Origin of the sequence: Paenibacillus sp. BK033, assembly GCF_004345425.1 — a bacterium.
In the GTDB taxonomy this organism is placed as follows: Bacteria; Bacillota; Bacilli; order Paenibacillales; family Paenibacillaceae; genus Pristimantibacillus.
This window is the reverse complement of the sequence record NZ_SLVP01000007.1, coordinates 115,344-173,014: the sequence shown is the minus strand read 5'-3', so window position 1 is coordinate 173,014 and position 57,671 is coordinate 115,344. Positions and strand designations below refer to the sequence as shown.

Genomic DNA, 57,671 nt, shown 5'->3' with positions numbered 1-57,671 from the left:
CGGTATTGAGGCTGCTTATTTCGAAAAGCTGCTCGAGCGGGTCGAATTCGGGCAGATTGCATTGTTTGACGGGGCAGGCAAACCGATTGCGGGCAGCCCGGATGTTCGGCTTCAGCCAAGAGGCACCCCGGATTCCGTATTTCGGACGCAGCTAACGCTGGACAAAACCGACTGGAAGCTGGCTTACGAGACGTCCGAGGATTCGCTCTTTGGCCAAATCTCCCGCGCTTTTTATATCGGAATCGGACTAGTGCTGGTGTTTACGCTGCTGTTCTCGGTTATTTCGCTATTGTTCGCCAGAAGGCTGCATAGTCCGATTCAGAAGCTGCAGCGGGTTGCCCGCCAGTTCGCGCTCGGGAACCGCGATATGCGGCTTGAAGTAAAGGGCAGGGACGATATTGCGGAGCTTGGGCATTCCTTTAACGGAATGCTGGACGAGATAGAAGTACTGATTACGAATATCGAACAGGAGCAGGAGAAAAAGAGGGTCATGGAGCTGGAAGCCCTGTTTATGCAAATCCGGCCGCATTTTCTGATCAATACGCTTAATTCGATCAAATGCAGTCTTATTCTTAGCAAGGACCAAGTGCATAGCGGCATTGTCGACTCGTTAATGAATCTGCTGCGGGCCTATCTGAAGGTTAATACGCCATCCTCGCTGGAGGAAGTGTGCCGGCTGCTTGGTTATTACGTCGATATAATGAAGATCCGAAGCGAAATGCCGCTATCTATTGAAGCCCGCATCGAACCGGAGCTGAAGAGCTTGATTGTGCCCAAGCTGGTTCTTCAGCCTATAGTCGAGAATGCGATTGTACACGGTCTGGACGAGAAAGACTTGCTTCATATCGTTGTTCATGCTTACCGGGAGCAAGGCCGTATTTACGTGGCAATCGAAGACGATGGCTGCGGCATGGACGAGGAGCAGCTTGCCTGGCTGAACAGGCAATTAAACGCTTCCCCGGACATAGACACGGACGCGGAGGAGTATGTCCCTTACGAGCGGGTAGGACTGAGGAACGTCATTCAGCGTCTCAAGCTGACGTACGGCTCCGCGGAGATGAAGCTGAGCTCCAATGCCGCAGGCGGCATTACCGTTATTCTGGCCATTCCGATTCCAAGTCCGTCCGGACAGGAGGTATCCCATGTATAAAGTCATGCTGATTGATGATGATGTCCCGATGCTTAAAGTGCTGCAGCAGATGATTGAATGGGAGCAGCTTGATTTGCACGTGGCCGCAAGCACGTTCTCGAGCGTAAAGGCGCTGCATCTGTTCAAGGAGACGATGCCGGATATCGTCATTACGGATATCGGGCTGCCGAAGAAGAACGGAATCGAGCTGGCCGCCGAATTCGCGGAAATAAAACCGGGCGTGAGAATTATATTTCTGACCTGCCACGAGGAATTTCATTATGCCCAGCAGGCGGTCAAGCTGGATGCCGACGATTATTTGATCAAGGATCAATTGACGGCCGACCAGCTGGAGGAGAGTCTTCGCAAATCGGTTACCCGTATGAAGGGACGGAAGACGGAAGAAGTCCCGGATTCCGATGCCTATAGCATCGAGCTGCAAAAACGAGCGTTATTCCAGATGATTATGGACGGAGCGGATCTGGAGAAGACGCGGGCCTATGCTTCGCGCGCCCAAATCGAGTGGCCGTATGCGTGCTTTATGATGGGGATGATTCATCTTCGGTATTCGGATTTCGAACTGCTCTACAACCGGAGCAACATTCCGCTGATCCGGTACGCCATTTACAATATTGCCCTGGAAATTGCCCAGTCCTATAAAGAGATTACGCCGTTTATCGATCAGGATCATTTTATGGTGCTGTACAATTACCGTCCGAATCTGGCCGGGAATGATCAGGCTTACCTGCAATCGTATCTGGACGAGCTGCTTCGCCAGGTGGCCGCGTACCTTCGGATTACGCTGCAGATCGTTCTGGTCACCGACAAGCTTGTGCTACAAGCGGCAGGCTCCGTCTATCAGCAGATCAGAAGCGGCAAGCCGGAGTTTTACCGGGCGGGCCGCGTGGCCGCGGCATCGTCTTCGCAGCTGCTCGGCCAGCTCTTCTACCCGGTGCCGCCGGACTTTAATTCGGCATTCCGCGGCGAGCTTGAGCGCGCCGTCCTCGAGAAGAATACCGGGGAGATGCGAGGCGTGCTGCTCCGTTTCGGGCAGGAGGCGGCAAGCCGCCGGATTGAGCCGGAGGAATGGACCGAGGCGCTTGTTCAGCTGCTTCGCGAAGCCGAAATCCTGTTCCCGCGGAGAAAAGCGGAAGAGGACGTCTACGCTTATATCGATGCGGCAAGAACGATGGAGGATGCGCTGGAGCTGGCCGTTGGCCGGCTGGAGCGACTTGCCCAAGATCAGCTTGGGCATGCCGGAGGCTCTGCCAAATCGCGGGAGCCGCGGCTTCAGGTCATCCAAGCCTTTATCGACAATCATCTGTCGGACAATATTACGTCCATTGATATCGCGCAGTACTTATATTTGAACCCAAGCTACTTCTCCCGTTATTTCAAACGGCTGACGGGGCTTAGCTTTACGGACTATGTGCACCAGTACAAAATGAAGATCGCCGCCAACATGCTGAAGAGCTCCGGCCAGACGCTCGAGACGCTTGCCGTCGGGCTTGGTTATTCCGACCGCGCTTATTTCTCGAAGGTGTTCAAGAAGTACATCGGCTTCACCCCAAGCCAGTTCAAGCAAAAGCATCAGCTGGTCCGCAAATCATAATGCCGCAAACATGATATCAACGGAATGTTAAGTCATAGATTTCTCTCCAAGATGCCGCTCCTTACAGCGGCATTTTGCATGCCCGGGTCATGCCTGGTTTTTACGTTGCACGTATTACAGCATAATGCCGCCTATTGACCTAGTAAAAAGAATGATGTTGTATATTTTGCAGTATATTTCTCTCAAAACGGGCCTAAGAACTCCAATTCAGTCCAATATGCTGTATTTCGATCATCGTACGCAGCCGAAGTGCGCGATTTGAGCGTATTAGGATGTAATTTATGCAATGTAGGTTGGGAGGGGCTGATAAGAGCAGTCCAGCCAATTCCCAAGCCCTTGCTATACCCGGAAAAGGCCATGCCTCGAGCGCGGCTTTTTTGCGTTGCCGGTACCTCGCCGCTCCGCCTCAAAAAAGGTCAAAATCTTCCCTGTATCGGGTCAGAATACTTCGCTTACAAACCGGCTCGATCGTTTATTATGATCTCAACATAAGAGTTGAGGTGATGGTATGGAAGTCGTCAAACAAACGGCGGGCACCGGCCATGCGGCTGCAGCCAAGAAAAGATTTTGGACGCCGTCGCGCAGAGAGGCGCTGGTCGGCTGGTTATTCCTCATTCCCGAGATTGTCGGGATGCTGCTGTTAAACGTCTTTGCCTTAGGGTTCTCCTTATATTTGAGCTTCTCCAAATGGGACATGCTATCCGGCCTTCCCGGTATCGAATGGATCGGGCTTGGCAACTACAAGGAGCTGTTCCGTGATCCGGCCATCCTGGAGGCGCTGAAAAACAATCTGCTGTACACCGTCATGACGGTGCCGATTCCGATCGCGATTGCGCTGGTGCTGGCCGTTGTTATCAATAACAGCGTTTTTCTGAAAAGCTACTTCAAGGTTGTTTTCTTTATCCCGTACATCTCGTCGATCATCGCGATTGCCGCGGTATGGAGCGCTTTGCTGCATCCGTCCCTCGGTCCGATTAACCAGCTGCTGATGCAGCTTGGCATTGACGCTCCGCCGAAGTGGCTGGTTGATCCGAAGACCTCGCTGCTCTCCATCGCGATCATCGGCACATGGGCGAGCCTCGGCTACACGATTATTATTTATACCGCGGGTCTGACCAACATCTCGAATGAAATTTACGAAGCATCCGAGATTGACGGGGCGTCCCCGCTGAAGAAATTTTTCCGGATCACGGTGCCTCTGCTGCGTCCAACGACCTTTTTCCTTGCGATTACGATGCTGATCGGATCGTTTAAGGTATTTGACATCATCTCGTACCTGACGGAAGGCGGCCCTAACAATTCGTCTACCGTATTGGTCTACCGGATCTACGAAGAAGGCTTCCGCAATTATGATATGGGCTATGCCTCTGCGATCTCCTGGCTGCTCTTCGCCATTATCGGCATCATTACGGCGGCGACGTGGAAGCTTGGGAAGGATTAAGAAAGGGAGGGACTACCTGTGACAACAAAACTGTCAAAAAGCATTTTTACCGTCTTGCTCGGAGCATTCTCTCTGATGTTCCTGACCCCGCTGGTCTGGATGGTCTCGTCGGCCTTTAAGTTCGAGAAGGATGTCATGCGCTTCCCGATCCAGTGGATTCCGGAGAAAATAAACCTCGTCTACAACTTCAAATCCGTCTGGATGGGAAGAGTTCCGTTTTACGATTTCTACTGGAACTCCCTGAAGGTTGCCATCATCACAACGGTTATTACGCTGCTGATCTCCTCGATGTCGGCTTACGCGCTGACGAAGCTGCGCTTCCGTGGACGTCACATGATCTTTCTGGCGATGCTGTCCTTTATGATCATTCCCGATCAAGCGACGCTGATTCCTCGGTTTCTCATCATCCGCTGGCTGGGGCTGTACGATACGCATGCCGCGATTATTCTGATGAGCATGTTCTCGATCTACTTCACGTTCCTGCTGCGGCAGTTCATGTCCGATATCAGCGATGAATATTTGGAGGCGGCGCGCATCGACGGCGCGGGACATCTGCGGACGTTCTTCTCGATTATGATTCCGCTCTGCAGGCCCGTCTTGGCGACAGTGGCGATCATCAAGTTTATCTGGACCTGGAACGATTACCAGAACCCGCTTATTTTCCTCCTGAGCAAAAAGCTGTACACGATTCCGCTTGGCATTACGCTGTTCCGGGATGATTACACGAATAACTATGCGATTATGATGATGGCGGCCTTGTCGGCGATTATCCCTCTTCTGGCTATCTTCATTATCATGCAGAAGCAGGTCATTAACGGGATTGCGCTAGGCGGCGTGAAAGGGTAAGGTAGTCAAAAAAGTACTCGTTACACCTCAAAATTATACACTTGGCAAAATGGGACGATCGTTATACTGGGTGTGTAGTCATTATAAAGTTCTAGGGGGAAGCAGAAATGAAACAAGCAAAACGCAAGTTTACGGCGGTAGCGGGCTTGCTGCTGGCCGGCACGGTTGCGCTCAGCGCATGCGGAGGCAATAACTCGGCGAATTCGGGCAGCGAAGGCTCATCCGGATCAGGCAAGTCGGAACCCGTAACGATCAAGTATTACAACTGGGATAACGAAGCCCAAGCGGTGGCAACCGACGCGATGCTGGACGAATTCATGACCAAGAATCCGGATATCAAGGTTGAGCATGTCGTTCTCGTCCCGGGTGATTCCGTTGAAATGCTGAAAAAGCTGGACTTCCTGATCTCCTCGGGCGAGGCGGTTGACGTTGTGGCGATGCCGAACCTTGGAGCTGTCTACGAGCGTGCAACAAGAGGTGCATTGGCACCGTTAAATGAATTTTATAAACAGGAAAATCTGGTGCCGGAAGACGAGTATTATGTGAATCCGAAGATTGACGACAACTACTACGGCATGCAGCTGACTTCAAGCTTCAACTACGTGCTGCTGAACAAGGATGCGCTCGATGAAGCGGGCCTGCCGGTTCCAACCTACGGCTGGACCTGGGATGACTACCGCGACTATGCCAAGAAGCTGACCAAAGGCGAAGGCGTGTACAAGCGCTACGGCACGTACTTCCATACCTGGGAGCTGTACATGAACGCGCCGGCGCAGACGGTGATGAAGGATCCGTTCCGTTATGACGACGGATCGACGATTTTGTCCGATCCTTCCTATAAATACTTCTTCCAGCTCCGCAAGGATATGGAGAACGTCGACAAATCGGCCAAGCCTTACGCCGATGTGCTTGCGGCCAAGCTGAATTACCGGACGGAATTCTTTAACGAGCAGGCTGCCATGATTTTGACGGGAAGCTTTACGATTCCGGACGTAGGCAATCAGGAGCAATACCCGCATACGTTCAAGACGGCATTTGCACCGGTACCGCTGCCTCCGAAAGGCGCCGAGCCTAAGAATTACGAAGGCGGCAAATATTTCACAAGCGGCAGCTCGGTTGTGATGGGCGAAAGCTCCAAGCATAAAGACGCTTCGTTTAAGCTGATGCGCTTTATGACAACCGCGGATTCCGAGAAGCGCACCGAATTCTCCGGCTGGAAAAAAGCGGACAACAAGGCGCTGCTGGACCGCATCATTGGCGGGAACAAAGATCTGTATGACGTAGATTCGCTGCAAAGCACGCTGTTTGGCGACAACATCAAATACCTGGATGCTTCCAGCGTGATTACGGTATCGACATCCGAACTGACCAAGGTCATCGACGACGGCTTCAGCAAGTTTATGCTGAGCAACGAATCGATTGACGATGTGCAGAAGTGGATGGTTGACCAAGCAACGAAAATAATTAATGAGAAAGAAAACAAATAATCGCTCATAAGCTAACGGAAGAGAGCTTCGGAGACAACCTGCCGGTTGCTCCGGGGCTTTCTTCCGTTAGCGGGGCATGGGCAAATGGGAGGTACAAGGTGAGCCGTTTAACGTGGAAGGATCAGAGATATTGGCTGGATGGGGAGGAGTTCCGGATTTTGTCCGGGGCGATTCATTATTTCCGGGTTGTGCCGGAGTATTGGGAGGACAGGCTGCTGAAGCTGAAGGCGTGCGGTTTCAATACGGTGGAGACATACATTCCGTGGAACCTGCATGAGCCCCGGGAGGGAAGCTTCCGTTTCGACGGGATTGCGGATGTCGCCCGTTTTATAGAAACGGCGGGCCGGCTCGGGCTATACGTCATTGTCCGTCCCAGCCCTTACATATGCGCGGAGTGGGAGTTTGGCGGCCTGCCGGCCTGGCTGCTGAAATCGTCCATGGGCTTGCGCTGCATGGATAACGAATATCTGGAAAAAGTCGACCTCTACTATAACGAGCTCGTTCCGCGCCTGCTGCCGCTGCTGGATTCGCAGGGCGGTCCCGTCATTGCGATGCAGGTCGAGAATGAATACGGAAGCTACGGCAACGATACCGCTTATTTAGCTTACATAAAGAATGGCCTGATCCGGCGCGGAGTTGACTGCCTGCTGTTTACTTCGGACGGTCCCACGGACGAGATGCTGCTGGGCGGAACGGTTGACGGGCTTCACGCCACGGTTAACTTTGGCTCGCGCGCAGCCGAATCCTTCGGGAAATACCGGGAGTACCGGCAGGAAGAGCCGCTCATGGTCATGGAATATTGGCTTGGATGGTTCGACCATTGGAGAAAGCCGCATCATGTCCGGGATGCAGGGGATGTTGCGAGCGTATTGGACGAAATGCTGCAGCAAGGGGCCTCCGTCAATTTGTACATGTTCCATGGAGGGACGAACTTCGGCTATTACAACGGAGCCAACTACGGCGAGCGTTATGAGCCAACGGTGACCAGCTACGATTACGATGCGCCTCTGACGGAATGGGGGGACGTAACCGACAAATACAAAGCCATTCGCGGGGTGCTCGAAAAGCATGGCATACCGGAAGGAGCTCCGTTCCCCGCTCCGATTCCGAAGAAAACGTACGGCAAGGTCGCTTTGACGCAGCGGGGGGAATTGCTGGATCAGCTCGGGCAGGTATCCGCCGAGCAAGTGCAGTCCGTTGGCATCCGGCCGATGGAGCATTTCGATCAGGCGTACGGTTTTATTTTGTACTCGACGCAGGTTAAAGGGCCAAGAACCAGACAAAAGCTGCATCTTCGCGAGGTGCGCGACCGGGCTCAGGTGTTTCTGGACGGCAAGCTGATTGGCGTTGCCGAGCGTTGGAATCCGCAGCCGATCGAGATCTCGGTTCCAAGAGAAGGGGCAAGACTGGATGTCCTGGTCGAAAATATGGGGCGCGTCAATTACGGGCCTTATCTGCGAGATCATAAAGGAATAACGGAGGGCATCCTGATCGATAACCAGTTCCAGTCGAACTGGACGGTTAGCCTGCTGCCGTTTGAGTCCGAGCAGCTCGCTCGTGTTCACTATGAGTCGGTGGAAGTAACAGAGGTACGGCAGCCTGACGGGCGTCCTGCCTTCTATCGCGGATTTGTTGAAGTGGACGAGCCTGCGGATACGTTCCTGCGCTTCGACGGCTGGCAGAAGGGGATCGCCTGGATTAACGGCTTCCAGCTTGGCCGTTATTGGGAAGCCGGTCCGCAGCGTGCGTTATACGTGCCGGCTCCGCTGCTCCGCAAGGGAGGCAATGAAGTCATTCTGTTTGAACTGCACGGCGTACACGGGCTTCCCGAAGTGACGTTGACGGATATGCCTGACCTAGGCGACACGGCCGCCGTAGACGAGCAGGTGCTGAATTTCGTGCAGGAAGAGGAGTAGGAAATTAAGGCGGATCGAAGACTATTCGATTCGCCTTTTGACGTCATTTTGAAGTTTTTTACCATTATAGAATTTATAAGTTCCTAAGGCAGCGGAAGCTGAAATTCTATATGGCGATAAAACCACCCCCTATACGCGGTCGCTCATCTTCGAAAGACCTGGATAGAGGTATTCTCACAATTCCGCTATTCCATAAATCCGATTAATCCTATAAGATAAAATTAATTTAATTTTATCGCCTATATAGAAAAAGTCTATCGATAAGGTCGCGGAGGGATTATCCATGAATATTGAGAACATCGAAGCTTTTGTGTACGTCAATCATTACGGCAGTTTTAATAAAGCGGCGGAGGTGCTCTTCCTCTCCCAGCCATCCGTCACCGCCCGCATTCAGACCCTGGAGAGAGAGCTCGACTGCCGGCTGTTTGACCGGCTCGGCAAGCAAATCATGCTGACGGAGAAGGGCAAGCAGTTCCTTCCTTACGCCCAGCAAATCCTCCAAACGATTCAGAAAGGCCGTCTCCATCTGCAGGAGAAGGGAGCACGTCCGCAGGAGCTTCGGATCGGAAGCACCGTGTCCGTCTCGAATTATCTGATTCCCGACTTGCTGCCGAGGCTTACCCGTTTATTCCCGCGTTTAACCTTCAAGTTAACAACGGCTCCTTCGGATGACCTAGTCAAAAAGCTGCTCGACCGGGAGATCGATATCGCTTTTGTTAGAAAGCTTGTTCATCCTTCCCTTCAGTCATTTTCCTACTATGAGGATCCTATCCGGCTCTATGTCTATGAGGGGCATCCGTTTGCGGAAGAAGGCCGGGTATCGATCGACGAGATCCAGGATCAACCGCTTGTTTTCTTCGAATGCGGCTCGCTGGACTGGCTGCGCCTTCACCGCGTATTCGAGCATCTGGAGCAGCCTCCGCGCATCGTTTTCCATGCGGATAATTCGGAGACCGCCAAGAAGCTTGTGCTGCAGAAGGCAGGCATTTGCTTCCTGCCGGGCTTATGCGCCAGGGAGGAAGTAAGCAGAGGAAGGCTTATTCCGATTGAGATTGAAGAGACCAAAGGGATTTCCCTGCAGACGAACCTGATTGCGCTGACGGGAGAGAACGAGGAGTATATACAGGCACTGCTGCCCAAGGATAATTTGAGCTTTTACAGCATTTAGAACGGACCAATAGAATCAATCGATCGATAGAGAAAGTCTATTAGCGCGGGTAGGCGGATCGATGATACATTAATACCATCTTAATTCTTAGTAAGTTTATAGGAATTATTTAATTAGACATTTGAGGGGTGGAACTATGAGTGAATTGTTTAGGCAAGCGGGAATCGATGATGCGGAGCGTCTCCGTGAGGTGACGTATGAAGCCTATTCGCTCATTCGGGAGCTGAAGCTGAATTGGCCAGCGGCGAATGCCGGTCTGGATCAGATACGGGACAACATTACACAGAATGAATGTTACGTGCTGGAAGCAGACGGCGTTATCGTCGCAACGATTACCTTGTCGAGAAACGATGAGGTGAAGGCCATTACGGATCTGCCGTTTATCAAATGGTTTGCGGTCCATCCCGGCGAGCAGGGCAAAGGATACGGCGACAAGCTGCTGACCTGGGTCGAGAATACAATCATTCGAGATAAGGAAGGGGCGCCCGCGGTAACGCTCGGAACGGCCGAGAAGCATCCGTGGCTTCTGCCGATGTACCAGCGCAGAGGCTACGAAAGCATCCGCTCCTTCGATTCCGGCAACGGCGACGGAACGATGCATTTGCTCCGCAAAATTGTGAATCCGGAGCTGTTCGAGAAGGTCAGCCGGGAACAAACCGCGGCGAATTAATTCAATAATTATAATCGGGGGTTACTTATATGAAGAAAAAAGCACTAGTCGTTACAGCCGCATTATCGCTCATCCTGGTGGCGGCGGGCTGCGGCTCGAACAATAAATCGGATAACACGCAAGCGCAAAACGGCAATAAAACGGCTGCAAACGTATCGGCATCCGGCAATGCCGGCGGTGAAGCGAAGAAGGTTGTCATCGGCACGGGCACCGGATTCCCGCAAGTATGCTTTATCGACGAGAACGGGAAGCTGACGGGCTTTGACGTTGAGCTTATCAAAGAGATCGACAAGCGTCTGCCGCAATACGAATTCGATATTCAAACGATGGAATTCTCGAACCTGCTGCTCAGCCTGGAGACGAACAAGATTGATCTTGTTGCCCATGAAATGGAGAAAAATCCGGAGCGCGAAGCGAAATACCTGTTCAACAAAGAGCCATACGCTCACTGGAGAAATAAAATCGTTGTTCCTCAGGACAACAACACGATCCATTCCCTTGATGATCTGGCGGGCAAAAAGGTACTGGTTGGCGCAACTAGCGCGCAAGCGCAAATTCTGGAGAACTACAACAAGGATCATGACAAGAAGATCAACATCGTCTACCAAAACGGCGCAGCTAACGATACGGTCAGCCAAATTACGACCGGCCGCGTAGACGCTACGTTGGCAGCCGACTTTACCTTGTCCTTGATCGATCCGCAAGCGAAGCTGAAGACAACGGGCGATAACCTGTCCGAAGCCGACATTCTGTTCGTGCTCCGCAAGAACGATCCGGCAGAACAAGAGCTGTCCGATGCGATTGACGTGGCTCTGAAGGAGCTTAAAGCAGACGGAACGCTCGGCAAATTGAGCACCGAATGGCTGGGCGGCGACTTTACGGCGGACAGCGGGAAATAGCAAGCGAAAGTGAATGAGTAATGAGAGGTGAGACCGCAAGATGGAGTATGGCTTCGATATTAATTATGTGTTCGATTTTATTCCCAAACTGCTGAGTACGCTGAATATTACCCTGCTCATTGTGGCAGGCGCTATCGGACTGGGGCTGCTTGTCGGTTTTCTCGTCGCTTTGCCCCGCCTTTACAACGTACCGGTGCTTCGGAATGTATCGATGGTGTATGTATCCTTCTTCCGGGGCACGCCGGTTCTCATTCAGCTGTTCCTGTTCTATTACGGCCTTCCGGAAATTTTGAAGCTGGCGTCGATCGACATTTCAAAGCTTCCCGTTCTTTATTTCGTTATTCTCACCTTTGGCCTAAACGTAGGCGCCTATGTATCGGAGACGATCCGGGCGGCCGTGCTCGCGGTTAACCGGGGGCAGGTGGAAGCGGCTTATGCCGTAGGCATGACCGGGTATCAGGCTTTTACCCGGATCGTGCTGCCGCAGGCGGTAGGGATTGCCGTTCCGGTATTCACCAATCTTGTCATTGCGATGCTGAAGGATACCTCGCTTGCTTTTACGCTGGGCGTTATGGAGATGACGGGCAAAGCTCAGACGCTTGGCTCGCTGTCCCAGCATTTTATCGAAACTTACATTGCGCTTGCCCTTATTTATCTTGTTATGAGTATCGTATTGGAACGTCTTATGCTGCTCGCGGAGCGCCGGTTGTCCCGTCATCTGCGCAGGGATAGCAATGAGAAGAACCGGTTTTTCAGCAGAAAACGCAAACGCCTGTCCTTGGGCGGCCTAACCCGCGAGTTAAAGGAGGTGCCTCGTTATGAAGCTTGATCCGTCCTTTATATGGACCGCATTCCTGCAGCTATGGTCGGCTGTTCCTACTACGCTGCTCATTACTCTCGTATCCGTGTCCGTCGGATTCGTGATCGGCGTAATAACGGCGCTAGCCCGAATTTACCGGATTCCGGTATTGTCCCAGCTGTCGAGCGGTTACGTGACCTTTATCCGCGGGACGCCGATGCTGACGCATCTGCTCCTCATTTATTTCGGATTGCCGATGCTTGTGGACGGATTGTCGGCGCAGTTCGATCTCGGATGGAATTCCGCCAAAATCCCTATGATCGGCTTTGCTTACATTTCATTCTCGATTACGGCTGGCGCTTATTTGTCGGAGGTTGTCCGTTCCGGGCTATTGGCGGTGGACCGCGGGCAGATGGAAGCGGCCTGGTCGATTGGCATGACAACGCCGCAGGCGCTTCGCCGCATCGTATTTCCGCAAGCGCTGGCAGCAAGCCTGCCGAACCTGTCCAACTCGGTTATCGGGATGCTGCACGGTTCGACGCTTGCTTTTACCGTATCGGTTGTCGACTTGAACGCCAAAGCGCAGATCGTGGCTTCGACGAACTGGAAGTTCTTCGAATCGTACGTCGCCGCGGCTTTGATATTCTGGGGATTAACGATCCTGATTGAACGTTTTACCGGCCTTATCGAAAGAAGAATCCGCGTGTACAGCAAGGGAGGGGTAGCATGATTAAGCTTAGCGGTATCCATAAGTCGTTTGGACGCCACGAGGTCCTGAAAGGGATTGATCTCACCGTGAATAAGGGCGAGGTTGTTGCCATTCTGGGGCCAAGCGGCTCAGGCAAAACCACGCTGCTGCGCTGCATCAATTATTTGGAGAAGCCAAGCGAAGGAGAGATCCGGATCGGCGATTTCGCCCTTAACGTGAAGCATGCGGGGAAAAAGGACATTTATTCGCTGCGCCAGCGCTCGGCGATGGTGTTCCAGCAGTACAATCTGTTCAGCCATAAGACGGCGCTCGAGAATGTGATCGAGGGACTGATTGTGGTAAAGAAGCTCGGCAAGGAAGAAGCGCGTAAACGCGGCATCGAGCTGCTCGAGAAGGTAGGCCTCGGCGCCAAGCTGGATGCTTATCCAAGCCAGCTGTCAGGCGGCCAGCAGCAGCGCGTCGGCATCGCAAGAGCGCTTGCGCTTGAGCCTGAAGTGATCTTGTTTGACGAGCCGACATCGGCGCTGGACCCCGAGCTTGTGGGCGAGGTGCTGGCCGTAATCCGCCGGATTGCCAAGGAAGGCATCACGATGATTATCGTGACGCATGAGATGGGCTTTGCCCAGGATGTTGCGAATCATGTGGTATTTATGGACGGCGGGGTTATCGTCGAGGAAGGCCCTCCGGCCGAGCTGTTCGGCAATCCGCAGGAAGAGCGGACCAAGCAGTTCCTGAAGCGTTTTACGTCGGAGTACAGCTATTCGATCTAGCAGTCTGAGCGCATGCTTTCGATGCAAGAATCATCATGAACAGCCTGCCAGGGCTATTTATGTGACAATTCTTTTAAGGAGGATTAAACGGCATGTCCATTACAATAAGCATTTTGGATCAAAGCCCGGTCTACCCGGGCGAAACTTCAGCCGAAGCATTCGCTCATACGGTTGCGCTGGCGCAAAAAGCGGAGGAGCTTGGCTTCCGCCGCTTCTGGGTATCGGAGCATCACGATTCCGAGCATGTAGCGGGCTCTTCGCCGGAGGTTCTTATCTCGTATTTGCTCGCCCGCACCAATAAGATTCGGGTTGGCTCCGGCGGTATTATGCTGCAGCACTACAGCCCTTATAAGGTAGCGGAGAACTTCCATGTTCTTGCTTCCCTCGAACCCGGCCGCGTTGATCTTGGCGTAGGCCGCGCTCCCGGCGGACTTCCGCGCAGCACGCAGGCGCTGCAGCGCAACATCGTGAACCCGTTGTCGCTCACGGACAAAATCGTCGAGCTCCGCGGATACGTAGAGGGACGGACGGAGGAAGAAGGTCCGCTGGCGGGACTTAAGGCGACGCCGATTCCGGCTGTAGCGCCGGAGCTGCACGTGCTGGGTGCTTCCGCGGACAGCGCGGAGCTGGCTGCAAGTCTTGGCCTGCCTTACGTATTCTCCCTCTTCATCGGAGGTGACGAGCAAGCTGCCGTTGATTCGGTTCTTCAATATAAGCAGGCCTTTAATTATGAGCTGGGTGCTGCCCCGCAAGCGATTCTGGCATTGGCTGCAATCGTAGCGGATACGGATGAAGAAGCGGTGAGCCTGATCCCGCCGCAAAAGCTGGTGAAGGTGCATTTGGCCAGCGGCCGCAAGGTTACGCTTGGCACGATTGAGCAGGCAGAGGCTTACGGTCAGCAATCCGGAGAGGCATACACCATTGAGGAGAAAGAGCCGCTTATCGCGGCAGGCTCAAAGGAAACCGTTCGCGGAAAGCTGCTTGCCTTGCAGGAAGCGACCGGCGTAGACGAGTTTATTATCACAACGAATATTTCGCCGTTCGAGAAACGGATCCGCTCGTATGAGCTGCTTAACGAGGCATTTGCCGAAGTAACGGCTTAAACATGGGAGGTGGGTGGACGAATGAGCAACGATACGACAACCCGCAGCGCTGCCGCGTTGGCGGGACGACTGACGGACATCCGCAGGGAGCTGCACCGCAATCCGGAGCTTTCCCACGAGGAGTTTGAAACGACAAGGCGAATCAAAAGCTGGCTTGAAGCCGCCGGTATCCGAATGGCTGATTATCCTCTAAAGACCGGGGTTATCGCCGAGATCGGAACGGGCTCACCGGTTATTGCGCTTCGCGCCGATATCGATGCCCTTCCCATCCAGGAAGAGACGGGACTGCCGTTCGCTTCGATTGTTCCGGGCAAAATGCATGCCTGCGGCCATGACTTTCATACGGCTGCCCTTGTCGGAGCCGCTTATTTATTGAAGGAACAGGAGCAGGAGCTGAAGGGCACGGTCCGGCTGATCTTCCAGCCGGCCGAGGAGAAGGCGAAAGGCGCGCGGCAGGTCATAGAAAGCGGTGCGCTGGAAGGCGTGCGGGCGATCTTCGGACTGCATAACAAGCCGGATCTGCCGGTTGGAACCATCGGCATTAAAGGCGGTCCGCTTATGGCGGCGGCCGACGGCTTTGTTGTTGAAGTCGCGGGACGCGGCTCGCATGCCGCCGTACCGGAAGCCGGCAATGACCCGGTTCTAACGGCTGCGCATATCGTTACCGCGCTGCAGTCGATTGTCAGCCGTAATGTAGGGGCGCTCGACAGCGCGGTGATCAGCGTTACGAAAGTGAATAGCGGTACGGCGTGGAATGTCATTCCGGAGAAGGCCGTGCTGGACGGCACGGTCCGCACCTTTGATCCGGCAGTCCGCCGCCGTGTCCGCCAGCGATTCGACCAGGTGGCAGCCGGCGTTGCCGCTGCCTTCGATACTACCGCCGTAGTCCGCTGGATTGAAGGTCCGCCTCCGGTTTACAACGATGAAGGATTAGCGGAGCTGGCATGGCGGGAAGCCGAGCGATTGAAGCTGCTTCCGGTTAGTCCGGTGCCTTCACTTGCCGGAGAAGATTTTGCGGCCTACCAGCAGCAGGTTCCGGGACTATTCGTCTTTGTAGGAACGGACGGGCCAAAAGAATGGCATCATCCGGCGTTTGATCTAGACGAACGCGCACTGCCTGTAGCGGCTGATTTCTTGGCCGGTACGGCCATTCGCGCAATATCAAACTTTGCGGCCGAACCGCAAGATCCAAAGGAGGACTTCCAATGAGTGCCATTGCTATTCAAGCTTATTTGGACACGCATCTTCAATTGACCCGGGCAATCGCAGGGGTAGACGAAGCGCAGCTGAAATGGAAAGAAAACGAAGCGAAATGGAGCATTACCGAGGTTTTGTCCCATTTGGCCGATCATAATATCGTGGTATCCTTCCGCATCCGCGACATTCTTGCGGATACGAAGGCGCAGCTTCCCGCTTTTAATCAGGACCTGTGGGTGTCGGGCCAGCATTCCAATGACGGCAACGCTTCCGATATTTTGAACGTTTTCTGGGCGCTGCTGCAGTACAACGGTCTGCTGTTTGGCCGGTTGAGCGAGCAGGATCTGGATAAAACAGGAGTCAACTTTAAAGGGGAAACGGTCCGCGTCCGCGACATTATTCAAGGCTTTACGAAGCATGTGGAGAACCATCTCGGTCAGATTGACCGGATTAAAGCGGCTTATCTGGCACAAGGACCTGCGGTTGTTGTTACAAGAGCACAAGGAGGGAATGAGTAATGGCTAAGCGTAAACAATTAAAGCTGGGCGCAATGCTGCATGGCGTCGGCAGCAGCACTTCGCTGTGGAGACATCCGGAGGTACCGTCGGATGCCAGCGTCAATTTCGAGCTGTACAAATCATGGGTCGAGAAAGCCGAAGCGGGCAAGTTCGATCTGGCGTTTATCGCCGACGGTCTTTATATAAACGAAAAATCGATCCCGCATTTCCTGAACCGCTTCGAGCCCATTACCATCTTGAGCGCACTCGCCGCCGTCAGCAAGCATATCGGTCTTGTAGGCACTCTCTCGACTTCGTATAGCGAGCCGTTTACGGTTGCGCGCCAGTTCGGTTCGCTTGACGTGATCAGCGGCGGCCGCGCAGGCTGGAATATCGTCACTTCCCCGCTTGAAGGCTCCGCGCTGAACTACGGCAAGAAGGAGCATCCGGACCATGATAAGCGTTACCGGATCGCAACGGAATACCTGGAAGTAACGCGAGGCCTGTGGGATTCGTGGGAGGACGATGCGTTTGTCCGCGACAAAGAGTCCGGCGTCTTCTTTGACCCTGCCAAGCTGCATACGCTTAATCACGAAGGCGAGTTCTTCTCCGTAAAAGGTCCTCTTAACATTGCCCGCTCGAAGCAGGGCCAGCCGGTTATTTTTCAGGCGGGAGCTTCAGAAGTTGGCAAGGATTATGCCGCTAAGCATGCGGATGCGATCTTCACCGGCCATGAGACCGTTGAAGACGCGGTTTCGTTCTATCAGGACGTGAAGCGCCGCGTGGCCGCGTTTGGGCGCAACCCGGATAACGTTCTTGTTTTCCCGGGCATTGGCCCTGTTATCGGCAGCACGGAGGAAGAGGCGGAGCGCAAATACCAGGAGGTTGCGGATCTGGTATCGGCGGAGAATGCGCTTCTGTATCTCGGCCGGTTCTTTGAGCATCACGATTTCTCTCAATATGATCTGGATGCGCCGTTCCCCGACCTTGGCGACCTTGGCCGCAACAGCTTCCAGAGCAGTACGGACAAAATAAAAGCCAATGCGAAGGAGAAAGGCCTGACGCTCCGCCAAGCGGCTCTGCAGGTTGCGACTCCTCGTCCGGTCTTTATCGGCACGCCTGAGCAGGTAGCCGACCGGGTGCAGGAATGGTTCGAAGCCGGCGCTGCCGACGGCTTTATGGTTGGTTCTTCCGTGCCGCATGGCCTTGAGGATTTCATTGAGCAGGTGGTTCCGATTCTGCAGGCGCGCGGCTTGTTCCGCACCGAGTATGAAGGCGATACGCTTCGCGGCAATCTAGGCCTGCCGATTCCGGCTAACCGTTATACGAAAGCGGCTGAACACGTTTGAGTCTGAGCATAAATAAAGCAGCCATGGAGGAGATGCTGGCGTATGCGGGCTCGTTGCATAACGAGCTTATCGCGATTCGCCGCGACCTGCATCGTCATCCGGAGCTGCTGTACGATACGGATCGTACGGCAGCATTGGTTGCGGGGCTGCTCGGGGAATGGGGGATCGACGTCCAGACGGGCGTCGGCCCCCATTTTGGCAAAGGCGTAGTAGGCGTGCTGCGCGGCGGGCTTGAGGGCGGCCGGACCCTTCTGCTGCGTGCCGATATGGATGCTCTCCCGATTACGGAATTAAACGATGTCGATTATAAATCGGAGAACGATGGAGTGATGCATGCCTGCGGTCATGACGCGCATACGGCTATGCTGCTTGGCGCGGCGAAGACGCTTGCGGCTTACCGGGAGGGCTTTGCCGGGGAGATCCGCTTTGTCTTCCAGCCTGCCGAGGAAGGGGCGCTGCCAAGTCCGCTGGACGGACGGCTGCTCTCCGGCGGGAGGGATATGATCGAGGCGGGCATCCTCGAAGGCGTTGACCGCTGTTATGCCCTGCATGTATGGCCGGAGCTTGATGCGGGCACGATTGGCACCCATTCGCAATATGCGATGGCGGCCTCCTCCCATTTTCACGTGACGTTTCAAGGGACGAACGGTCATCACAGCGCGCCTCATCTGGCGGCGGATGCGATCCAAATGACGGGTGCTTACATTGCCGGAGTAAACGGCATGATGGCAAACGGCATTGATCCGCGGGAGCAGGCGGTGCTTGCTTTCGGAACCGTGCGCGCCGGCACGGTCATTAATGCGATTGCCGAGCAAAGCGTCATAACGGGGACTTTCCGCGCGTTCAGCAAGCACACCGTTGCGGCCATTACGGCCGGACTGGAACGCCAAGCGCAAGCGGCATCGCTTGCCTATGGCGGCTTCTACCATATTGCCCTTCGCGAAGGGATTGCCGTTGTCAACGACAGCGAAGCGGTGGAAGAGGTAATTCGCGCAGGAACGTCTGTGCTTGGCGGGGAGAACGTGCGGCAGCAGCTTGAGCCAAGCCTGGCAGGAGAAGATTTCGGCTGGTATTTGGACCGGGTGCCGGGCGCTTTTATTCTGCTGGGCTGCCGGAATGAATCGCTTGACATTCGGGACGGGCTGCACCGGCCTATGTTTAATCTGGATGAGTCCGTGCTGGTTCACGGCACCAGGCTGCTCGTGCGGCTTGCCGCGGGATCATAAGTTAGAAAAAGCACCGATTGCTGAGGCAGTTGGTGCTTTTTTCTGTGAACCAAAGGCCGTGACCCATAGAGGATGCCTAACCGTCGATAGAAGAGATTTATAGGCTATTGTGCCGCTTAAAGCCGGGTGTTAGAGTATTGCCAAGATAAATTCCTATTAAACAGATGGGATATGTTACTATACCGGAAATTTATTGAGTCAGGCCAAATTTAGATAAGGGTGGAGTGTATATGTCGAAGAAAAGAGCATTGAAATTGGGAGCTATTATTCATGGCGTGGGCGGGAGCAGCTCAGGCTGGAGACATCCCGATATTCCGGCGGATGCAAGCGTCAATATCGGTTTCTATAAGCAGCAGGCGCTTAAGGCGGAAGAGGGCAAATTCGATTTTCTCTTTATCGCCGACGGTCTGTACATTACCGAAAAATCGATTCCCCACTTCTTGAACCGGTTCGAGCCCATTACGATCCTGTCCGCGCTCGGAGCGGTTACCTCCAACATCGGGCTTGTAGGGACGTTGTCGACCTCCTACAGCGAGCCGTTTACGGTTGCCCGCCAGTTCTCGTCGATCGATCATATCAGCGGCGGCCGCGCAGGCTGGAACGTTGTCACTTCCCCGCTTGAAGGCAGCGCGCTTAACTTCGGCGGCAAGCCGCATCCCGAGCATAGCGAGCGTTACCGGATCGCCGAGGAGTACCTGGAGGTTGCGAAGGGCTTGTGGGATTCCTGGGAGGACGACGCTTTTGTCCGCGACAAGGAAACCGGCGTATTCTTCGATCCGGAGAAGCTGCACCGCCTGAATCATAGCGGTGAATTCTTCTCCGTGCAAGGTCCGCTGAATATCGCCCGCTCGAAACAAGGCCAGCCCGTTGTATTCCAAGCAGGCTCCTCCGAGAGCGGACGCAATCTTGCGGCAAAGACGGCCGATGCCGTATTTACCGGTCCGGAGTCGCTTGAAGAGGCGAAGGAGTTCTACCGCGATGTGAAGCGCCGCGTGGCCGAGAATGGCCGCAACCCGGAGCATACGCTAATTTTCCCGGGCATTGGGCCAATTATCGGACGCACGCCGGAAGAAGCGGAAGAGAAGTATCGGCAGATTGCGGACCTCGTTACGATCGAGAAGGCGCTTGATCATCTGGGAAGATTTTTCGAGCATCACGACTTCTCGCAATACGAGCTGGACGCACCGTTCCCGGACCTCGGCGATTTTGGCTCCAACAGCTTCCGCAGCACAACCGACCGGATCAAGCGCCGCGCGAAGGAGCAAGGGCTTACGCTTCGCGAGGTTGCCCTTCAGGCGGCAACGCCACGGAACTCTTTTATCGGCACCCCGGAATTTGTAGCGGACAAAGTACAGGAATGGTTCGAAGAGGAAGCGGCGGACGGCTTTATCATTGCGTCGGCTACGCCGGGCGGTCTGGATGACTTTGTCGAGCTGGTTGTTCCGATACTGCAGGAGCGCGGATTGTACCGTACCGATTACGATGCCGATACGCTTCGCGGCAACCTGGGGATTCCGGTTCCGGAGAACCGTTATACGGCAGCGCGCAAACAGGCTGGAGTGACCGTTAACTAATCGAATAGGAGAGAGAGAGCCGATGAAGACATTCAAATCGAAACGCAAATCACTCCACAGCTCGGCGGCGTTATTGTTAGTTCTGGCGCTGATGCTCTCGGCGTGCGCGTCAAATAAAGGGAGCGGCAATAACGGACAGCAGGCGCGGGAACGGTCGACGGATACACCCGCAGCCTCTGCCGAGGTGAAGCAAGGGGGAGAGCTGACTTACGCTCTCGCTACTTCGCCGGATACGCTTGATCCGCACCGCAGCGGCCTGGCTGTTGCCGTACGCGTCATCCGCACGATTTACGACTCGCTAGTTGTACAGCTTCCGGACAATTCCATCAAGCCGTGGCTTGCCACTTCGTGGGAGATCTCGGATGACGGTCTGAGCTATACGTTTAAGCTTCGCCAGGATGTGAAGTTCCAGGACGGCACGCCCTTTAATGCCGAAGCGGTCAAATATAACTTCGACCGTATTCTCGATCCGGCAACGAAGGCTGCCAATGCGGCGGCCCTGCTTGCCCCGTATCAATCCTCGGAAGTCATTGACGAGTACACGGTGAAGCTGAACCTTGCTACCCCTTCGCGCGCGTTCCTCGGCAACCTGAGCCAGGCGCTGCTTGGGATCGTATCGCCTACGGCGGCCAAGAAATACGGCGACCAATTTGGGCTGAATCCGGTTGGCACGGGTCCATTCAAGTTCGTGAAGTGGGAGCAGAATGCCGAAATTCAAGTGGCGAAGAATCCCGACTATAAGTGGGCGCCCGAGCTTGTAACGAATGCGGGCGCGCCGTATCTCGACGGCATTACCTTCAAGATCGTGCCGGAGGAAGCGACCCGGATCGGCAGCGTGCAGAGCGGTCAGGTGCTCGCGGCAGAGACGGTTCCTCCGCAAAACATCGTAGCCTTGAAGGGCGATTCGAAGGTTCAACTGCTGGGAGCCAATACGGTTGGCCTGCCTTATACGCTGTTTTTCAATCAAGAGCATGAGCCTTGGAACGATGCCAAAGCAAGACAGGCGGTCCAGCTCGCCGTTGATGTCGACAGCATTGTGAAGACGTTGTATCTGGGTACCTATGACCGCGCTTGGTCGCCGCTTACGCCGGGTACCTTCGGTTACGATCCTTCGCTTGAGAACGGAGTGAAGCCGGATCTCGAGAAGGCGGGCGCACTGCTGGATGAGCTGGGTTGGGTTAAAGGCTCGGACGGCATCCGCGAGAAGGCAGGCAAGAAGCTGACCCTCCATTATGTGGACGGCACGCCAAACCGCGAGAAACGCAACGATATCGCGGTAATCATTCAACAGCAGCTGAAGGCGCTTGGCATTGCGGTTGAGGTGGAGATTACGAAGGACGTGCGGACGGTCGTTTATACGAGCGGCGATTATGATCTCTATGGCAACAGTCAGGTGAACTCGGATCCAAACGCATTGTATTCGTTCTATCACTCGACCGCTCCCAACGCTCCGAAGTCGCTCACGCGTTTATCCAATCCGGAGATCGACAAGCTGCTTGAGCAGGGACGCGTAGAAACGGATGATACGAAGCGAGCGGATATCTATAAGCAAATCCAGCATTACATTATCGACCAGGCGGTTATCCTGCCTATTTACGTATTCCCGTATACCGTAGCCGCGGACAAATCCGTGCAAGGACTTGTATTTGATTCGCTCGGGTATCCGCTGTTCAATGGGGTATCGCTCAGTTCTTAATCGATAGGGAGGCGAATCGCCATGTACGTTGCTAATCGCATTCTCTCTTCCCTGCTGGTCATCGCGGGCACCTTGGTGCTGGTGTTCGCGATCCTGTATGTCCTGCCCGGCGACCCGACGGATTCGATGATTGATCCGTCGGTTGCCACGGCGGAGCAGATTGCGAACCTGAAGCACCAGCTGGGCGTAGATCAGCCCTTCTATATCCAGTTCATCCGCTACATAAGCGACATGGCGCGGGGAGACTTCGGGAATTCCTTATTGAATTCCGAGCCGGTGCTGGATAAAATTCTGGAGCACTTCCCCGCAACCCTGGCGCTGACGGCGGCAAGCGCCCTGGTCTCGGTCACGATTGGCCTTTTGCTTGGCGTATTGTCCGCCGTTCACCGCAACGGTCCCATTGATTACCTTGCCCGTCTCGTCGGATTGTTCGGCATCTCGATGCCGACCTTCTGGTCGGGCATTCTGCTTATCGTGCTGTTTAGCCTGCAGCTTGGCTGGTTTCCGGCCATGGGCTCGGACGGATGGCGCACGCTTGTGCTTCCGGCTCTTACGCTAGGCATTGTTGGAGCCGGCTTTATCGTAAGAATGGTCCGAAGCAGCATGCTGGACATTATCGACGAGCATTTTATGCTGACGCTTCGAGCCAAAGGATTGTCCGAGCGTGCCGTTATGTATAAGCATGCGCTGCGAAATGCGCTTATTCCAGCGGTCACGATGATTGGCATGCTGATCGGGGAAATGCTGGCGGGAACCGTTGTGATTGAAACGGTGTTTTCCCGGCAAGGCATCGGACGGATTATCGGGGACGCTTTGATGGCGAAGGATCTGCCGGTCGTGCAGGGCGTTATCTTTTTTACCGCGCTGATTTACGTCCTGGTGAACCTGCTTGTCGACTTGTCCTATTCGCTGATTGATCCGAGAGTAAGGCGCTCGGCGTAAGGTTATGGAGAAAGGAGCCAAGTACGTATGCGTGAAGCGGCTACGGCCCGTACACTCCCGTACAAAAGAAGCGGAGCAAGCCTAAAAGCTATCCGTTTCAAACGTTTGGCGGCAAGCAATCTGTTCCTGTTTGCGGCAGCCCTCGTCATCTTGTTTATTGCGGCATGCGCGGTTGTGCCTTCCTGGATTGCCCCATATTCGCCTACCGAAATGTTAACGGACAGCATTATGCAGCCGCCAAGCGCGGCCCATCTGTTCGGGACGGATTATTTCGGCCGGGATATATTCAGCGTCGTTGTATACGGCAGCCGGGATTCGCTGTTTATCGGTTTCGCTTCCGTTCTTGTCGGGGGACTGGCAGGCGGGGCGATCGGCGCTCTGTCGGGTTATGCGGGGGGCTGGATCGATGCGGTGCTGATGCGCTGCAACGATATTCTCATGACCATCCCGGGCATCCTGCTTGCGCTTGCGATTGCGGGCGCGCTTGGCAAAAGCCTGTTTAATATCGTGCTGGCCGTAGCCATAGCCTCCATACCGGGTTATGCGCGCATTATGCGGTCGCAGGTTATGAGTATTAAAGGACGGACGTTTATTCAGGCTTCGCAGGCTTCGGGCGCTTCGCCTTTCCGTATTTTTTGGAAGCATGTGCTGCCCAATTCGCTGTCCCCGCTGCTCGTCATGGCGACGATTGGCATCGGGACATCGATTCTGACCGGATCGGGGCTTAGCTTTCTTGGCTTTGGCGTGCTGAAGGAAGTGCCGGACTGGGGAACGCTTCTGTCGCAGGGCCGCGGCTATTTGACGGTTGCCTGGTGGATTTGTACCTTTCCGGGGCTTGCGATCACGATGTTCGTGCTGGCTGTCAATATGATCGGCGACCGGCTGAGAGATCAGCTTGATCCGAAGAAAAGCGCAAGGTAGGAAGGGGGAGCTCTATTGGAGGCGTTGCTTAATATTCAGGAGCTGTCCGTTGGTTTTCGGACCAAAAACGGCTTGCTTGAAGCGATTACGAATATATCCTTCTCGATACAGCCCGGGGAAACCGTGTGCCTTGTCGGAGAATCCGGCAGCGGCAAGACGGTCACTTCCAAAGCGATTATGCGGCTTATCGATTACGAGAAAGGATCCATTACGCGGGGAAGCATCCTGCTGCAGGGCCGGGATATTGCGGCGCTGCCCGAAGCGGAGCTCCGGCAATTGCGCGGGAAGCGGGTAGCGATGGTCTTCCAGGAGCCGATGGCCGCGTTTGATCCGGTGTTCACCATTGGGCAGCAGGTAGTCGAAACGATTATCCAGCATGAGCGGGTGGGCCGGCGCGCAGCCTGGGAGCGGGGCATTCAGCTGCTGGAACGCGTTGGCATACCGGAGGCGGCAATCCGGATGAAGCAGTATCCCGGCGAGCTGTCCGGCGGCATGCTCCAGCGGGCGATGATTGCGATGGCGTTATCCTGCAGCCCGGATCTGCTAATTGCCGATGAACCAACCACGGCTCTGGACGTTACGATTCAGGCCCAAATCCTGCGGTTGCTCCAGGAATTGCAGAAGGAGCTCGGGATGTCGATTCTGCTCATTACCCATGATTTAGGCATAGCAGCGGAGATGGCGGACCGTATTGTCGTCATGTATGCCGGAAGGATCGTGGAGCAGGGGAAGGCGGAGGAGCTGTTCGCAAGACCCCGTCATCCGTATACGAGAGGACTTCTTCAATCGATTCCCCCACTGGACAGCGTACGCGGCGATCGGCTCTATGCCATTCAGGGATCTATTCCATCGCTTAACGCGCTGCCTGAAGGCTGTTTGTTCCATCCCCGCTGCGAATTTGCAACGGAGCGCTGCCGGGCGGAAGCTCCGCCGCTTGTTGAACAGAGCGGAAGCGGGGCGGCTTGCTGGCATGAGGAGCAGGCTGCCGCAAAGCCTGCGGTAAGAAGCAAATCCGCCGAGTTGCGGGTAGAAGAACCTGCTGCGCGTGAAGAGCAGTTGAAGTCTGCCCTTTCCGGCACAGACAGCGAAATCCTGTTCTCTGCCGAGCATTTGCGCAAGTATTATCCGGTGAAGCGCAAGAGCTTTGCCGCTCCCCGAACCTTCATCCGTGCGGTTGATGATGTCTCGTTCTCCATCCGGCGGAATGAGACGTTTGGCCTGGTTGGCGAATCGGGAAGCGGCAAATCTACGCTTGGCCGGGTTCTTTTGCAAATGGAGCAGGCGACTTCAGGCAAGGTGCTGTTTCAGGGCAAGGAGCTGACGGGACTAAACGGCGCGCAGCTTCGTCCGTTACGGCGGGATATGCAGGTTATTTTCCAGGACCCTTACGGTTCCTTGAATCCTAGATGGACGATTGGCGACAGCATTGCCGAACCGCTTAAGGTACATGGCGCATGGACGGCTGACGAGCGTCGGTATCGCGTGAGGGAACTGCTCGGGCTGGTTGGTCTAGACCCGGCGAGCGCGAGCAAATATCCGCATGAGTTTTCCGGCGGCCAGCGGCAGCGCATTGGCATTGCCCGGGCAATTGCCTTGAACCCTAGCTTTATTCTTGCCGATGAGGCCGTTTCCGCTCTGGATGTTTCGGTTCAGGCGCAGATCGTTAATTTGCTGCAGGAGCTTCAGCGGAAGCTGGGTCTGACTTATTTGTTTATTGCGCACGGCTTGCAGATCGTAAGGCATATTTCGGACAGGATTGGCGTTATGTATCTGGGCAAGCTTGTGGAGATTGCGCCAAGCGATGAGCTGTTCCGCCAGCCTGCCCACCCGTATACGAAGCTGCTTATCGAATCGATTCCGCAGCCGGTTCCTGGTCGGCACGGCAGCGTGGCATCGATGCAAGGCGAAATCCCATCGCCGGCCAATCCGCCAAGCGGCTGCCGGTTCCATCCCCGTTGTCCGTTCGCGACGGAAAAATGCAGGAAGGAGCAGCCGGAGCTTCGCCCGTTAGGCGAGGATCGTTATGCGGCTTGTCACTATACCTTATTATGAAGCAGGCTGAGCAGAAGGGGCCGACAGCATCTTACCCGGCATTCTGGCCGGTGCTGACGGCTATTTTTATCGGATCCTTTGTCGGGATGTATCATGTCGTTTCGCTTAACGTGTCGTTGCCAGGATTTATCCGGATATTCGGGACGGAGCTGCAGACCGTTCAGTGGATGATGACCGGCTTTACCCTCGCGAGCGGCATTGTTGTTCCTATTACCGGCTATGCGATGGAGCGGTTTGGCTGCAAGCGGCTGTTTCTGTTTGCAATCGGGGGAATTACGGTCAGCTCGTTTCTATGTGCCCTGTCCTGGAATGTCGGGGCGCTTATTGCGTTTCGTATTGTACAAGGGCTGTTTTGCGGACTTATTCAGCCGGTGTCGCTTGCTTTGATTTACCGGACGATTAGGCCGGAAAAGCAATCCTTTTCCCTTAGCGTATGGTCTTTTTCCACGGTGTTAGGCACCGCCATTGGCCCGTCGCTCAGCGGCTGGCTGCAAAGCTTCGATTGGCATCTTATTTTCCTCGTGACCGTACCGGTCGGATTCGTCGCTTGGATTGTTGGGGCGGTTGTTATTCCGAAGGATTCGGCAAACGGTCTCGCGAGACTGGATTGGCCGGGGCTGCTGCTTGCAACGGGCGGAAGCCTCGCGCTGCTGCTGCTATTCGGCAACATGACTGTGTGGGGCTGGAACAGCTTGCTTACCTGGACGCTGCTGCTTGTTGGAGTTGGCAGCTTTGCGCTATTTATATGGCAGGCCCGCCGCAGCGAGCATCCCCTATTGCAGCTTAAGCTGCTGCTGAATCGCAGATTTTCGCTGAGTCTGATGGCTTCCCTTATTCTGTCATTTGGACTCTATTCGGTTGTCTACTTCATGCCTTTACTGTTGGTCGAAATGAAAGGCTTGTCGCCGTTCAGGGTGGGCCTTTTGTTCCTCCCGGCTGCGGCATGCTTAACGGCAGCCACGTTTGCCGCCGGCAAATGGTATCACAGAGCGGGACCGGCCAAGCTGATTATGATCGGCTGCGCGATTCTGGTTGTGAGCACCTATTATTTCAGCCGGATGCCCCCGGAGACAAGTCTTGTTGCGATTATCGTCTGGCTGGCGGTTCGCAATATCGGAACAGGTCTTGCCTCAACGCCAACAACCAATGCAAGCATGTCTTCCGTTCCCGAGGAGTGGATCGGGCATGCGTCGGCTATGCTCAATTGGCTGCGGCAAGTGTTTAGCGCGATGGCGTTAGGTTTATGCACGTCTTTGTTTTATTCCCGGCTGTCGGTGCATCTGGCGGAATCCGGCGGAGGGGGAGAAGGGACGAGAGCATACAGCCTTGCTTACATGCACAGCATCCACGACGTGTTTTTCGTGTCCAGCATTATTGTCGCCTGCGCGATTCCGATTGCTTTGCTGCTAGGCAGACGGATGTCGGCACCACCGCTTACGACGCCTAAGGAGAGTGAAAGCCTATGAAATTCATATGGTTCAGCCTGGTTATGAATTTGAAGAACCCGGTGACGGGGGAGCATTTTACGACCAGCGAAAAAATCGAAAATATAATCAAGCAGGCGGTGCTTGCCGAGAAGTTTGGTTTTGACGGATACGGCATTGGAGAACGGCATGGAGCCCCGTTTCTCTCTTCTTCTCCTCCGCTGCTGCTGACGGCCATTGCGGCAAGAACTTCGCGCATTCGCCTGCTGACGGCTGTAACGGTGCTTAGCGTGCTGGATCCGGTGCGGGTCGCCGAGGATTACGCGACGCTTGATCATCTGTCCGGCGGAAGACTGGAGATGATTATCGGCAAAGGCAATGATCCGCGGCATTATCCGCTCTTCGGGATAACGGAAGAGGAGCAATGGGATTCGATGGAGGAGCGTTACGAGCTGCTGCGGCGTCTTTGGCGGGAGGAGGATGTGACTTGGCAAGGCCAATACCGTCCGCCTCTTCATGAGGTAACGACGCAGCCAAGACCGCTGCAGAAGTCGATCCCAATCTGGCACGGGAGCGCGTCCAGCACCCGTTCCACCGAGCTTGCGGCCCGCTACGGCGAACCGATCTTCTCCTCGAACAGCTTCCACCCGCAGGCGAAATATAAGGATCTTATCGATCATTACCGCGAGAGACTGGCGTATTACGGGCATGATCCGCGGAAAGCGGTTGTAGGCGCCGGGGCGGGCAGCTTGTATATCGCGAATACCACGGAGGAGGCCATCAAGCGGTATCGCCCTTATTATGAAGCGTTCCAGGCAACGGCCGCCGCCCAGCATAACCAATCCCCGTTCACCTCGCTCGAGGACAATATCGCCGGAGGACCAAGCCTGATCGGAAGTCCGGATGCCATAATCGAGAAAATATTAAACTATCAAGCAGCCTTCGGGCACCAAGTACTGTCTCTTAGCGTAGACGGCCTATCCGAAGCCGAGCAGCGGGAGCAGATGGAGCGGTTCGCTTCGGACATCGCCCCCGTGCTGCGCCGGGAAGTGCCAAGCTGGGTGTGGCAGGAGCAGGGAAAGGGAATTCCGGTTGGATGATTAGGTGGAATAAGACCCTGGCAGGGTCTTATCGGGCATAGGATGGCGGGCGAATGACAGCCGATGTGGTAATTAGCGTTCAACTATGGGCCTAACCGCTGCCTCTATCTACGAAAAAAAAGCAATCCCCAAGCCATCGGCTTTGGGGATTGCTTTTTTCAGTTATTCCGTTGCCAGCACCGTGCAGCTTACGAGCTGCGCCGTACCGCCAACCGCGTACAGCGTGACCTTCTGGCAAGTCTGGTCCGGGAAGACGAGACTGGTCATAGCGGCGGAGCCGTCCGCGAGGAACAGCTCTACCGACGCTGCATCGGCCAAAATCCGCAGACGGAGACGGTCCGGGGCGGACTCGTGCAGTTTCATGTGCTGAGGCTTCGCAAACATGTCGGAGAAATCATGCGGTCCGGCATGCTCCCTTAGCAATGCAAGCTCCTGCTCCTCAGCCGAATAAGTAACGGTTGTGTACTGCTCTTCATTATGATGAAGGATGATACCTAACTCCCGAGCCTCAATCTGCTCCGCTTCTAGACGAAGCTCGAAGGCATCCAGCTTGCAATCGATGATCTCCTGACGGCCATCAGCGAGCAGCAAATCCTCTACTTGAGCAGCCACCCGGGAGAAATACGTTCCGATTTCTTCAACCGGATGCTGGACGATAACAAGCTCGCCGTTCTCTTCGAGGCGCTTTAAACCAAGTGTCCGAGCCGCCGTCATCGAACCTCTCCAGCCGTTTGACGGAACATGATTGGCGTAACGCCAGTTGCTCATCCAAGCGATATAGATCCTCCGGCCGTCTGCCTCCGGAATATCCGAGAAGCTGACGCCCGCATAGTTATCGCGGCCGAAGTCCAGCCAGCGAACCTCGCGATCATCCGGCGCAAACGCAGAACCGTCAAACTCGCCGACAAAATACTGCGTGCGCGAGCCCTCGTTATATTCCGGATTGTCGCCAACGCTAACGAGGAGCACCCATTTGCTCTCATCCGTTCCTTCAACCGTCAGAGGGAAGAGGTCCGGACATTCCCAAACGCCGCCATGAAAGCCAATGCCGTCCCCAAACTCGCTTTCATGCTCCCAGACCTTCAGGTCCGGCGAGGAGTAGAAGGAGATCGTCTGGCCGGCCGCCAGAACCATCATCCACTTGCCGCTGTCCTTGTGCCAGAATACTTTCGGGTCGCGGAAGTCGGATTTATCCGCAACTCGCAGCACCGGATTGCCCTCGTATTTTGTCCACGTTCTGCCGTTATCCCGGCTGTAGGCAAGACTCTGCGTCTGCACGGCAGGCTCGCCTTTTACCTCGAGATGACTCGTAAATACAGCTACCAGCCCGGGCTCATCCGGAAAAAATCCGGATGTATTATGCCAATCCACGACCGCGCTGCCCGAGAAAATCGTCCCGTTCTCATCGGGATAAAGAGCGATGTCCAGCTCCTCCCAATGGACGAGATCCTTGCTGACGGCATGACCCCAGTGCATGGGTCCCCAGGTCGAGCCATGAGGATGATATTGATAGAAGAGATGATATTCTTCATTAAAATAAACAAGTCCGTTAGGATCGTTAATCCAGTTCTGCTGCGGTGCAAAATGCCATAGAGGCCGATATGCGGTCTTCTTGATCGTTTCCAAATAAACGTCCACCTTTTATGATTTGATGTAGTTGTCGTAGCCGGCTTGCTTGATTTGCAGCCATTTATCCAGTCCCAGACGGTTCAACTCTTTCAGGTAATCCGCCCATTCCTCGTTAACCTTGCCCGTCTTCATCCACTCGGCGCGTTTCCGGTTAACGTAAGCGAACAGATCGGTTTCGATCGTGGACAGCTGTTTCTGATCTTCCAAAGAGAAGAAAATCTTCGGATAATTGTTCTCCGCCTTCATGTAAGGAACCAGCTTTTCCTTCATAATGTTCAGGCGCCAAGCCGCGTCGTCCGGCTTTGTCGTGTATTTGCCGTAATACTCGTCAAGGATGGCAAGCGGACCGCCGATATTGGTCTTCTGGCGAAGTTCTGCCGGCGCCGCACCTTCTAGCGGTAGATGCTCGAGCATGCCTTTTGCCTCATCGAATTTGAAAATGTTCTGCTGCGTTTCGTCGCCGTAAGTACCCCAGTTTTCCTGTACCGATTGAAGCGGCTCGTACAGCTGGTCAATCCATTTGGCCGTTAATTCCACGTTTTTGTTTGCGCTTGTAATGACCATGCGGCCGCGGTCAAAGCCGTAGTTGTTCGTGCGGGTAACATTTACTTCGCCGGAAGGGCCGGCCAGCGGCTGCATCAGATCATACTTGTCGTTGTTGCCCGTAATGTTCGCCTTGTCCCAAGTGAAGTACAAGCCGTAACGCTCATCCTGACCCTTCGCCAGGAAAGTATTGTAATCCTGTTCGAACGATTCCTCGTCGATCAAATCCAGCGCATAAAGCTCATGCAAGTAGTTGATGGCATCCTTATACCCGTCTTGATCGGCTGTAAAGACCACTTTGCCGTCATTGGTGACCACCGTATGATCGCCGTTATCGCCAAGACCAAAGGCGCCAAACAGGAAGTTCAGGTCCTCGTTGCCGTTGTTCATGACAACGCTGAGGGGGATCTCGTCGGCTTGGCCGTTGCCGTTCGGGTCATCCTTCTTGAAGGCAAGCAGGACGTTTTTCAATTCCTCGGTTGTAGTAGGCATCTTGAGGCCAAGCTTGTTCAGCCACTCCATGTTAATCCACGGAATATCGTTGACGGAGTGAATGCTTTCTTTGCCCGCCCCAAGCTCCTCGATCCACGGGAAGCTGTAAATATGGCCGTCCGGCGCAGTCATCATTGCTTTGTACTCCGGCGCTTCCTCAAGCACCTTCTGCAGATTCGGCATGTATTTCGTTATGATGTCTTCAAGCGGAATGATCGTTTTGTCCGTTCCAAGCTTGAGCAGATCATAGTCGGAATAAGCCGCATCGAGAATGGCGTCCGGCAGATCGCCGCTTGCTACGGCGAGATTTCTTTTCTCCACGAAGGAGTCCGAGGTGAAGTTCTTCCAATTGACGTGAACGCCGGTTTTCTCCTCAAGCCGCTTGTAGATTAGCTTCTGGTTCGGGTCGGTCGGGGCAAGCGGCGAGCTTTGGGTCATGAAGTTGAGCGTAACCTTTTCCTGAAGCGGGAACGACACGTTAGTCAGGTCATAACTTTTGGAAGCGGCCGAGCCTTTGTCGCCCCCTCCGCTGCAGCCTGCGATCATGGATACGGATAAAGCTAAAGCGGTTGCGGAATAAATCGTTTTTCTCATGAGATGATTCCCCCGTATAAGTTTATTTGATGGAGCCTACCATAACGCCTTTCTCGAAGTACTTCTGGAAGAACGGATACATGACGATAAGCGGCAAACTGGACACTACAATCGATGAATATTTAATCATCTCCGACAGCTTCTTCAGTTCGGCTTGGGCCAAAATATCCGAAATCATGCCGGGATCAACCTGGTTCTGGATCAGAATCGACCGCAGAACAAGCTGCAGCGGGAACAGACGGCTGTTGTCGAGATAAATCATGGCGTCGAAATACGAATTCCATTGCCCGACAAACGCATACAACGCTAGGACAAAGATAATGGGCTTGGACAGCGGCAGGATGATTTGGAAAAAGAGCCGTTGATCCGTGGCGCCGTCTATCTGAGCGGCCTGATTCAGTTCCTTTGGAATGCCGGCAAAATAAGTTCTCGCCAAAATGATGTTGTACACGCTTACCGCGCCGGGCAGAATAATCGCCCAGATCGTATTGAGCATATTGAGGTCTTTGACAACCAGATAGGTCGGAATCAGACCGCCGCTGATAAACATCGTGATCAGGAAAAACACCATAAACAGTCTTTTGCCAACAAAGCCTTCGAGGCTAAGCGGATACGCGGCGAAGACCGATACGACAACGGTTGCCAGTGCAAAACCCGCGGAATACAAAATTGCGTTAAAGAAGCCTCTTAACATGGCCGAATTGCCTAATATTTTCTCGTACCCGGTAACGCTCCAGTCCGAGGCGCTAAGCGACAGCCCCTTCGTCAGAAGCACGTTTGGGTTCAGGAAGGAGGCAAGAAGCACGTAAAGAAGCGGAAAGAGAACGAGAAGCGCGAGCAGGGCAAGCAGCACATAGGTGATAACGAGCAGAACGCGGTCTCTTCGGGAAATATGAATGTCCATTGAATCCTCCTTAAAAGAATCGTCACGCCAACAGCCGGATGGCTGTTCGTGATGATTCTTGCGTCGAAAGCACTAGCTTAAAAGAATCGTCACGCCAACAGCCGGATGGCTGTTCGTGATGATTCTTGCGTCGAAAGCACTAGCTTAAAGAATCGTCACGCCAACAGCCGGATGGCTGTTCGTGATGATACTTGCGTCGAAAGCACGAACTTTAATAGAGTCCTTCTCCTTCGTTCAGCCGCTTCACGACGGCGTTTACGAGGATGAGAAGAATGATGTTGATAATGGAATTAAACAAGCCGATGGCGGTCGAGTAAGCATAATCGCCGGACTGAAGGCCAACCTTGTACACGTAAGTCGCGATAATCTCGGAAGTTGGCGTATTCATAGCGGTCTGCATCAGAAAAGCCTTCTCGTAGCCGATCGACATAATGCCGCCGGCAGCCAGAATGAACAGGACCGCCATAACCGGCTTCAGCGTTGGCAGGTCGATATGCCAGATGCGCCGCAGAAGCGACGCGCCGTCAACGGTTGCCGCGTCATGAAGCTGCGGATCCACATTGGAGAGGGCGGCGACATAAATGATCGAAGCCCAGCCGGCTCCCTGCCAGATGCCCGATAAAATATAAACCGAGCGGAAGTAAGCGGGATCGGACATAAACGAAATGGGCTTATCCGTAAACATGGTGACAAGCGAGTTGACCAGCCCCGTCGGCGACAGGAAAACAAACAGCATCCCGGTAAGAACCACGACGGAGATAAAGTTGGGCGCGTACAGGATCAGCTGTATATTTTTTTTAATCCTGGGCCCTCTGATCTGGTTGAGCATCAGCGCCAGTACGATCGGTACCGGGAAGCCAAGCAGCAAGCCGTAAACGCTGAGCTTCAGCGTATTCATAAAGATATCGTAGAAGTTCGGCGATGACAGGAACCGGTCGAAGTTCTCGAAGCCGACCCATTCGCTCGCCATAATTCCTTTCAGCGGGCTGAAGTTTTTGAAGGCGATGATGGAGCCGTACATCGGAACATACTTGAATATGACGGTCAGCACGACGGCCGGCAGCAGGAAGAGATAAAGCGTGTAGTTTCTGAACACGTAATAAATCCAGCTTGGCTTTTGTTTTCTGCTAATGGATGTGCTTGCCAATGTTAATCCCCCCTAAGAGTGCGCTTTCATATGGAGCTCGGAAAAAGCGGCTTGAATCCGTTTTCCCGATTTCAGGGTAAGTATATGTCAACCGGATGACATATGTCAACCGGTTTCATATTTGTTTATTTTGTGGTTTAATCAAATAGGCATTAAGCTTATAATAGGTTCCATAAAGCGGTAAGACAGGAATGAGGTGAGGCATGTGAACCCGAAAATAAGCGATGTGGCGGAGAAAGCCGGCGTATCCAAAACGACCGTGTCGCGGGTGCTCAACAATCGTGGCTATATCAGCCAGGAGACGAAGGACGCCGTTTACGGCGCGATGAAGGAGCTGAACTATGTTCCCAACGATGTCGCGCGGTCGTTATTTAATAAAAAAACGAATCTAATCGGGCTTATTCTCCCGACGGTGAACAACCCGTTCTTCAGCGAGCTGGCCTTCTACATCGAGAGCATTTGCGCGGAGAAAGGATATAAAGTCTTGCTCTGCAACAGCACCCATAGCAGGGAGAACGAGGAGCGGTACCTCGACATGCTGCTGCGCAATCAGGTGGACGGCATTATCGTCTGTTCGTACAACCGGGGGTTTCACCATTACAATCACGGCAAAATGGCGGTTGTCGCAATCGACCATTACTTGGCTCCTTCCATACCGGTGGTTGGTTCGGATAACTATAACGGCGGCAAGCTGGCAACAGAGCTGCTGATCGCGAAGGGCTGCCAAAATATTGTCCATATTAACGGGCCAAGCGAGCTGGCGACTCCGGCGAATTTGCGGCGGAAAGCTTATGAAGACGTGATCAGGGAGAACGGCCGCGAGCCAATCGTGTACGAGAACCGCCAGTCGTTTGAACAGAAGGGGTATTCGAATCTGTTCGATCGGATCTTCGCGGAGCATCCCGAAGTGGATGGCGTATTCGCCAGCGACGATCTGATCGCGTCAACGTTTATCCAATACGTGAAGAAAAAGGGACTCCGTATTCCGGAGGATATCAAGATTATCGGCTATGACGGGTCGGAGACGGTACAAGCTTTCCTGCCGGAGCTGTCGACCATTCAACAGCCGATCAAAGGCATTGCTCAAGAATGCGTCCGGATCCTGTCGGAGCAGATTGACGGCGAAGCCGATCATGAGGCGGAAGAGATTTATTTGCCGGTTCAGCTGATGGAGAGGGAAACCACCTAGAACGTGGTTTCTTTTTTGGGGGCTGTGTCAACCGGTTATCATACTAAGAGGAGAGATTTATTATGGCGGGGAATGTCGTTTGTATTGGGGAGCTGTTGATTGATTTTATCTGCACCGATATCGATGTGGACCTGGCGCAAGGCGAACGGTTTGTGAAAAAAGCCGGAGGTGCGCCTGCGAATGTCAGCGCGGCAATCGCCCGGCTGGGCGGCAGCTCGGCTTTTGCGGGCAAGGTCGGAAAGGATCCGTTCGGCTATTTCTTAAAGCGTACATTGGAGGAAGAAAAGGTCGATACCTCGATGCTGATGCTGGATGCGCAATTGCCAACAACGCTAGCCTTCGTATCGCTCGATGCAAGCGGAGAGCGGGATTTCGTGTTTAACCGGGGAGCTGACCGTCTCGTTGAGCCGGAAGAGATTGACGTGGATCGCCTCCTGGCGGCGGCAGTGCTTCATTTTGGCTCGGCTACGGCTCTGCTGGAAAATCCGTTCCGCTCGACCTATACAACGCTGCTGCAGGACACTTCGGAGAACGGAAAGCCGTTTATCTCGTTTGATCCGAATTACCGCAAGGATTTGTGGGCGGACCGGCTGCACGAATTCACCAAGCTTGCGCGGGACGGCGCGTCGCATGCCGATCTCGTCAAAGTAAGCGAGGAGGAGCTGCAGCTGATGACCGGCGAGCCGGACCGCACGGAAGCCGTCCGGCTGCTGCATGGGCTGGGGGCCAAGCGGGTTTGCGTGACGCTGGGCAGGAACGGGACATTGGTATCCGACGGCAAAGCTTTGTCGCAGGTGCCGAGCATAGCGGTGAAGTCCGTTGATTCAACCGGGGCGGGTGATGCTTTTGTGGGGGCTTTGCTGTGGCAGATCAGCATGCTGGAGGAGCCCAAGGAAATGTCGTTCCGGCAGCTTTTGTCTTTCGTGGAATTCGCCAATAAAGTCGGGGCGATCACCTGTACGAAGATGGGGGCCATTGCAGCCCTGCCGACCCTGGACGAAGTACATTCATACCCGGCATAAAACAAGGGAGGCAGCGTCGGTTCGGGTAACCGCGTGCCTCCCTTGTTGCAAATAGATTAGTGATATGCCGGCGTCTCGATGCCGCATGGTCCGCCGTCCGGATTCGCTTCCAGCGAGAGCTCGGTGCCGTCCGCCTTGTAGAGCGGGTTATACCAATGCGAGATGGACATCGCGCTGCTGTTCGCGTAATGGGAAATAAACGCGCGGCGGAAACGGTCCTTTGTTTTGTTCCGGTAGGAGCCGTGAATCAGGTTGCCGTTGAAGAACAGGATATCGCCTGGCTCCATGATGGCGGCAACGGGCTTCTCCTCTTTTGGCGGCTTTACGTAATGATTCGTGAACGATTCGTTTGAATCCGATTCTTCCGGGCATACGATTTCATACGTATTTGTCTTCGGAACAAGCAGCATGCAGCCGTTTTCTTCGTCGCAGCGGTCGATAGCCGCCCATGCCGCAATACAGTTGCCCGGCTCCACCTTCAGATAGAAATTATCCTGATGCAGCGCTTGACCGCGCGAGCCCGGAGGCTTGTAATAGAACATGCTTTGCGCAGCCAAAGCCTCTTCTCCGTACAGATCGTGCATAATGTCAAGAACAACCGGATGCAGCATGTAATGCTTGCTCAGATCGTTGTAACGGTGAGGGTGCATCACCCGCGGATAGCGGCGAAGCGGATCCTCCTGCTCTCCGTCCAGGACCGGCTCGAAGTAGCCGGGAATGGGGGTAAGGCTGATTTTATCGAACTCGGCCCGGATTTCCTCGATCTCTTCCTTGCTCCATACCCCTTTTACGATTACGTATCCTTCCGTCTCGAACTGCTTCATCTGCTCCTCGGTAAGCACTTTAAGCGACTGGTTCATTTGTATTGCCCCTCTCCTTGTTGTTTGCTGCTTCTTGTCTCTAATTGTAGGGCGTTAAGGGAAAAGGGAGAAGTCGCGATTATGCTCAATACTGCATGGATTCTGCTATTATGCTGGACGAATGGAATGTGGCGCGGTACCCTTAGGATAAGGAATCGGAGCGGGGTGGAAATGATGGAGAAGGAATCGAAGAACGGCGTCGTGACGGGACATTTTCTGGAGAACGAGTCCTATTGCATGGTACGGCCTGCCGGAAGAGAGGACTGGCTGCTCGTCTATACGCTGGAGGGTCAGGGATTTTTCCGGACGCCGGCGGGAGAAAAATTATGCAAGGCAGGGGAATTGGTACTGCTCCGCAAAAGGATTCCTCATACGTATGGAACCTTAAAAGGAGATACGTGGAACTTTCTGTGGGTGCATTTCAACCGGCTCCCGGAGCTGTCCCTGCTGCCGGATGAAGAGGTGCTGCTCTGTCCGCTGCCCTCCAGCGAGCTGCAGCGAAGGGTGCTCCGCATCTTCCGGTCGCTGCTGCATGACTCGAGGGCGCAGCGCGGATTCTGGGAGGAGCTATGCGATAATCAGCTGAGTGCTTTAATTCTGCTGATGGCCGGACAGCTTGCGGACAAGCTGGATTACCGCGTCAGCCAGGTGATGCGGATTTTATCCGCGCAGATGCAGGAGCCGTTATCCGTTAACGAGCTGGCCGCACGGGTAGGATTGTCCGCTTCGCGGCTGTCCCATCTTTTCAAATCCGAGACCGGCCGCTCCATTGTGGACACGCTAAACAATATGCGTCTCGAACAGGCGGTTCTGCTTATGCTGCAGGCTGGCCGGACGGCCGGGGAAGCAGCCTTTGACGTCGGCTTCCAGAGCTATAACCATTTTGCCGCCTTGTTCCGCAGGCGGTATGGCTGCGGTCCGGCGGAGTACAAGCGCAAGGCGGAATCTATACCCGAGCCTTGAATTGGCTTGGCGTCAGGCCGACGAATTTCTTGAACTGCCGCATGAAGTGCGTCTCATGCTCGTACCCGCAGCTTGTCGCGATAGCGGTTACGGAGAGCGTGCTGTTCTTGAGCAGGTATTTGGCGAGCTCCAGCCTGCCGTTAATCATATCGGTAACGACGGAGCAGCCGAAAATATCCTTATAGAGATGCTGGAAGTAGGACTTGCTCAGATGCACGCGGTCAGCCAGCATCTCTACCGTGACATGGCTTTGCGGCGAGTTATACAGCTCGTCCCGCAGCTCCGAGAACTGCCGGATATATCGCCCCGGCCGCTCGGGATGCTGGGATAGCTCATGCAGATTGCTCAGCTTCATCAGAAGCGCCCGAATATCCGTATCCAGAATGTGATCCCTCAAATGCCCGCCTTGCTTCTGAACCCGATGGAGCTCCATAATGCTTCTCGAGATGAGCATGGGATCAACGGCGGGGACAGGAGTATCCAGCGGAAAGTTTAGTTCGGCAAGCAAACCCTTCAGCTCTTCCCCCCGGCAATGAAACCAGTCGTTTACGAACGGCAGCTCAAACTGCGCATAGGAATGCGGCGTATCCGGCTGGAACAGGATAAACGAATCGCTGTCCACCAGAATACGCAAGCCACGTATGATCACCTCGGACTTCTTCTTGAACAAAACAAACGCGTAATCCCCCGAACCATTCGGCCGGATAATCGAAATCCCGTGAGGATGGACAAACCGGTAGCCGCAGCTGTCTAATCGGATGATCGTCAGCAGCTCCTTTCTTCAAAAAAGCACGATAGGTCAGTTTTTTCTCATTATAGTGAATTGTAGGCGCTTTCTCAATCCCATACAATCTTTCTTATAGAGTTATTTATTATCGTCCTATGCGCGGGTGGGAGCTGAAGAAAGCATGACAATCACAGAATCCGTCAGTAAAAGGGAACGGGACGGCTGCAAGGGCTGTTCGGCCGATGTCAGAGTGACGGACGAGCAGATTCAGCGCCTGATCTCCAAGATCAAATCCGATGCCTGCGTAACGGACGAGCTGTACGCGAAGCGGCTCGCCGCATGCGAAGGCTGCGCAAGCATGGCGTACGATACGACCTGCATGCATTGCGGCTGTCTCGTACGGGTGCGAGCAAAGCTAAAGGATAAAGGATGCCCGCATCCGCAGCAGGCGGTCCGGGCGTTATGGGAAGCAAACCACTAACGGCTGTTTGTGCAATTATTCTTTTTGGGAGGCGTTATTGAATGAACAAAGCGGTAGTCCATGCAGACTGGTCAATCGGCACGATTAACAAGAACATCTATGGCCATTTCGCCGAGCATCTTGGCAGATGCATTTATGAAGGCTTGTGGGTAGGGGAAGATTCCGAAATTCCGAATACGGACGGCATCCGCAACGACGTTATCGAAGCGCTGCGCAAGCTGAAGGTGCCGGTTCTGCGCTGGCCGGGCGGCTGTTTTGCCGATGAGTATCACTGGAAAGACGGCATTGGTCCCCGCGAGACGCGCAAGAGAATGGTCAATACCCACTGGGGCGGCGTAGTGGAAAATAACCATTTCGGCACGCACGAATTCTTCCGCTTATGCGAGCTGATTGGCGCCGAGCCTTATATCTGCGGCAACGTGGGCAGCGGCTCGATTCAGGAAATGTCCGAATGGATGGAGTACATGACGTTCGACGGCGATTCCCCGATGGCGAATCTGCGCCGCCAGAACGGCAGGGAAGAGCCTTGGAAGCTGAAGTATTTTGGCGTGGGCAACGAGAACTGGGGCTGCGGCGGCGAGATGCTTCCGGAGCATTACGCGGATCTGTACCGCAACTTCCAGACTTACGTCCGTCAATACGGCGATAACAAGCTGTACAAAATCGCCGGCGGCGCAAGCTCCGACGATTACCGCTGGACCGACGTGCTGATGAACAAAGCGGAGCGCTTCATGAGCGGTCTGAGCCTGCATCACTACACGGTTCCGGGCGTATGGGCCGACAAAGGCTCCGCCACGGAATTCGACGAGAACGACTGGTTCGTGACCATGAAGAAAGCCGAATACATGGACGAGCTGCTTACCCGTCACAGCACGGTCATGGACCGCTACGACCCGAACAAACGCGTTGGCTTGATCGTTGACGAGTGGGGCACTTGGTTCAACGTGGAGCCGGGCACCAATCCGGGCTTCCTGTACCAGCAAAACACGATGCGCGACGCGCTGGTTGCGGCGATCAACCTGCATATTTTCCATAAGCATTGCGAGCGCGTACAGATGACCAACATTGCCCAAATGGTTAACGTTCTGCAAGCGGTTGTTCTGACTGAGGGCGACAAAATCCTGCTTACGCCTACTTACCATGTGCTTGAAATGTACAATGTCCATCAGGATGCCGAAGCGCTGGCGATTCATGGCCAATTCGGCAAAGTGAATGCCGACGGCAAAGAGCTGGACCAAGTTGGCGTTACCGCGTCCAAGAAGGATGGCGTCATCCATGTCAGCCTGTACAACCTGCACCCGTCCGAGCAATCGGAGATCAGCCTTGAGCTCCGCGGCGCCGAAGGCAGCTTCAACTGCACGGGCAAGCTGCTTGCAGCGGATGCGATTCAAGCGCATAACACCTTCGAGGAACCGTCGAAGGTGAGCGTAAAGCCATTCTATGAAGCGAAGATCGAGGACGGCAAATTGAGCCTTAATCTGCCTGCCGCATCGGTAGTTACGCTGCGTCTGGAGCAATAAAAGATCAGAGCCGGTAAGTCCCTTTTGCGGGGCTTATCGGCTTTGTTTTTGTTGGATCACAGAGGGGCGAGGCTTAACGCTTCCTATGTTGGATTCCCTCCAGTGTTTCCATTACATGTACCATGGTTTCTACACTGGATTCATCCCGTGTTTACTCCATTTAGGGTTACTTGGCAGAGGGGAGCTCATTATGGTGCATTTAACCCAGCATAGATAGGGAACAAGCAGCGAACATCGATCAAACCAGGCGTTTGCGGAAGCTTAAGGCAGTAGAATTAGCCGACGTTGAACAGGTTAAGGTCCATTAGGGACCTTAACGTCCGGAACAAGTAACGTCGGGTGATTGAAGGAGCATAAGACCCAGGCGGGCTCTTATTTACCAGTGCGAGTGTCGAAACTGGCCTGTTACAGGTGCCCGAAAATGAAATAAGACCCCCATAGGGTCTTATTCCTCAACCTCTTCGGCTATCCTCTCAAATTGCTGCCCGTCGTAATCGCACGGTCCCGGAAGTTCTCGACCGAGGCGCTTTTTTCGTAGAAATGCGGGACGTTGTCCCGAATGCCCTGCCGAGTATAGAACGGATCGTCGGCAGCCAGCGGGAAAGTAACCTTTTCCCCGGTGGTGGCGGATTTGTAAATGCCTACAATCAGCTCCAGCGTCGCACGGCCGCTATGGCCGTCAATTAACAACGATTCCCCGCGCTCGATCGCGGACAACACATTATCGATCTGCCCGGCATGCCCCTCATAGGCAACCTCCGGAAGGCTGTCGTAATAGGCCTGGATCTCGGCAGAAAGGGCCGTATTTGGAGTCGGGAAGCCGTTATCCATCGAGCTGGATGCAACAAGCTTCCATGGCGCGGAGATACGCGCGGCTTTGCCTTGGAAAATAAGCTGCTGCTCCTCGCCGTGGTGGACGACGGAGCTCGTAATTTGGCCAAGGCCGCCGCCGGCGAACTTCAGCATCGCAATCGACAGATCCTCCACCTCCGCATTATCATGCGAGGTATTGCTCATGAACGCCTGCAGCTCGGTTGGCCGGCCCATCATCCAGAGCAGCGCGTCGATATGGTGAACCGCATGGTTCAGCGTGCAGCCGCCGCCTTCCTTCTCCCATGTGCCGCGCCACCAGAGGTCATAGTAGCAATGGCCGCGCCACCAGAAGGAATCGACCTGCGAGTGGACAACCGGGCCGATCAACCCGCTGTCGAGCACTCCCTTAAGCTTCATCATTGGCGTGCGGAAGCGGTTCTGGGCTACGATCGATAAGAGCTTACCGCTTTCCTCCGCGGCCCGGTTCATCGCGTCGCACTCTTCGAGCGAGGAGGCCATCGGCTTTTCGACCAGCACATGCTTGCCCGCGCGGAGGAAGTCGACCGCAATCTCGGCATGCGTGTAAGGCGGCGTGCAGACGGAGACCAGATCGATGTCCTGGCCGAGGAGCTCCTTGTAATCGCTGTACGCCTTCGCCTCCGTAAGTCCGCATTGGGCAATGCGGCTCTCGGCTTTGTCTGCGTAAATATCCGTGACCGCAACAATCTTGCATCTGTCCGAAAACTTCTGATAGGCGTCGATATGGGCTCTACTGATAGCCCCGGATCCAATAATGGCGATTTTCAGCATTTTATCATCTCTCCTATTCCATGCGAACCGCAAGATTTTGGGCTAATACGCTAAGCTCGGCAACCTTGAAGGCATGTTCCTGGGTCATGGCGTTTTCCGTACGGTGGATGCAGTCAAGAATAAGCTGGCCGAAGAAGGGATAGCCAACTTGCCCTCTTACCGAAAAATGAAACTCTCCCTCATGGTTGGCCATATAAACCTGATCGCCTTCGGGATTCTTGGCAAGATCGACGTATTTGCGCACTTCAATGTAACCGTCGGTGCCAAGAATAAGCGTCCGGCCGTCTCCCCACGTGCTCAGCCCGTTAGGGGTCAGCCAGTCCACCCGGAAGTATGCCGCAGCGCCGTTGTCGCCCGTCAGCATCACGTCGCCATAGTCTTCCAGCTCCGGGTAGTCCTTGTGATGGTAGTTAGCGATGCGGGACTGCACGACCTGCGCATCCTTTGCTCCCGTATAAGACAGAAACTGCTCGATTTGATGGCTGCCGATATCGCAAATAATGCCGCCGTACTTCTCCCGCTCGAAGAACCATTTCGGTCTGGCCTTCGCATTCGTGCGATGAGGTCCCCAGCCCATGACCTGCACAACCCGTCCGATCGCTCCTTGCTCGATTAATTGTCCAGCGAATAAGGCTCCTTCGTTATGAAGCCTTTCTCCGTAATAGACCATATATTTGCGCCCGGTCTCGGCAGATACCCGTTTGGCGTCTTCCAGCTGCTCCAAGGTGGTCAAGGGCGCCTTGTCCGTAAAATAATCCTTGCCCGCCTGCATGACCCGAAGGCCAAGCGCGCAGCGTTCGGAAGTTATGGCCGCCGAAGCAACGAGCTGTATGCGGGAATCCGCGAAAATCTCCTCTTCCGAAGCGGCTGCTTTTACATGCGGATACCGCTCCACGAATCTGGCAACCTTCTCCGGGTCCGGATCGTACACGTATGCAAGCTCGCCGCCTGCTTCGATCAATCCGTTGCACATGCCGTAGACATGCCCGTGATCCAGCGCGATTGCCGCAAATTGAAATTCCCCGGGCGCAACAACAGGATTTGGTTTTCCCTGCGGCGCATAGTTCATGCCGTCTGATTTACTCAAGCCAGTCACATCTCCTTAAGTGGAATTGCTTCTAGAATATATGGAAAATGAGATGCTTTGTCGTTTGATTTTGCGGTAAAATGTTTATATCTTGCGGTTATCTTGAAAGGGCGGGAGAACGGATGGTTCAGGCAAAAAGATGGTTCGAATACGAGTACCGCAGAACGTCGAGAGACTACTTCCGCGAGGTGTTCCATGCTCACTCCCAGATGGAGCTTACGTATGTCCATGAGGGCCGCGGGCTGCTCATTATTGACGGGGTATCCTATTCGATTGAGCCTAATGTGCTGCTTGTGTTTCCGCCGTTCCAGATGCACCGCATTCAGATTCAGGTGACGGAGAAGGAGCCATTTATCCGCAGCGTGCTGCTGTTCGAGCCGGCGGTGCTGCACGGTTATCTGAACGATTTTCCAAGTTTAAAAAGCTTCTTCCAACGGCTGATGCTGCAGCAGGCGAATGTCCATCCGGTGAATGCAATGCCGGAGAACGAGCCGTTTGCGGCTTTGCTCAGGCAGTTCAGCGTAACGATGGGCGGCAAGAGAGAGGCGGATTTCGAGGAAAACATGGGCGTCTTTCTGCTCAGCCTTGTGCATCAGCTGAAGCAAAGCCCGGAAGGCGAATCCGCTTTTCTCAAGAAGCATAACCATCATGTAGAAGAAATCATCGGATGGATTGAGGAGCATTACACGGAGCCGTTCCGGCTGGAGGAGCTGGCGGGCGAGCTTCATTTGTCGCCATATCATGTTGCCCATCTGTTCAAGGAATCGACCGGCACAACCATTGTCGCTTATACCCAAGCCACCCGAATCCGGCATGCCTGCTCGCTGCTTCGCAAGACAACGCTGCCTTTATCGGAAGTCGGTTATCGGGTAGGGATCGCGAATCCTTCGTATTTCAGCAAAATTTTCCGCCAGATCATGGGCGTCGCGCCGCTCACGTATAGACAGCATCTGATCAAATAAGGATGAGGTGAAGGGATGATTCTTTTTCAAAGCAAAGAGATTGGTCTCCGTACATTGGAGCTTGAAGACGCGGGGCTGCTGGTCCGCTGGCTCAGCGATCCGGTGGTGCTGGAATATTACGAGGGCAGGGACAGGCCGCTTGACGCCGAGCAGGTCCGGAAGCATTTTTACGAGGAACGGGAAGAGATTATTCCTTGCATTATTCAATATAACGGCAACGACATCGGCTATCTTCAATTCTACGAGATTCAGGAAGAGGAAAGGGACATTTACGGATTCCCGGAGGACGAGGGCGCAGTTTACGGCATGGACCAATTTATCGGCGAGTACCGTTATTGGAACAAGGGGATTGGCACGGAGCTGATCAGAGAAACGGTGCGTTATTTGATCAAGGAGCGGGGAGCGCGGAGGATCGCCATGGATCCGCAGGCCTGGAATGCAAGAGCGTTAAGAGTGTATGAGAAGAGCGGTTTCAAGAAAACGAAGCTGCTGGAGAAGCATGAGTGGCATGAGGGAGAATACCGGGATTGCTGGCTGATCGTATACGACGCCGACGCGGCAGATGCTTAAGGCGTCATGCCGCCCATACCACATACCATCCATATCGCCAATAAGGCCCATATGCATTTCCTTTCAATAGTCCAAAATGCGCAAACGGTTGCTCAAATTTTTAATGCTCCTGTCGAAAAGTAAATTTCTTCTAACCCCCATTGACTGTAAAGCGTTTTCATAATAGGATGAAGATAATTCTTACAAGCTTATAAATGCCTAATTTAAGGGCAATGCTTTCCGGTTTAAGAACAAAACCGGAACAACCCCGCTATCTCTTCTAACCCAAGGGATAGCTTTTTTTATCTGAATATAAGCAAGTATAGGGTTTTTTCTATCCTGTATGCTTATATTTCGTTCGCGAAACGTCCGCTGCGATCTCCAAGGATCGTGCAGCCGTGTAGACTTGGAAGGAAAGGAGCTTTTTGCGTCTTGTTGTGCAATCGTTTGCTCAATCATTAAACCGGGGAGGATTTCGTGCATATGATAAAGCATGTAAGGAGCGGAAAACAGATAAGAATATGGTCGCTGCTGCTGGCGGTCATGATGGTTATTCAGGTGGTGGGGCTGGTGCCCAAGCAGGTTCAAGCAAGCGCTGCCAGCGAAACGTATTCGGAGGCTGGCGCGATTCATTTCGTTTTGCCGAAATCGTCGGTCAGCATAACGGCCAAAGGCGATTTCAACAGCTGGGGCGATCCGGCCGTAACGCTGACCGATGAGGACGGGGACGGTACTTACACGGCTGAAGTAACGGGGGATGCGCCTAGCAAGGCTTATGGCTACAAGTTCTTAGTGAACGGCAACTGGCTGGATAATCCGAATCTGAACGTTTCTTCGGACGAGAACAGCAAGATTCATCTAAGCTATACGCCGCATTTCAAGGTGGCGGGAAGCTTTGATACGAATGCTTTTGCCGATCAGCATGAGATGGTGCTGAGTGAAGGCAATTATACGTTTGCGGCTGAATCGCTGGCGGACGGGACTTATACGTATAAATTTATTTCGGAGGCCGAGGGCCTTCCAAGCATTTGGTTCCAGGATCCTACGAATCCGGAAACGTCGAACGGAAACAGCAAAATCCTCGTTGGCGAACCAACGCCGGATGCTCCGACTGCGGACGTATTCGTCAACCAACCGGGCGGCAGCAGCAAATGGGTGGTCGTCGGCTCCTTCCAAGGGTGGAATAACGCTTCGGCCGATACGCTCATGAGCCATCTCGTTGGCGAATTTTATGCCTACTCAACCGTGCTGGACCCGGGCCATTACGAGTTCAAGCTGGTCCGTCAGGGAACTTGGGACGGCTATTCGGATAACGGCAATAACTTCGCTTTTGACCTGGCGGCTCAGTCGAAGGTGAATTTTTACGTCAATGACGAGCTTGGTCAGGTCCGGATCAGCGTGCCGGGAGCAAGCGGCATTCCGCAATATACGCCGGTTCTTGGCGCGGCAGAATGGCCGCGGCTTGTCGGCGATATTCAGACGCAATTCGGGGAAGACGCTTGGGCGCCTGATCAGGCGAAGCAGCTGTTTGTCGATTACAACTTCGACGGATCGGTCTATAAGCTGCAGCGCGCGCTGCCGGCAGGCCGTTACGAGATGAAGGTTGTGCAGGGCGACAATTGGTCGGCCAATAATTACGGTACGGGCAATGACAATTTTATTTTGACGACACTGGATCCAGCCGATGTTACGTTCAGCACCGTGCTTGCGGAGCGGACGATCGTGACGAATTACAAGCCGGCGGACAGCCAGTTTGACGGGATGATCAAGCGCGACAAGCTGCTCTTCGATTCCCGGTCGGTTACTTACAAGAAGCCGTTTGGCGCGATAAAAGAAGGCGTCGAGGACGTGACGCTCCGCATGGCGACGGAAGCGGGCGATGCGCAGGTGGTCCGCGTGGAGCTGAGCAATCCCGAAGGGCTTGCTTCGGCATTTGATATGCATAAGGCGACTACATTTGACGACAAGGATTACTGGGAGGTTACGATCCCGGGCTCGACTTTCAAGGGCATCGGGGTATGGGGCTACAAATTTATCCTGATCGACGGAACGGCGAAGGTGGAATACGGTGACGACGGTTCGCGCGGCGGTACCGGCACTACGGCGGACGAAGGCGTGCTGCCTTACGATCTGACCGTTTACGATAAGGATTTCACGACGCCGGATTGGATGAAAAATGCCGTTGTGTATCAGATCTTCCCTGACCGCTTCTATGACGGCAACAAGGAGAACAACCGGGCGAAGACGGAAGACGGCTACCGCGGTCCCGCAGAAGGGGATAACGCAACGGCCGGCGTGACTTCGAAGGGCGGTTATCAGCTGCAATATTTTGACGGCGGAGTGGCCAATGATCCAACGCCGGATCAGGTGGAAGGAACATGGTCGACCCCGCCGGAAAATCCGGACCGGATATCGCCGGAGCAGAAGCCTTATTTCCCGGATGCGAAATCCGATGGCGTATGGACTAACGAGTTTTACGGCGGCGATATCCAAGGGGCTTCGCAGAAGCTTGACTACCTGAAGTCGATCGGCGTAAACGTCATCTACTTCAACCCGGTGGCCTGGGCCGGCTCGAATCATAAGTACGATGCGACGGACTACGAGCATTTAGATCCGATGTTTGGCGAGCCGGTATACAATACGCCTGGCGATCCAACCTCCGGGCTCAATTACGAAGCGACAAGGGCAGCTTCCGACCGCATTTTTACCGAGTTTGCGAAAAAGGCCCATGAGATGGGAATCAAGCTGATTGTTGACGGCGTGTTTAACCATGTCGGCGACGACTCGATTTATTTTGACCGCTATGAGAAGTATCCGGAAATCGGTGCTTACGAGTTCTGGGCGAAGGTATACGACATGGTGAATGACGAGGGCTTGGCGCTTGATGCAGCGAAACAGCAGGTCATTGACTCCTTTACCGCTCAGATCAACCCGGCTACGGGCAAGCATTACGCGTATCCGGAGGATTTTGATTTTACAACCTGGTTTACGGTATCCAATGAAAAAGTAGACGGCCATTACAAATACGAAGGCTGGTGGGGCTACGATTCCTTGCCTGTCATTGATGCGCCGACGCCTGCCGCCGGCGATACGGAAGGCCTTCCGGGCAATCATGAATGGAACGTAAAGGGCTACCGCGATCTCGTAATCGGCCATAATCTGTCGGGCAAAACGGATGAAGAAGCTTCCGCCATGATGCAGAAGGCGAACTCGCAGCGCTGGGGCTGGCTGGGGGCTAACGGGTGGCGGCTCGACGTAGCGCCGGACGTATCCGCTGGCACTTGGCAAAAGTTCCGCGAAGCGGTGAAGTCGACGGAAGGCCGCAAGGACAGTAACGGCGAGACGATTCCGGAACCGGTCATTCTTGGCGAGGAGTGGGGCGTAGCAACGCGGTTCCTGCTTGGGGACCAGTTCGATTCGGTGATGAACTACCGCTTCCGCGGCGCGCTGCAAAGCTTTATTCTGAGCGGCAACGCCCAGCAGTTCAACGATGCGCTGGAGTCAATCCGGGAGGATTACCCGGCCGAGGCTTGGGAAGTGATGCTCAACCTTGTCGACTCGCACGATACGATCCGGTCGATTACGAAATACGATAAGCCGGAGTGGGAAGAGGAGCATTTGGCGATTGCGCCGGAGGCTTCGGACAAAGCGCTTCAAATGCAGGCGCTGACGGCGATTTTCCAAATGGGTTATCCGGGCGCGCCAACGATTTATTACGGGGATGAGGTAGGTCTTGCCGGTACAAAGGATCCCGACTCCCGCCGCGCCTTCCCTTGGGAGCGCGTATCGGAATCCGGTGGAGAGTATACCGGGGTTGGGAAATATGCGTCTTTGTTCAATACGTATAAGAAGGCAGGCACCGTGCGCGACAACAATGAAGTGTTCCGCACCGGAGAGCTGAAGACGGCTTACAATACGGGCGATGTCATTGCCTATGCACGGAAAACGGGCAGCCAAGGCGGCCTTGTTGTCGTGAACCGGGGCTCCTCGGATGTGAGTATTCAGGCGGATGTGGCAGGCTTCCTGCCGGAAGGCCTGACGCTTGAGGATCAGCTTGGCAGCGAAGCGGTAGCAACGGTTACGGGCGGTAAAGTATCTTTGACCGTAAAAGCGATGACTGGTCTTATGATGACGTCGACCTCCGAGCTCGTTCAAGTTCCGCAAGTAACGAATGTGCATGCGGCTGGCGGCAATGGGCAAGTGGATTTAACATGGGATGCGGTAGCCGGTGCTTCCGGTTATAACGTATACCGCGCGGCGATTGAAGGCGGGCAGCTGCAGCTGGCCGGAGAGCCGTCGGATGCAAGCTGGACCGATACCCATGTCGTGAACGGCAAGAAATATTACTACACGGTGACAGCCGTGACGGAAGCCGGGGAAAGCCCGCTCAGCGAGTATGGCTCGGCAACGCCGTCGTTCCCGGTCAGCAGCGTTGAAGTGACAAAGCAATCGCAGGAAGTAACGCTTGGCGTTGGCCATAAGACTTCCGACATTGAAGTAACGATTGCTATCCCTGGTCTGACGGACAACGCGGCTCTTGCCGGCAAAGAAGCGCCAAACGTCATTGGACGTCTTGCATTCTATAAAGACGACGCGGGCAAAGCGACGGCCGAAGATACGAAGCTTCGCTATAAGTCCGATACGGAAGACGGCAGGAAAGTATACTGGGCCGCATTCGAACCGACGGAAGCCGGCACGTACCTTTATTTTGCAAGGGTATCCACGGATAACGGCGAGTCGTATGCCGAATCGGCTGAGGAAGCGGTGCCGGTTCAGGCGGACGGCTCGGATACGGAAGCTCCGAAGGCTCCCGTGCTTGCGGAGATTGCGGTGGAGTCCAACCGCGTTCTGCTGAACTGGACGGAGGATGCCGAAGAAACAACGGTTGATCATTACGAGATTTTCCGCAAGACCGCGGATTCCGGATTTGTGAAGATTGCTTCGGCTGCCAAAACAGCCGTGTCCTACGCGGACTTTACGGTCAGCAACGACAAGGCTTATACGTACAAAGTGGCTGCGGTAGACAGCGCGTATAACCGGGCGTTCTCGGGCGAGCAATCGGTAACGCCAAAGCTTGTTATGGTCGATGTAAAGCTCCGCGTTCATTTGCCTAGCTATACGCCGGTTCAGGACGATATTTACTTGGCGGGCGATCTGAACGGCTGGAATTCGGCGGGCAACAAGCTGACCGTGCCAAGCGGCGCCACAACTCGCGATGTAGTCGAATACAGCTTCAAAATGATGGCGGGCAAGTCGATTCAGTACAAATATACCCGCGGCACCTGGGCGACGGAGGCCTTCACCTCGCATGCCCGCCTGGCAAGCGATACCGTGGATGCCGGCAACTATGCTTACTCCTCGACGGATACGAATATGAGGCTGACGATCAAGAACCAGGGCGGCAATACGATGGTCGTCGACGATTACGTCCTGCGTTGGGTTGATATGCCTATGATCTTGACAATGCCGCGTATCTCTTACGGCGAGAATATTTCGTATGATACGGATGAAGAGTCGTTTACGCTGCGTGCCAATGTGCCGTATGGCGTGGACTTTACGATTAACGATCAGCCGTTGGCGGACGGAGCGATGGATGCTTACGGCAGCGTGTATGCACCAAATCTTCCGCTTCAACCGGGTGAGAACCGCTTTGTGCTTCACATTGAGCCAAGCGCGGATACGCTGGCACAGGAATGGTACACGGATAAGGGCCGCGCTTCGCAAGCGACCAAAACGATCGAGCTTGTCATTACAAGAGACGGCGGCGATAGCGGTAACGGCAACGGCAATGGAAACGGCAGCGGAAGCAGCGGCGGCGGAGTGACGCCGGGCAGCTCTTCGGTGACGGTAACCGAGCAGCAGCTGAAGGATGCGGTGAAGCAAGCCGGCGACAGCAAAGTGACCGTTGCGGTTGACGGGAAAACGGAAGTGCTCCTGCCGGCGGGGGCTGCTGAGCTGTTGGGCGGCAAGCCGCTGGAGCTGAAGCAGGGAGATTTGACGCTGCTTATTCCAAGCGCGATGCTGCAAGAGCTGGCGAAGAAAGCGGGTGGCTCTGCGTTGAGCGCTGCTTCGCATATTGTCCTGCTGCTTAAGCCGCTTGATGCTGCGGCGGAGCAGGATTTGCTGAACAAGGCTGCTGCGGCAGATGGTACGGAGTTAAACCCGGCTTCCGCCGTAGTTGAGTTCCGCCTAGCGCTAGTGGACGGCAATGGCAAGGAATCGGCCGTGTTAAGCAAGTTTGACGAGCCGCTTAAGCTGGCGTTTAAGCTGGATAGCGAAGCTAATAAGAAGCTGACCGGTATTTATTACGTAGCGGATAACGGCAAGCTGGAATATGTCGGCGGAACGTTAAATGAAGACGGTACAATGACGGCAGAGATTCAGCACTTCTCCACATACGCGGCATTGGAATACTCGAAATCATTCGGGGATGTACCTTTGACGCATTGGGCTTGGGGGATGATCAGGGTGCTGGCATCCAAGCATGTTGTAACAGGCGTAACGGCTGACCGGTTTGACCCGGAACGCAGCGTGACCCGTGCCGAATTTGCCGCGCTGCTTGTTCGGGCAATGAGCCTGAAGGCTGCCAAGCCAGCCGGATTCGCGGATGCAGCAGCCGGCAGCTGGTATGCCGACAGCGTTGCAGCGGCGGCAGAAGCGGGCATTATCAAAGGGCGTACCGCTACAACCTTTGCGCCAAACGCCGTCGTTACGCGCGAAGAGATGGCCGTTATGCTCTTGCGCGCGTACGAAGTAAAGAGCGGCAAGAAACTGGAAGGCGGCGCGGAAGGCAATGCCTTCACCGATTCCGCCGCTATCCATGACTGGGCGAAGACGTCCGTTGAGGCAGCCGTTAAGCTTGGCTTCATCAATGGCAAGGGCCAAGGCCAATTCGACCCGCAAGGCTACACTACCCGCGCCGAAAGCGCGAAGGTGATCTACAAGCTGCTAGGCTTGTAGAAGACGGAAAAGCGAACAGGCGAAAAAGCTGTCCTCTTGCGGGGCAGCTTTTTTGCGTCTTGCAGGCGAATAAGAGGAAAAAACCGAGTTGCGGCAGATCCGTATGCAAGGTGCTATCTCACATACGGATTTTTCCGGATCATCTGTACCAAGTTCGTCGCCGAGGCGGGGAGCGGCTCGTTTCTGCGGGTACAGATGGCGATGGTGTTCTTGAGGTGGATTCCCTCGACATAGACGCGGGCGAGCTCGCCGCGTTCGACGTAGTCGCGGACGACGAGGGAGGAGACAAAGTTGGCACCGTAGCCTGCGATTACGGCAGTAATCGCTTCGTGCAGTCCGTTAAATTGCAGGGAGATGGTCGGAACGGCCGAATTGTAGGTGCGGCATAGGGACAGCAGACGTTCCCTTGTGGAGCTGCCTTCCTCGCGCATGACAAACGGCTCCTTCATCATCTCAGGCAGCGTGACCTGCTGATTGGCATACGGGTGGCCGGGCGCGACAACAAACCATAATTCATCCTGGAATAGCTCTTCCGTCTGAATCGTGTCCGGATAATGCTCGGCCATTCCGCCAAATATGGCGATATCCGCTTCGACGTTCAGGAGCTGCCGTAAGGCCCCGCTGGAGTTGGTTGTCGTGATATTCATCTCGACCTGCTCGAATTGCTGCTTGAACTTGGCGATCCAGGCGGGGATAAGGAAATGGGCAGGCAAATAGGTAGCCGCAAGCCGGATGCTGCCGATAGTGCCGCTGCGGTAGCTCATGGCAAATTGCTCGATCTGATGCTCCACGGCAAATAGTCTTTTTGCGAGCACGGCAAGCTCCTCGCCGGCATCGGTTAACGCGATTCCTCTGCCTTGAGGCTTGAAGAGCGTAAGCATCAGCTCTTTCTCGAACTTCTTGATCTGGGCCGTAATCGCTGGCTGGCTGATGTTCAGCAGCTCCGATGCGCGGGTTACGCTCCCCGCTGCGGCAATCGCATGAAACAAACGCAAGGCATGCAAATTCAAAACGTGGCCCCTCCCAATTAATTATATATAAAATTTATAAGTCGAAGAAAAACATATATTATTCTTATCATTATAACTCGCTTACTATGGAAGCAGAAAGTCATCTTAAAGCGAGGAGAAGTGATTGACAATGAGTACATTGCACACTTGGGAAAAAGTTGATGCCTACCTGACGGAGCGCCTCATCCAGCAGGATTCTATCCTGGATCGGGTGCTGGCGAACAACAAACAAGCCGATCTGCCTGCCATCGATGTGGCGCCGAATCAAGGGAAGCTGCTCAACCTTTATGCGAGGATGATTGGCGCGGAGCGGATATTGGAGATTGGAACGCTTGGCGGCTACAGTACGATCTGGATGGCAAGAGCGCTGCCGGAGCACGGGAAGCTAATCACATTGGAGCTGGATCCCCATCATGCGTCGGTCGCCGGTCATAATATCGCATTAGCCGGACTTAGCCAAAAAGTAGAGATAAGAGTCGGAGAAGCGCTGGAGCAATTGGAAAAGCTGGAGGAGGAAGGGACGGCGGCTTTTGATCTCATCTTTATCGATGCCGACAAGCCCAATAATCCCCATTATCTTCAATGGGCGCTGCGCTTCTCCCGTCCCGGCACGGTTATCCTTGCCGACAATATCGTTCGGAAGGGTGAGGTAACGAACAGACACAGCACGGATCCGCGGGTGCAAGGCGTGCGTAAATTCATCGATCTGCTGGCCGAAGAACCGCGTATAACAGCAACGGCTGTCCAGACGGTTGGAGTCAAGGGCTATGACGGCTTTGCGATGGGAATCGTTAAGAGCTAATTAACCTGGCCCAACTTGGATGTGCCTCTCTCTTTCGGCTACAATAGAAGAAACGAAATCGAAGGAGCGGATGCAGAGTGGATCACTTCCGAGCTTTAGTAGCGGATCACATGGGGGAGGAAGCCCCAAAGCTAGCGATTAAAAATCTGACAACCGCCGACCTGCCTGAAGGCGAAGTAACCGTTCGGGTCGCTTACTCCAGCGTGAACTATAAAGACGGGATGGTTGGGATATGGGGCCGAATGATCCAAAGCTATCCGCATATTCCGGGCATTGACCTCTCGGGCTTCGTAACCGAATCGACGGATCCGCGCTATAAACCGGGGGATGAGGTCATCGTAACGAGCTATGGTCTTGGCGTTACGCATCACGGCGGATACAGCGAGCTGGCACGGGTTCCCGCTAGCTGGGTTGTGCCGCTGCCGCCCGGACTAACTCTCAGGGAAGCGATGATCCTGGGAACGGCGGGCTTTACGGCGGGGTTATCCGTACAACGGCTCGAGGATAACGGTCTAACGCCGGATAAAGGCCCGGTCGTCGTTGCCGGCGCAAGCGGCGGGGTAGGCAGCGTTGCCGTCAACATCCTTGCCAAACGCGGTTACGAGGTAACGGCGAGCACCGGCAGGTTAAGCGAAGAAAACTATTTGAAGGCGCTTGGCGCCGCGCGTGTCATTCACCGGGATGAGCTGACGGAAACGGAACGCAAACCGATCCGGCGTCCGCTCTGGGCGGCTGCGGTTGATCCGGTTGGAGGGAAAACACTCTCCTACCTGCTGAGCACGCTCCAATACGGCGGATCCGTTGCCACAAGCGGATTAACTGGGGGCGTGGAGGTCGAGACCTCCGTTTATCCGTTTATCCTTAGAGGGGTGAACTGGCTTGGCATCGATTCGGTGGAATGTCCGATGGAGCTGCGCAGCCGGGTATGGGAGCGCCTCGCCACGGATCTGAAGCCAACGATGCTAAGCAACACGATCGTAAACGAAATCCAGCTGGAGCAGCTGCCGGAGGAGCTTGCCCTTATTCTGCAAGGTCAAGTGCGCGGCCGGACAATCGTAAAGCTTGGATGATAACAAAACCCGCCTGGCTAGCCGTATTAACCATAACGGCAGGCCAAGCGGTTTTTTTTGCGAAAGACAACGATTATTTCCAGTTCCGCTCGATAAACTCGTCGCGGCCGGACTGGGCGCGGTCTTCCTTGTAATGCTTCGGATTCTTCTTATGGTAATCCTGATGATAATCCTCTGCCGGATAGAACGTCTCCGCCTCCCGGATCTCCGTCACAATCGGCTTGTCGAAGCGTCCGGATAACGCCAGCGCCTGCTTGGAAGCCAGCGCGAGCTCCTTCTGCTCCTCGTTATAATAAAAGATGGCGGTACGGTATTGGCTCCCGCGGTCCTGGAATTGTCCTTCGTCATCGGTTGGATCGATCTGCGGCCAGAACAGCTCAAGCAGGCGTTCATAAGGGAATACCGCCGGATCGAATGTAATCTGGACCACCTCGAGATGTCCGGTTGTCCCTTTTTTAACCTCTTCATAAGTCGGATTGGCCAAATGGCCTCCCATATAACCGGATACGATTCCGTGAATGCCGGGAAGCTCCTCAAACGGCGTAACCATACACCAGAAGCATCCTCCGGCAAAAGCTGCATGCGTAAGCGACATTTTGCATAACCCTTTCTTTTCTTGCGTAGACTGGCCTTCTTTATTCCTAAAAGTAACTTGTCCGGCGCAAGAAGTCAATTTCGCCAGCCCCAAGCGCTAATAAGCCTCATAACCCTCCTAATACTGCCGGAAAGCGATGAGGCTTAAGACTTAAGCGATAGCTCCGTCTCTAATATATAAGACTCGGTCCGCGTACGATGCCACCGACTGGTCATGGGTGATGAGAATAATGGTGCGGCCTTCGGCATGCAGCTTGGCTAACAGTGCCATGATCTCTTTTCCCGTATGAGAATCGAGTGCACCCGTAGGTTCATCCGCCAGCAGTATCGAAGGATTTGTTGCAAGCGCTCTCGCAATCGAAACTCTTTGCTGCTGGCCCCCCGACAATTCCGCCGGCCGGTGATGCAGATGTCCGCTCAGCCCAACCGATTCGAGCGTATCGAGCACCGCTTTTTTCCTCTGATGCCCGGGAACTCCCCGGTAAATTAACGGCAGTTCTACATTGTCGTAGGCCGACAAGGTTGGGATCAGATTATAATTTTGAAAAATAAACCCGATTCGCCTGTTCCGCACATCCGCCAGTTGATTATCGTTCATTGCCGATACCCGTCTGCCCTCCAGCATATAAGTGCCGCTGTCGGCAGTGTCCAGGCAGCCCATGATATTCATGAGCGTAGATTTACCGGAGCCGGACGGCCCTTGAATAGCAACAAACTCGCCTTCCTGTACTTCCAGCGAAATATGCTGCAGGGCCGTGTAACGCTGCCCGCCCATGCGGTAATGCTTCGTAATCTGCTCCATTTGAACGATGGACATCCCGTTGAACCCTCCTCGTAAGCATTGGCTTAAGAAATGGCAAGCCATTCTTGTTTCGTAAGCGTCGACCTACTATAGAAGTTATTCAAAAAGCTTGTTCAAAATATCAGAGTGAATAAGTTTTTCCTTGTAACGCCTAAGTTCTGCGGGCATTCAGCTTGCGCAAATGGTGAATGCGGTTGTACATGGTGCGCGTCGGGAGCTTCTTGAAAGGGATAGCCTCCGGGGTTGTATTGACTTCGAGAATCCAGGGGTGCAGCTGCTGGTCCAGCGCAATGTCGAAGCCCAGCTCGTTCAAGAAGGGATACCTGGCCTTGAGCATATGCGCGCTTTCGATGCACAAGCTGTTCAGCTGCGAAGTTACCTTGCGAACAAGCTCCGCTCCGCCATGGGCAGCAATAACCGATCTAAAGGTGTATACATCCGCGCCTTGCGCCCCGTTGGTTACGGCCATGCCTTGTTGGGCAACCCGGGCAAGCATGCCGGTAATCTGCCAGCGCCCGTACTCATTCAGCTGCACTTCGACCCGAAGGTCGTAGATCCGGCCCTTGAACCTCGACAAATGAATACCGCGTTGAATGATGTACTTGGTGCCCCGGATTTTGTTCGTCAAGGAAGCGACAAGCTGCGCCCAGGTCAGGTTGCTTCTCTTTTTTGCTCCGAGCTGATAGGAATAGGTGCCGTTCTTATGCTCTACCCGCATAACTCCGTCACCATGAGAACCGGCATTTGGCTTGACATAGACCATTTGATAGAGCTGCAGCATCCTTTTCAAAGAGCTTGCGTTAAATAGGAGTGTATGGGGAACATGACTTCGGGTTGAAGCTTTTTGGTTAAGAACAATGGTTTTGGCCCATTTGTTATATACGCCTCTTCTTTTACTCATAGGGTCGCAATCTTCCTCCGTCTTTCTGACATGATAGTCTTACAGAGTTAAGATATGCTAGCCCTTTCTGCCGCGAGTGGGCTTAATGCGGGGCGATTCTCTTTTGGGGCGCATAGGATGGTAGAATGATCGACCGAAATGGAGGATGCTTCATGCCTATTTCTATGGAAAATTTGCCCTCTCTCTTCGTCAAATGGGAGGAAGTGAGACAGCTGTATCCTTGGTACAAAGAGATGACCGGGGAGTATGCAAGCTTTAATTGGGAGGAGGTTCCGCTTCTCACGCAGGAGAGATTGCTGCCCTATTACGAGAGTGATGAGAGTGCCGTTCCGCAAGATTGGAATGTCTACCGGACTTCGGGAACAAGCGGCGGTAAAAGAAAAGCGATCTATTATGACGCGAACGACGAGAATGGATACATTCAGTATAAAAAAGAGATGTTTGCGGAGCTGCTCAAAGGCTATCAGGTTTCGCGGGCATTAAGCGATATGGGGACGGGGCACGCGGAGGCAACGGCGGTGCAAATATTCGAGGAGCTCGGTCTTGCATGCGAGTCGGTTCCTTTTGGCCTGCCTGCAGCGGCACACCTGGTCCGTATTGCGGAATATCGGCCGGATGTGCTGTATACGATGCCTTCCTTGCTAGACGGAATGCTTCGGGTTGCCCCTCCGGACTTTGACTGGGGCGTGCAATGCGTCATTCTGGTCGGAGAG

At 54.3% G+C, this 57,671-nt stretch carries 47 protein-coding genes (2 of these 47 cut by a window edge); 35 read left to right on the top strand and 12 right to left on the bottom strand.

The window, feature by feature from the left end:
- From EV294_RS21795 to EV294_RS21680, 24 genes are all read left to right on the top strand, one after another.
- A protein-coding gene (locus EV294_RS21795) for a sensor histidine kinase (protein ID WP_207918173.1) crosses the window boundary here: on the top strand, positions 1–1,150 show its 3' portion. 605 nt of this gene lie to the left of the window's left edge; 1,150 of the gene's 1,755 nt are visible here — the last part of the coding sequence; the start codon falls outside the window, past its left edge; it ends in the stop codon at positions 1,148–1,150.
- Positions 1,143–2,741, top strand: coding sequence for a response regulator transcription factor (locus tag EV294_RS21790; protein ID WP_132310656.1), 1,599 nt, complete (start codon positions 1,143–1,145; stop codon positions 2,739–2,741). Before EV294_RS21795 ends, EV294_RS21790 begins: the two co-directional genes overlap by 8 nt.
- 508 nt (positions 2,742–3,249) lie before the next feature.
- Positions 3,250–4,182, top strand: a complete 933-nt coding sequence (locus tag EV294_RS21785) for a carbohydrate ABC transporter permease (RefSeq protein WP_132310654.1) — start codon at positions 3,250–3,252, stop codon at positions 4,180–4,182.
- 75 nt (positions 4,183–4,257) lie between these two features.
- On the top strand, positions 4,258–5,028 hold the full coding sequence (locus tag EV294_RS21780) for a carbohydrate ABC transporter permease (RefSeq protein WP_243711755.1): 771 nt from the start codon (positions 4,258–4,260) through the stop codon (positions 5,026–5,028).
- A 107-nt stretch (positions 5,029–5,135) separates the two neighbouring features.
- Positions 5,136–6,515, top strand: a complete 1,380-nt coding sequence (locus tag EV294_RS21775) for an ABC transporter substrate-binding protein (protein ID WP_132310650.1) — start codon at positions 5,136–5,138, stop codon at positions 6,513–6,515.
- A gap of 98 nt (positions 6,516–6,613) precedes the next feature.
- Positions 6,614–8,431, top strand: a complete 1,818-nt coding sequence (locus EV294_RS21770; protein ID WP_132310648.1) for a glycoside hydrolase family 35 protein — start codon at positions 6,614–6,616, stop codon at positions 8,429–8,431.
- A 283-nt stretch (positions 8,432–8,714) separates the two neighbouring features.
- The gene (locus tag EV294_RS21765; RefSeq protein ID WP_132310646.1) at positions 8,715–9,599 is read left to right on the top strand and encodes a LysR family transcriptional regulator; all 885 of its coding nucleotides are present in this window, start codon (positions 8,715–8,717) and stop codon (positions 9,597–9,599) included.
- 136 nt (positions 9,600–9,735) lie between these two features.
- Positions 9,736–10,269, top strand: coding sequence for a GNAT family N-acetyltransferase (locus tag EV294_RS21760; RefSeq protein ID WP_132310644.1), 534 nt, complete (start codon positions 9,736–9,738; stop codon positions 10,267–10,269).
- 29 nt (positions 10,270–10,298) lie between these two features.
- Positions 10,299–11,168 carry a transporter substrate-binding domain-containing protein gene (locus EV294_RS21755; RefSeq protein WP_132310642.1) on the top strand — a complete coding sequence of 290 codons (870 nt, stop codon included), beginning with the start codon at positions 10,299–10,301 and terminating at the stop codon, positions 11,166–11,168.
- Between the two features lie 40 nt (positions 11,169–11,208).
- Positions 11,209–11,997: an amino acid ABC transporter permease gene (locus tag EV294_RS21750; RefSeq protein ID WP_132310640.1), complete on the top strand. Its 789-nt coding sequence runs from the start codon at positions 11,209–11,211 to the stop codon at positions 11,995–11,997.
- Positions 11,987–12,697: an amino acid ABC transporter permease gene (locus EV294_RS21745; protein WP_127498466.1), complete on the top strand. Its 711-nt coding sequence runs from the start codon at positions 11,987–11,989 to the stop codon at positions 12,695–12,697. Before EV294_RS21750 ends, EV294_RS21745 begins: the two co-directional genes overlap by 11 nt.
- Positions 12,694–13,446, top strand: a complete 753-nt coding sequence (locus EV294_RS21740) for an amino acid ABC transporter ATP-binding protein (protein ID WP_132310638.1) — start codon at positions 12,694–12,696, stop codon at positions 13,444–13,446. Before EV294_RS21745 ends, EV294_RS21740 begins: the two co-directional genes overlap by 4 nt.
- 92 nt (positions 13,447–13,538) lie before the next feature.
- On the top strand, positions 13,539–14,549 hold the full coding sequence (locus tag EV294_RS21735; protein ID WP_132310636.1) for an LLM class flavin-dependent oxidoreductase: 1,011 nt from the start codon (positions 13,539–13,541) through the stop codon (positions 14,547–14,549).
- Positions 14,550–14,570: 21 nt separating this feature from the next.
- The gene (locus tag EV294_RS21730) at positions 14,571–15,758 is read left to right on the top strand and encodes an amidohydrolase (protein ID WP_132310635.1); all 1,188 of its coding nucleotides are present in this window, start codon (positions 14,571–14,573) and stop codon (positions 15,756–15,758) included.
- Positions 15,755–16,264: a DinB family protein gene (locus tag EV294_RS21725; RefSeq protein WP_132310633.1), complete on the top strand. Its 510-nt coding sequence runs from the start codon at positions 15,755–15,757 to the stop codon at positions 16,262–16,264. Before EV294_RS21730 ends, EV294_RS21725 begins: the two co-directional genes overlap by 4 nt.
- On the top strand, positions 16,264–17,592 hold the full coding sequence (locus tag EV294_RS21720) for an LLM class flavin-dependent oxidoreductase (protein WP_132310631.1): 1,329 nt from the start codon (positions 16,264–16,266) through the stop codon (positions 17,590–17,592). Before EV294_RS21725 ends, EV294_RS21720 begins: the two co-directional genes overlap by 1 nt.
- On the top strand, positions 17,589–18,818 hold the full coding sequence (locus EV294_RS21715) for a M20 metallopeptidase family protein (protein ID WP_132310629.1): 1,230 nt from the start codon (positions 17,589–17,591) through the stop codon (positions 18,816–18,818). Before EV294_RS21720 ends, EV294_RS21715 begins: the two co-directional genes overlap by 4 nt.
- A gap of 230 nt (positions 18,819–19,048) precedes the next feature.
- Positions 19,049–20,392 (top strand): LLM class flavin-dependent oxidoreductase, encoded by a 1,344-nt coding sequence (locus EV294_RS21710; protein WP_132310627.1) that lies wholly within the window; start codon positions 19,049–19,051, stop codon positions 20,390–20,392.
- 22 nt (positions 20,393–20,414) lie between these two features.
- Positions 20,415–22,088, top strand: coding sequence for an ABC transporter substrate-binding protein (locus tag EV294_RS21705; protein ID WP_132310625.1), 1,674 nt, complete (start codon positions 20,415–20,417; stop codon positions 22,086–22,088).
- Positions 22,089–22,109: 21 nt separating this feature from the next.
- A complete protein-coding gene (locus tag EV294_RS21700) occupies positions 22,110–23,030 on the top strand; it encodes an ABC transporter permease (protein ID WP_132310623.1) in 921 nt (306 codons plus the stop codon).
- A 27-nt stretch (positions 23,031–23,057) separates the two neighbouring features.
- Positions 23,058–23,951: an ABC transporter permease gene (locus tag EV294_RS21695; protein ID WP_132310621.1), complete on the top strand. Its 894-nt coding sequence runs from the start codon at positions 23,058–23,060 to the stop codon at positions 23,949–23,951.
- Between the two features lie 15 nt (positions 23,952–23,966).
- On the top strand, positions 23,967–26,003 hold the full coding sequence (locus tag EV294_RS30925; protein ID WP_132310619.1) for an ABC transporter ATP-binding protein: 2,037 nt from the start codon (positions 23,967–23,969) through the stop codon (positions 26,001–26,003).
- Positions 25,982–27,469: a DHA2 family efflux MFS transporter permease subunit gene (locus tag EV294_RS21685; protein WP_243711749.1), complete on the top strand. Its 1,488-nt coding sequence runs from the start codon at positions 25,982–25,984 to the stop codon at positions 27,467–27,469. The genes EV294_RS30925 and EV294_RS21685 overlap by 22 nt, the downstream gene beginning before the upstream one ends.
- Positions 27,466–28,527 (top strand): LLM class flavin-dependent oxidoreductase, encoded by a 1,062-nt coding sequence (locus tag EV294_RS21680; protein WP_132310617.1) that lies wholly within the window; start codon positions 27,466–27,468, stop codon positions 28,525–28,527. The genes EV294_RS21685 and EV294_RS21680 overlap by 4 nt, the downstream gene beginning before the upstream one ends.
- Positions 28,528–28,689: 162 nt before the next feature.
- Here EV294_RS21680 and EV294_RS21675 read toward each other — a convergent pair whose 3' ends face one another.
- From EV294_RS21675 to EV294_RS21660, 4 genes are all read right to left on the bottom strand, one after another.
- Positions 28,690–30,153: a glycoside hydrolase family 32 protein gene (locus EV294_RS21675; protein ID WP_132310615.1), complete on the bottom strand. Its 1,464-nt coding sequence runs from the start codon at positions 30,151–30,153 to the stop codon at positions 28,690–28,692.
- A gap of 15 nt (positions 30,154–30,168) precedes the next feature.
- Positions 30,169–31,785, bottom strand: a complete 1,617-nt coding sequence (locus EV294_RS21670; RefSeq protein WP_132310613.1) for an ABC transporter substrate-binding protein — start codon at positions 31,783–31,785, stop codon at positions 30,169–30,171.
- A gap of 22 nt (positions 31,786–31,807) precedes the next feature.
- A complete protein-coding gene (locus tag EV294_RS21665) occupies positions 31,808–32,689 on the bottom strand; it encodes a carbohydrate ABC transporter permease (RefSeq protein WP_132310611.1) in 882 nt (293 codons plus the stop codon).
- A gap of 211 nt (positions 32,690–32,900) precedes the next feature.
- A complete protein-coding gene (locus tag EV294_RS21660) occupies positions 32,901–33,836 on the bottom strand; it encodes an ABC transporter permease (RefSeq protein WP_132310609.1) in 936 nt (311 codons plus the stop codon).
- Positions 33,837–34,041: 205 nt separating this feature from the next.
- Here EV294_RS21660 and EV294_RS21655 point away from each other — a divergent pair, with 205 nt between their 5' ends.
- Both EV294_RS21655 and EV294_RS21650 read left to right on the top strand, forming a co-directional pair.
- Positions 34,042–35,025: a LacI family DNA-binding transcriptional regulator gene (locus tag EV294_RS21655; RefSeq protein ID WP_132310607.1), complete on the top strand. Its 984-nt coding sequence runs from the start codon at positions 34,042–34,044 to the stop codon at positions 35,023–35,025.
- Positions 35,026–35,084: 59 nt separating this feature from the next.
- Positions 35,085–36,047 (top strand): carbohydrate kinase family protein, encoded by a 963-nt coding sequence (locus tag EV294_RS21650; RefSeq protein WP_279513600.1) that lies wholly within the window; start codon positions 35,085–35,087, stop codon positions 36,045–36,047.
- A gap of 56 nt (positions 36,048–36,103) precedes the next feature.
- Here the strand turns inward: EV294_RS21650 and EV294_RS21645 are convergent, their stop codons facing one another.
- Positions 36,104–36,907, bottom strand: coding sequence for a phytanoyl-CoA dioxygenase family protein (locus tag EV294_RS21645; protein ID WP_132310603.1), 804 nt, complete (start codon positions 36,905–36,907; stop codon positions 36,104–36,106).
- Between the two features lie 171 nt (positions 36,908–37,078).
- Here EV294_RS21645 and EV294_RS21640 point away from each other — a divergent pair, with 171 nt between their 5' ends.
- Positions 37,079–37,870 carry a helix-turn-helix domain-containing protein gene (locus EV294_RS21640; RefSeq protein ID WP_243711748.1) on the top strand — a complete coding sequence of 264 codons (792 nt, stop codon included), beginning with the start codon at positions 37,079–37,081 and terminating at the stop codon, positions 37,868–37,870.
- On the opposite strand, the gene EV294_RS21635 is transcribed toward EV294_RS21640, so the two are convergent.
- Entirely contained in the window at positions 37,854–38,519 is a 666-nt protein-coding gene (locus EV294_RS21635) for a helix-turn-helix transcriptional regulator (RefSeq protein WP_132310601.1), read from the bottom strand. The two genes, EV294_RS21640 and EV294_RS21635, sit on opposite strands and share 17 nt — an antisense overlap.
- Before the next feature lie 259 nt (positions 38,520–38,778).
- Between EV294_RS21635 and EV294_RS21630 the strand changes: the two genes are divergently transcribed.
- Together EV294_RS21630 and EV294_RS21625 are read left to right on the top strand one after the other, a co-directional pair.
- Positions 38,779–39,078 carry a DUF6171 family protein gene (locus tag EV294_RS21630; protein WP_132310599.1) on the top strand — a complete coding sequence of 100 codons (300 nt, stop codon included), beginning with the start codon at positions 38,779–38,781 and terminating at the stop codon, positions 39,076–39,078.
- A gap of 41 nt (positions 39,079–39,119) precedes the next feature.
- Entirely contained in the window at positions 39,120–40,598 is a 1,479-nt protein-coding gene (locus tag EV294_RS21625; RefSeq protein WP_132310597.1) for an alpha-N-arabinofuranosidase, read from the top strand.
- A gap of 465 nt (positions 40,599–41,063) precedes the next feature.
- Here the strand turns inward: EV294_RS21625 and EV294_RS21620 are convergent, their stop codons facing one another.
- Positions 41,064–42,221, bottom strand: coding sequence for a Gfo/Idh/MocA family protein (locus EV294_RS21620; protein ID WP_132310595.1), 1,158 nt, complete (start codon positions 42,219–42,221; stop codon positions 41,064–41,066).
- 13 nt (positions 42,222–42,234) lie between these two features.
- Positions 42,235–43,308 carry a Gfo/Idh/MocA family protein gene (locus EV294_RS21615; protein ID WP_132310593.1) on the bottom strand — a complete coding sequence of 358 codons (1,074 nt, stop codon included), beginning with the start codon at positions 43,306–43,308 and terminating at the stop codon, positions 42,235–42,237.
- A 122-nt stretch (positions 43,309–43,430) separates the two neighbouring features.
- Here EV294_RS21615 and EV294_RS21610 point away from each other — a divergent pair, with 122 nt between their 5' ends.
- The 3 genes from EV294_RS21610 (at position 43,431) to EV294_RS21600 (ending at position 51,779) form a co-directional block, all read left to right on the top strand.
- Complete coding sequence (locus EV294_RS21610) at positions 43,431–44,270, top strand: AraC family transcriptional regulator (protein ID WP_132310591.1); 840 nt, start codon at positions 43,431–43,433, stop codon at positions 44,268–44,270.
- Between the two features lie 15 nt (positions 44,271–44,285).
- Positions 44,286–44,840 carry a GNAT family N-acetyltransferase gene (locus tag EV294_RS21605; RefSeq protein ID WP_132310589.1) on the top strand — a complete coding sequence of 185 codons (555 nt, stop codon included), beginning with the start codon at positions 44,286–44,288 and terminating at the stop codon, positions 44,838–44,840.
- A gap of 462 nt (positions 44,841–45,302) precedes the next feature.
- Positions 45,303–51,779: an alpha-amylase family glycosyl hydrolase gene (locus EV294_RS21600; protein WP_132310587.1), complete on the top strand. Its 6,477-nt coding sequence runs from the start codon at positions 45,303–45,305 to the stop codon at positions 51,777–51,779.
- A 113-nt stretch (positions 51,780–51,892) separates the two neighbouring features.
- Here EV294_RS21600 and EV294_RS21595 read toward each other — a convergent pair whose 3' ends face one another.
- Positions 51,893–52,789: a LysR family transcriptional regulator gene (locus tag EV294_RS21595; RefSeq protein ID WP_132310585.1), complete on the bottom strand. Its 897-nt coding sequence runs from the start codon at positions 52,787–52,789 to the stop codon at positions 51,893–51,895.
- 130 nt (positions 52,790–52,919) lie between these two features.
- Here EV294_RS21595 and EV294_RS21590 point away from each other — a divergent pair, with 130 nt between their 5' ends.
- Together EV294_RS21590 and EV294_RS21585 are read left to right on the top strand one after the other, a co-directional pair.
- Positions 52,920–53,591 carry an O-methyltransferase gene (locus EV294_RS21590; RefSeq protein WP_132310583.1) on the top strand — a complete coding sequence of 224 codons (672 nt, stop codon included), beginning with the start codon at positions 52,920–52,922 and terminating at the stop codon, positions 53,589–53,591.
- A gap of 77 nt (positions 53,592–53,668) precedes the next feature.
- Complete coding sequence (locus EV294_RS21585) at positions 53,669–54,661, top strand: NADPH:quinone oxidoreductase family protein (protein WP_132310581.1); 993 nt, start codon at positions 53,669–53,671, stop codon at positions 54,659–54,661.
- A 73-nt stretch (positions 54,662–54,734) separates the two neighbouring features.
- Here EV294_RS21585 and msrA read toward each other — a convergent pair whose 3' ends face one another.
- From msrA to EV294_RS21570, 3 genes are all read right to left on the bottom strand, one after another.
- Positions 54,735–55,256: a peptide-methionine (S)-S-oxide reductase MsrA gene (gene msrA, locus EV294_RS21580; RefSeq protein WP_132310579.1), complete on the bottom strand. Its 522-nt coding sequence runs from the start codon at positions 55,254–55,256 to the stop codon at positions 54,735–54,737.
- 150 nt (positions 55,257–55,406) lie between these two features.
- Positions 55,407–56,072, bottom strand: a complete 666-nt coding sequence (locus tag EV294_RS21575; protein WP_132310577.1) for an ABC transporter ATP-binding protein — start codon at positions 56,070–56,072, stop codon at positions 55,407–55,409.
- A 136-nt stretch (positions 56,073–56,208) separates the two neighbouring features.
- On the bottom strand, positions 56,209–56,958 hold the full coding sequence (locus tag EV294_RS21570) for a YheC/YheD family protein (protein ID WP_132310575.1): 750 nt from the start codon (positions 56,956–56,958) through the stop codon (positions 56,209–56,211).
- A gap of 152 nt (positions 56,959–57,110) precedes the next feature.
- On the opposite strand from EV294_RS21570, the gene EV294_RS21565 reads away from it, so the two are divergent.
- Positions 57,111–57,671, top strand: partial view of a phenylacetate--CoA ligase family protein gene (locus EV294_RS21565; RefSeq protein WP_132310573.1) — the 5' portion only. It continues 705 nt past the right edge of the window; only the first 561 of its 1,266 coding nucleotides appear in the window; the start codon lies at positions 57,111–57,113; the stop codon falls past the right edge of the window.

Coding starts and splice junctions, on each gene's coding strand:
- EV294_RS21790 (WP_132310656.1), top strand. CDS start 1,143: ATGTATAAAGTCATGCTGATTGATGATGATGTCCCGATGCTTAAAGTG.
- EV294_RS21785 (WP_132310654.1), top strand. CDS start 3,250: ATGGAAGTCGTCAAACAAACGGCGGGCACCGGCCATGCGGCTGCAGCC.
- EV294_RS21780 (WP_243711755.1), top strand. CDS start 4,258: ATGTTCCTGACCCCGCTGGTCTGGATGGTCTCGTCGGCCTTTAAGTTC.
- EV294_RS21775 (WP_132310650.1), top strand. CDS start 5,136: ATGAAACAAGCAAAACGCAAGTTTACGGCGGTAGCGGGCTTGCTGCTG.
- EV294_RS21765 (WP_132310646.1), top strand. CDS start 8,715: ATGAATATTGAGAACATCGAAGCTTTTGTGTACGTCAATCATTACGGC.
- EV294_RS21760 (WP_132310644.1), top strand. CDS start 9,736: ATGAGTGAATTGTTTAGGCAAGCGGGAATCGATGATGCGGAGCGTCTC.
- EV294_RS21755 (WP_132310642.1), top strand. CDS start 10,299: ATGAAGAAAAAAGCACTAGTCGTTACAGCCGCATTATCGCTCATCCTG.
- EV294_RS21750 (WP_132310640.1), top strand. CDS start 11,209: ATGGAGTATGGCTTCGATATTAATTATGTGTTCGATTTTATTCCCAAA.
- EV294_RS21745 (WP_127498466.1), top strand. CDS start 11,987: ATGAAGCTTGATCCGTCCTTTATATGGACCGCATTCCTGCAGCTATGG.
- EV294_RS21740 (WP_132310638.1), top strand. CDS start 12,694: ATGATTAAGCTTAGCGGTATCCATAAGTCGTTTGGACGCCACGAGGTC.
- EV294_RS21735 (WP_132310636.1), top strand. CDS start 13,539: ATGTCCATTACAATAAGCATTTTGGATCAAAGCCCGGTCTACCCGGGC.
- EV294_RS21730 (WP_132310635.1), top strand. CDS start 14,571: ATGAGCAACGATACGACAACCCGCAGCGCTGCCGCGTTGGCGGGACGA.
- EV294_RS21725 (WP_132310633.1), top strand. CDS start 15,755: ATGAGTGCCATTGCTATTCAAGCTTATTTGGACACGCATCTTCAATTG.
- EV294_RS21720 (WP_132310631.1), top strand. CDS start 16,264: ATGGCTAAGCGTAAACAATTAAAGCTGGGCGCAATGCTGCATGGCGTC.
- EV294_RS21710 (WP_132310627.1), top strand. CDS start 19,049: ATGTCGAAGAAAAGAGCATTGAAATTGGGAGCTATTATTCATGGCGTG.
- EV294_RS21705 (WP_132310625.1), top strand. CDS start 20,415: ATGAAGACATTCAAATCGAAACGCAAATCACTCCACAGCTCGGCGGCG.
- EV294_RS21700 (WP_132310623.1), top strand. CDS start 22,110: ATGTACGTTGCTAATCGCATTCTCTCTTCCCTGCTGGTCATCGCGGGC.
- EV294_RS21695 (WP_132310621.1), top strand. CDS start 23,058: ATGCGTGAAGCGGCTACGGCCCGTACACTCCCGTACAAAAGAAGCGGA.
- EV294_RS21680 (WP_132310617.1), top strand. CDS start 27,466: ATGAAATTCATATGGTTCAGCCTGGTTATGAATTTGAAGAACCCGGTG.
- EV294_RS21670 (WP_132310613.1), bottom strand. CDS start 31,785: ATGAGAAAAACGATTTATTCCGCAACCGCTTTAGCTTTATCCGTATCC.
- EV294_RS21665 (WP_132310611.1), bottom strand. CDS start 32,689: ATGGACATTCATATTTCCCGAAGAGACCGCGTTCTGCTCGTTATCACC.
- EV294_RS21645 (WP_132310603.1), bottom strand. CDS start 36,907: ATGAACCAGTCGCTTAAAGTGCTTACCGAGGAGCAGATGAAGCAGTTC.
- EV294_RS21640 (WP_243711748.1), top strand. CDS start 37,079: ATGATGGAGAAGGAATCGAAGAACGGCGTCGTGACGGGACATTTTCTG.
- EV294_RS21630 (WP_132310599.1), top strand. CDS start 38,779: ATGACAATCACAGAATCCGTCAGTAAAAGGGAACGGGACGGCTGCAAG.
- EV294_RS21625 (WP_132310597.1), top strand. CDS start 39,120: ATGAACAAAGCGGTAGTCCATGCAGACTGGTCAATCGGCACGATTAAC.
- EV294_RS21620 (WP_132310595.1), bottom strand. CDS start 42,221: ATGCTGAAAATCGCCATTATTGGATCCGGGGCTATCAGTAGAGCCCAT.
- EV294_RS21610 (WP_132310591.1), top strand. CDS start 43,431: ATGGTTCAGGCAAAAAGATGGTTCGAATACGAGTACCGCAGAACGTCG.
- EV294_RS21605 (WP_132310589.1), top strand. CDS start 44,286: ATGATTCTTTTTCAAAGCAAAGAGATTGGTCTCCGTACATTGGAGCTT.
- EV294_RS21600 (WP_132310587.1), top strand. CDS start 45,303: ATGATAAAGCATGTAAGGAGCGGAAAACAGATAAGAATATGGTCGCTG.
- EV294_RS21590 (WP_132310583.1), top strand. CDS start 52,920: ATGAGTACATTGCACACTTGGGAAAAAGTTGATGCCTACCTGACGGAG.
- msrA (WP_132310579.1), bottom strand. CDS start 55,256: ATGTCGCTTACGCATGCAGCTTTTGCCGGAGGATGCTTCTGGTGTATG.
- EV294_RS21575 (WP_132310577.1), bottom strand. CDS start 56,072: ATGTCCATCGTTCAAATGGAGCAGATTACGAAGCATTACCGCATGGGC.
- EV294_RS21570 (WP_132310575.1), bottom strand. CDS start 56,958: ATGAGTAAAAGAAGAGGCGTATATAACAAATGGGCCAAAACCATTGTT.